We start from the raw sequence: 57,671 nt of genomic DNA on the forward strand, positions 1-57,671 counted from the left end.
TTGCTCAGAAAAATCCAGTGCACGTCTTCAGCGGCAACGAACTGGCCATCAAGGCGTGTTAGCGGAAATGCCGCGGTGGCATCCGCGGGAATCAAAACGCCATAGCCCAGACCAGCAGCTACCCGCACCGTTGCATCGATGGAGTTATTCGTCAGTACGCCACAGATAACCAGCTCATTGATTCCTTCCCCGTTGAGCCAGTCTTCAAGTTCTGTACCGATAAACGCGCAGTTTTCCGATTTGGTAAATACCTGCTCATTCCCCAGGGGCACGACTTCGCGCTTGAAATCAAAATACGGAGAGTCCTGGTGATAGGGCGATTCGGGAAATTTCGACGCGTGGCGTACGTGGATAACGGGTAACTGGCTATTGCGCCAATACTGCAGCAACTGTGCGATCACCCTTTCCGCATCGGGGTTGTTGCGATTACCCGTGTCGAAGTGGTCTATCGCCTGCTGCACATCAATAACGAGCAACGCCGGGTTGGCCGTCTGGAATAGTTGTTCGGACATTGTGAATTTCCGGAATCTGATCGGATTGACGCTGCAGGCTAACGGAAATTGGCCACTGGTTCAGCTGAACTTTTCCATTGCTGAAACCACATAAACGAAAAAGCCGGTGGGTTCGCCACCGGCTTTACTTGCCAAACTGAGCGCTAGCAGGCCGCTAAACGCCTGCGCCACAGGCCACCCAGCATCAGCAGGCACAGCAGCCAGAGTCCTGCACTACCGCCGCTGGAACCGCCGGATTTACTGGTGCCCGGATTTACTGGTGTCTCTCCGCCGGTATCTTCATCACCCGCATCTTCGTCACCCGCATCTTCGTCACCCGCATCTTCGTCACCCGCATCTTCTGCGGCCTCCAGGGTGAACATGAAGGTAGCTTCTTCAGAAGACAACATCGGATTGCCATCGTCCGTTACCACGACACTAACGCTGTAGTCACCCAATGCCATGGATTGCGGATCAAATGTGAAAGACGCCTGATCGCCGGGTGTTACCGGCAACTCACTGGTGTACCACTGATAGCTGTGGTTATCGCCACCGTTAACGTCCGTCACTACAGCACTCAGGGTCACCTCACCGGCATCGCTGATAAATGCGCTACCGGCCTCGTCGCCTTGGGTGGCAGTGATGCTTACTTCCGGCGCCAGATTGGTATCGGTAATCGTCACACGGTGTCTTTGCTGATCACTGTCAATCGGCATCTCGAAAAGCGTATCACTGCCGGCCAAGGCTGCCGCCAGCTCGAGCGTCAGATACTCATCCGGCTCCACAAGATCATCCCCGGCAATGGGCAGCAGCACCGCGGCATCACCCAGTACATCGGCAGACTCAATAGTGAGAATCAGCTCATTCAGGTCGACTCCACTATCACCCTCAACGATGAAGTCCGCTGCAGTCACATCACTTTCGGATTCAACCCAGCGAACCATGACGGAAATGGGATACTCGGGCGAAGGACCTGACAGGCCAACAGCCACCGGCGCCTGACGCTGCTCACCGGTAATGGACTCAGCTTCCACAAACCGGATTTGCGGGTAGACCTTGACAATCTGGGCCATTGGCTCGGAGCGGTTACCCGCATCGTCTACCGCAAACCACTGCAGCGTCAGCGCACCGCTGGGGAGCGATACCTGCTGATCCACATTGCGCACCAGAAGTTCACCATTCAGTTCCACCTGGTACTCCAGCTCGTTGTCGAAGCTATCGTACGCTTGGGCTTCCAGTACATTCAGGGTAACCAGAGTGGATTCACCGGTGGCCGCCACACTGATGGCTTGCGGTACTTTCACCATCTCCGGCGCATCGGCATCTACCGAGCGATCCGGATCATCCGGGTAGGCATCCTCATTGTTTGCCACCCCGTCGTTGTCGGTGTCGTTCAGCGAAGTATCCAGTGTCAGGCCAGAGGCGGACTGACAGGCGCTGTCGCAGGTATCAAGCCAGGCATCCGGCAGGCCATCGTTGTCGGCATCTACGGATGCGGCGGCATCGAGAGGGAAGGCATCTTGCGCATTGGTTACACCATCATTGTCGTTGTCGTCATCCAGTATGAGGCCGGAGGCGGACTGGCAGGCGCTATCACAATCGTCGTTCCAGCTATCTGGTTGGCCGTCACCATCGGTATCAACGGATGCGGCGGCATCTAGAGGAAAGGCATCTTGCGCGTTGATTACACTGTCATTGTCGTTGTCGTCATCCAGTAAGAGGCCGGAGGCGGACTGGCAGGCGCTATCGCAATCATCGTTCCAGCTATCTGGTTGGCCGTCGCCATCGGTATCAACGGACGCTGCCGCGTTGGCTGGCAGATCGTCGATATCGTTGGTGACACCATCGTTGTCCGTATCGTTCAGGGCCGTATCCAGTGTGAGACTGGAAGCAGCGCGACAAGCGCTATCACAAGCCGCCAACCAGGCATCTGGCATCCCGTCGTTGTCGGTATCTACAGAGGCGGCGGCATCTAGCGGGAAGGCGTCTTGCGCGTTGGCTACGCCATCATTGTCATTGTCGTCGTCCAGGGTGAGACCGGAGGCGGACTGGCAGGCGCTATCGCAATTGTCGTTCCAGCTATCTGGTTGGCCGTCGCCATCGGTATCAACAGACGCTGCCGCGTTGGCTGGCAGATCGTCGATATCGTTGGTGACACCATCGTTGTCCGTATCGTTCAAGGACGTATCCAGCGTGAGACTGGAAGCAGACTGACAGGCGCTATCACAAGCCGCCAACCAGGCATCTGGCATCCCGTCGTTGTCGGCATCTATAGAGGCGGCGGCATCTAGCGGGAAGGCGTCTTGCGCGTTGGCTACGCCATCATTGTCATTGTCGTCGTCCTGGGTGAGACCGGAGGCGGACTGACAGGCGCTATCGCAATCGTCGTTCCAGCTATCTGGCAAGCCATCGAGATCGGTGTCGATAATGGCCGCAGCGCTATCGGGGAAGCGATCGAGTACCAGGCCACTGGCTGTGCGGCAGTCGGCTTCACAGCCGGCTTTCCAAAAATCCGGAGCGCCGTCACTATCGCTGTCTACGCTCGCAGCAAACTGCTTAGGAAATGCGTCATCATCGTCTTGTGCACCGTCACCGTCACCGTCTCGATGAACTGTGCCGTTCAGCACCAGGCCGGGTAGTTCTGTGGCTGTACCGAAATCCCAGTACATATTGCCGGCATCGTCGATTGCATTGGACCATTCGGTATACAGGGTATTCTCAGCACAGGTCGTGTTGTCAGCACTGGTTGGGCACTGCAGTTGCGCGAGGACAGCAGAAGTCCCACCGCGGGAACTGGATCCAGCCCCCGATGTATCTTTTGCCCAGTAACTATTATTGACCTGCGTTTCATATCCGTAGAATCCGTAGCCAATCAACCCCCCATCAGAGAGACGTGCAGACACTAGTGCCGTATTCAGGCTGCCGCTAATTTGGCTATATTGAGCTTCGCCGACCAGGCCACCTACATCGTCATCGCCGGCTACGGAACCCGTCACATAACTATTGCGGATCTCGGAGTAGTAGCTATGGCCGACTACACCACCAATATCATCGTTGGTACCCGTAACAGAACCGCTGACGTAAACTGCCGTAATATTGCTGTATAGCGCATAACCCGAAACGCCTCCGACGTGGTCATATCCTTCGATATTCATCAACGGCCCGGCTAGTCCCAGCTCTTTGATGTCCGCTTCTCTTAGATATCCGAACAAGCCCTGAGAGTACGAATTCGGGCGAGCGATCATCAGGTTGCGGATCACATGACCGTTGCCCTGAAGCAATCCACTGAATGCGTTATCAACACTGGTACCAATCGGCTTCCAACCTTGGCCTTCATTCCAATAAGTATCGTTGCTGTCGAGAATACCATCGCCGTTGGTATCGAAATCCAGATCCGTAATCAGTTCGTATCCTACGCATCGCTCTTGCAGCAGACCATTCACGGGAACTTGAGGGCAGCCCGATGTATCCAGTTCACCTTCGGCCGTGAGCTTCTGACCTGCGCCATCGAGGCTATGGCGAATGGCATCCAGTTCTGCCCAGCTAGCAACATCAATCAAGCCATTGGAATTTGCATCCGCATCGACAATGCCATCATTGTTATCGTCATCATCGAGTTTATTGGCAATGCCATCGTTGTCGGTATCGTTGGGGAAACTATCCAGTGTTAAACCGGAATCGGATTGGCAGACGCCGTCGCAACCTTCGGTCCATTGATCGGGTAAACCATCCCAGTCGACGTCGACTATAGCTGCTGCAGAGTCTGGGAACTGATCCAATACCAGACCGCTGGCGGTGCGACATTCGGCATCACATCCAGCCGTCCAGCGGTCAATGGCACCGTCACCATCGCTATCGACACTTGCCGCAAACTGCTCGGAAAATGTGTCATCAGTATCTTGAGCACCATCACCATCGCCATCGCGATAGACGGAACCATTTAGTACCAGCCCGGGAAGTTCAGTAGTAGTACCGAAATCCCAATAGGCATTACCCTGAGAGTCCTGATAAGCGGACCACCCGCTGAATAGTGTGGAGCTGGTACAGGCTGTATCGTCTGCACCAACTGGGCAGCGAAGTGCGCTCAATGTAGTCTTTGTACCAGGTCCGGAAGCTGAACCAGTTAAGTCTGAAGCCCAGTAACTGGTTTGCGCAGACCCAGAAACACCTACCAATCCGCCAATTCTATCGGGGTCTCCGTATACGTATGCCGTGGACAGACTTGCTGTTACATCAGCGCCCCGGCCGACCAGGCCTCCGACGTAGCGATATCCAGTTACAGATCCAGTTACATAACTGGCGGTGATGCTAGTGTCAGGCCCTCCCCCCAACAGGCCTCCAATATAAGATCCGTAGCCCTCTATAGATCCGCTAACAAATGTCGCCGTGATATCACTATTCTGGGCAGATCCAACCAGACCGCCAACGTAACTTCCCCCTTCAATGGCGGTTAACGGCCCACTGATACCAAGCTCTTTGATAGAACTATTGTGAATCGCTCCAAACAAACCTTGGTAGCTTGCACCCGGCCGAGACAGCATTAGGTTGCGGATTACATGACCGTTGCCGTGAAGGGTACCAATAAAGGGGTTGTCAGGCGTACCAATCGGCTGCCAGCCCTGGCCCTCATTCCAATAGGCGTCGTTACTGTCTAAAGAGCCATCTCCATTAGTGTCAAAATCCAGATCCGTAGTTAATTCATAACCATGACAATGCGCCTGTAACACTCCGTTATATAAAACCGGGGGACAACCTGATTTATCCGCCTCCCCATCAGCTGTTAACCGACGGGCGATTTCCCTGAGGCCATAACGCACAGCATCCAGTTCAGCAAGTGAGCGAATTTCAATTAAACCATTGGAGTTGGCATCCGCGTCGACAGTACCATCGTTGTTGTCGTCATCGTCAATATGATTAACGATACCATCGTTGTCAGAATCGTTAAGAAAGCTATCCAGTGTTAGGCCGGAATTAGATTGGCAGACGCTGTCGCAACCATCGGCCCATTGATCGGGTAAACCATCCCAGTCGGCGTCGACGATGGCTGCTGTAGAATCAGGGAACTGATCCAATACCAGGCCGCTGGCGGTGCGACATTCGGCATCACACCCAGCCGTCCAGCGGTCAATAGCACCGTCACCATCTCTATCGCGACTCGCCGCATAGTGTGTGGGAAATGTGTCATCAACATCCAGAACACCATCGCCGTCACCATCGCGATAGACGGAACCATTCAACACCAGCCCAGGAAGTTCAGTAGCGGTGCCAAAATCCCAATAGCTTTTTCCCTCGCTATCAGTGTGATTAGACCAATTCTCAAAAAGGGTCACATCCGAGCAACTGGAGTTTGTTGCGCTAGTTGGGCACTGAAGCTCAATTAGGGTCACTCCCTGTCCGGCGCTACCAGAAATTTGACCGGAGGTGTTCGTCGACCAATGGTTTGCGCTACTACCAGAAAACCTAAGATTACTAACTAATCCTGCGGCTTCGCTGCCAGTCACATAAGCAGTAGACAGGTTTGCAGTAACGGTACTCCCACTGTTACCACCCGCTAGACCACCGACTTTAGAACCTCCAAATACTGATCCTGTTACATAATTGGCAACAACCTCACACCTGGTTATGAAGGCAGCCAAACCACCGACGGATTCTCCGAGACTATTGACAGAACCAGTAAAAAAATTACCTATTAGTTGGCTGTCGAAAACACCGCCCACTAAGCCGCCAACTATTCTATTTCCATTAACGGAACCTGTAGAATAACTCGCTATAATTTGGCTGTCGTTTACAAAACCCACCAATCCGCCAACGTAGTCTGCACCCTGAACAGACATCAACGATCCACTTAATCCCAATTCACTTACAGAAGCATCCTGGAAAACACCAAAAAGGCCCAGAAAGTCTTTATTAGGACGTGCAATCATCAAGTTGCGAATAACATGACCATTGCCTGAAAAAACAGCTGCATAACGACTTGAGTAATTGCCAATTGGATCCCAACCCTCACCCTCATTCCAATATGCATCACTACCATCAAGCACCCCATCCCCATTGGTATCAAAATCCAAATCCGTGGTGAGCTCAAAGCCAGTACAACCCTCCGTAGGGCAACCATCACTACTTCCATAGAGTGAAGTGCCATCTAGATTATTACGGATTTCGTCTAAGTCGGCCCAGTCATTGATTTCGATCAGGCCGTCGTCATCGACGTCGTAGTCTGCGCGGCCGTCGGCGGACCAGGCTTGCTGGGCCGAAAGCAGTAGGGAAACGCTTAGGGAAAGGAATAAGAAAACAGCGCGCGGCATTGCACTCTCCATGTGGGCAGCTTTTGGGCTTCCAGCCCGATCGGATTTGTATTTTTATTACCGCCCGTTGACGAGCGATAAAAAATAGTCGGCGACCTTAACAGAATACTGCGCCACGCAGAAAGTCGTTTACTGATGAATAGTGCTGCCCGACAAAATAATTGGCGCGATTTTAATCCTATAAAAAATCACTCTGATATTTATCGATAAAATTACATTGAATTACAGGTAATTAGCACCAATGTTCTAATTTATACCGGAGGTTTTCACGGTCGCATATTTTATAGAGCAAGAAATTTTTCGGTGAAAAATAAATGGAAGAGGGACAATGGTACCAAAATAATTATTCTTTCTATCGAAAGAAAATTCTTAAAAAAACCAATTAAATTTTAATTTAAATCTGAAAAGATAAAGCCGGTAACAGTAAGAGATCGTTAAAAAGGGCCACAATTCGTACCCGGTTTATTTACATTTTATGAGCACATTCGTCGAGCAGCTAGACCAGTAATAGTCCAGTGGCCTTTCCACCATATTAGCTTACATCGGGTTGAGTTCGATATCGCGTTCGCATCCCGCAGGTAGGTTTCCGACTGAAGCAGGCAAGACTTATAGTGTCCCCCCTAAAGAGTACCGGACTTACCCAAACGGCTATGTAATTGAAGATCTAGTGCCGCCACAACTTTTACAGGTGGAGCACCAGGGAGAAGGGCGGGAAATAGAGAAAATCGAGCAATAGTGGTTATCCAGTAACCCCTTCAGTGATTGCAGCCGTTGCCTTGCAGAGCAGAGCACACCTCGCTCAGCCCAACTAAGCACTCGCCGGCCTACTTTTCCTCGTATCGCAACATCAATACATGATCGTCTTCCTGGTTGATACCGAGATACACCAGATGATCACCCGCGCTCAACAGGTTGTGTTTATACCCCTCCGGAACTGTCATGTGTCCCATTACTTCGCCAGTAGAAGCGTACCGAGAAATACGATTTTCTACTTCACTGAGGTGATAGATATTTTGTCCCCGCCAGACAGAATTGGCCGGTGAGATACCCACCATTTCCGCCAGAAGATTCTGGTTGCGGTCAATAATACCGGCACTGGTCAGGGCAAACTGACCATCTGCGGAAACAGCGGGCCAAACGCCCGTCTCAAGAAGGGTACTGGTACAGGGGTCACTCTCAGGGTCGCCACTGCCAGTGTTAACGAAGGTACTGGTTACATCGTCAAAGTGCACTCCCCAGGTACAGAAGGGGGCTAAGTGACTTGGATGGAGCAGGACATCATCATCTTCAGCGGCGTAAGCTTGCGGTACATCACTAGTATGGCGGTCGAGTACTTCCCCATCCGGACCAATGGCTACATAGTCCCACAATTCGTTGTCGACCGTTTCCAATATCAGCGCGGATTGCGTTTGATCTTTCATGCCGAGCCAGTGAGTATCTTCAAAGCCAAGGGCGTCAATCTGATCGCCGTTCAGGAAAACGGTTTCCTCAAATCCATCCACCAAGCTAAGTTTGCTAACACCAACTGTGCCTCGCAACGTATCGTAGAAAACATAAGCTCCATTCTGTGAAGATGCTAATGCTAGCCTCATATCCGGAAATATAAACCCGTCCGTAAAGGGCTCATAATTAAAATAGACCGGCTGCAGAAAATGTCCGGCATTGGCATCCCATCGATGAACTCTCGCAACATCCTTATCCCAGTAATACAGGATGCCATCTTCTGCCAGTGAGAAGCCCCATGAATCTGTTGTTGAGCTTCCCCAGAAAAAAGTGACATGGTCCGGACCTCGCCGCATATTCCAGCGATCTACACCTTCACTTTTCAGCATTACTCGGTGAAGACACTCTTCACCATTGGTATCGCTTTCTATACTGCACAGGAAGTCCAGGGGCTGTGCGTCGTCCTCATCCGCAACCTGGTCACCATCGTCATCCTGATCGGCGTTATTACCGATGCCATCGCCGTCCGTGTCTTCCCACTCATTGGGATCGCCGGGCCAGAGATCGTGATAATTGCTGACGCCGTCACCGTCGATATCGTCGTCATAGATATCCAGCGTGCCATCGTCATCCTGATCCCGGTAAACGGGCACTTCCACCACTAATGGCTCTGTGGTTGTCTGTCCATGCGAATTAAGGGCGGTCACTTCAAAGCGGTAGACAACCAGCGCTCGATCGAGCGTGGACGTGAGAAGATAGCTACCCGCATGGCTCTGCTCCAGCTGGTAATCGGCGGTGCCTTCGAACTCGGTGCGCGGGTCCGACAGGTCGCTACCCAGCACCTCTTCTACGCTGGCCAGTTCCAGTGTGTACCCCAGCAGATTGCCACCGGGATCGCGGAGAAGGGGTGCCACATCAAAGGCGACGCGATTGTGACCTTGTTGTTCCGCGTCTGCATTCGGGTCCAGGCTGGTACCGCGCTGCACCGGTATAGCGAATTCTCCACGGAGAAAGGGCTCCTCCTCGAATTCATCGAACATGGCGAACAGAGTATTGTCGCGAAGACCGTCGCCATCACCGTCAAATCCGAGCAGCATGTAGAGGCTGTCAGGGTAGGTACCACCCACAAGTGCGTCGACACTGGCAATGGTGGCACCTGCAAGGTTGACTTCCAGAGGGTCCTCCGGTTTTGCCACAGTGCCGGTTACCACAACACTACCGTCAGGAATCGACAGGGTGCCGGACAAGGCTTCAACCGCGCGGTCAAAGTCAATCCGATAATTGCCCTGGTATAAATCGAAGTGCAACTGTTCCGCACGGATATTGAGACCACTGCTGTCGCGGATGGACAGATCCAGCAGTACATCACCGGGGCGATAATCGGCACTGGAGTCAATCACCTCGACAACGCCATCCATTGTCAGGCTATCGCCTTCGGCGGCTACCCGATATTCATCGTACTCGAGGCGCACCAGACGCTCGCCAGATTCGTCTTGGAGAAAACTCTGGCGCTGGGCACCGGACAAAGTGGCGCGCCCTTCGATACCCTCCAGATCTTCGACACAATCGGCATAAAACGCCGACAAAACCGTATCGCCAGCGGAGTAACGCAGCTCAACCGTACCGCCGTGTCGGCATTCGAACACCCCATTGTGGACGTCCTGTGAATAGAAACCCCAGGCATCTAGGTAGGAATATGAGTAATAGAGCTCCTGCGCCAGTGCATAAAACTCAAAGAAAGTGCCAGATAGCAGAGGGGTGTTTTCCAGGGTGATTTCCACCGCAGGACTGTCGATGGCGATGCGCTCGCGCAATTGCTGCGGGGTGGCTGTGAATTCGGATGGAGGCAATGGTTCTGGCTCCCTCGGCTCATTGCCACCAGAGTCCGAACTACCGCCACCGCCTCCGCAACCGGCAAGTAGCAGGGTCAGGCCAAGCGTGTATGAAAAAAATCTCCCCGAAGCTTCCATTTTATGTATTTTTATTCCATAGAATTAAATTGGGTTGGCAGAAAACCACGGTTATTGGGCAGGCACAACTTGTAGCAGTCTTCTCAGAGAGTTCCGGTGCGCATTTACGCCCGATTGAATAAGCAAATATAAAATCTTACTCTGACCCAGTTATTCTTCCCATAAATTACTTATCGCGCTTACCTTTTTCTTCGGGAAAAAGTTCTAGCAGATTTTTTCTTAAATTCACAATTGAACGAGAAGAGCTTTTCTGCATTATCTTTATTAATCTTCCATGAAGCGCACTATTAGGTGAAACATAACCAGAGAGTGTGTTGGCCCAATAATAGAGCTCTACATTTTTCCCAGAATATTTTTCATATAGGTTAACCAACCTAATCATTGACTGAATTTTTAATTGCGAATTATTTGAATGAGAAATCACGTAGGTATAAAAATCTATCGCCAAATCTCGACATGAGCTTTCAAGTGCCTGTCCCAGTGAAAATGCTGACTCTAAGCTATTAATAGAACTTTCTTTTTCACTATTAAAAATATCTACTAGATAAAATACAGCCTTTTCTCGGTATTCATCTCTATTTAAAAACCTCCTGGCAAACTCTAGCTTCCCTTCTAGACTACCCATCTCTGCAGATTCAGCTAGCCATTTTTCTGCCTCTTCAGTATTACTTTGGCTCCATGCGTAATATTGGTACAAGCGATAAGCAGCCTCCGGCTGCTTATTTTTTGCTTTAGTTATTAATAAATTAACTTCATCTCCAGTTAGTCGAGCCCCCTTTTCTTGCCCCACTACTGAATTCGCAACGAGTACTGAAAAAAAAATAGCAGCACAATAAAAAGCCTTCATTTTATTATTCCCTTGTGAATACTCTCCAACTTCCAGTCCCATCTGTCGTAGTTGCACCAGTAATATTACCGATAGTATATGTTGCACTATTTGGAACCACCTTCAACATATTTCGGACATTAACTCTCTCTACCTGAAAGCCGATATAATTATCCGGAGCTATCACCTTCTCCACACCATAGACTGCTAATTCGTTTACTAATTGTTGAGCAAACCCGTTATCTAATGCCCCCACATTACAAGAATATAAGCGTACAACGCTAACACCTTCAGGAATATCTGCTCCAATAAGCCCCGCCCAGTATTTAGCATCTCTACCGTCTCCAGCAAATTGCATCGTATGCTTGTCCCCGTGAGCAACGACCGTATATTCATCGTCAGGGTTTGAGAGCCCTTTTGCAAAATTTCGATAAATTGGATCACTTCCGCTGGCATCAAAATCTGCATCCAAAATACCTTGTTGTGTGGATTGCTCGCTTTTATAAATTTTATTTCTTTTTTGGTTTCCACTATCGGGCTTCAATGAGCCGGCCTCTAAAGCTACAACGAAAGCCGCAGTAGCCGCCCCATTTGCAAACTTACCTCCAGTGGCCTTTGACACACTACCAGCAATGGCAATCCGTGCGATCCCTTTACTAACATTGGCCCATCCAGCACCTGACTCGAGCTTCAATCCACCGCCAACAGCGGCGCCAATACTAGCACTTACAAACCCATGCCCAAATTTTCCACCATTCAGAACACCAGCAATGCCTCCCATAACGCCAAAGGTAAACATATCTCCGGGGGAGAACCCGCCGCCAGCCAAGTCAGCACCAGCTGCTGCCATTACATAACTCGAAAATGCTGCTGTGGCGATTTGTCCAAAATCCCCACCGTAGTATGCGGTTTGTGCCCCCGACCAGAAAGCATTCCAGGCCGGAATAAACGCTTGCCCGCCTGGGATAATAGCTAGAACCACGGATCCGATTATTTTGATTGCATCGAATATATCTAACCCAAACCCAGAAGAATCCGTATACGTCAGTGGATTATTGTGGGTATATGAATAGCGGTTATATGACTGTGTATCGGACGGAAACTGCACTTGAAGATCCGCCTGCATGAACCTGCCCAACTTCGCATCGTAGATACGCCCATTCATATGAATCAGGCCTACCTGATCCAGCATTTCATGCCCGGTATAGCCACGGGTGGTAATACTGCTGTCAAAGCTGGTGAGGGCGGAGCTGATCAGGGCATCCCAGCTCTGCGCATGCCTGCGCTGGCCCCAGGCATCGAACGACATTTCCTGAATGACGGAGCCGCTGGCATCGGTGATGACGTCCACCGACCCCAGGTGATCCTTGTGCAGGTAATTCGTTTTACGCTCGCCACTAGCGATGGTTACCACCGCGCCGCCGGGGAGGTAGCGCTTGATCTCTTTGCTGCCGTCCGAGCGGCTGATCTTCTCTACATTGCCGATATAGCGGGTTTCTGTGCGGTTACCGGTACTGTCGATATCAACGCGCAGGTAGCGACTGCGGTTCACGTCGTAGGTGAATAGCGTGGTGTGGCCACCTTTCTTGATTTCCAGTGGTTTGTCGAAGGTGCTGTATTTCAGGCTTCGGCTACTGGAGTCGCTAGAGTCGCTGGTCATATTGCCGTTGGCATCATACGAATAGGTTACCCCATCGGATGTCGCGCACAGCGCATGCGGGCCTGCAGACTCTGCACACTCGTCCGCGCCCGCGTAGTAGTAAGTGCCGACGTCGGACTTATGCTTGATATTGCCGAAGCCGTCGTACTTCAGAGTCTGCGCATCGCGCCCGGTGACCTGGGCACTTTTGAGACGGTTCAAGGCGTCGTATCCGAAATCTTCGAACAGGTCCTTGTCACCGCTCTTGTCGTGGCGGTACTCCAGGTTGCCGAGGTTGTCCCACTGATAGGTGAGGTCCTGGATCCGGTTAATGCCGAGCAGGGAAGCCGACTGGTATTGCAGACGCCCGGTGGCCGGGTCGTACTGGCGAGTGGTAACCACTCCATTGCCCTGGCGGGATTCGGTGACGTTGCCGCGCTCATCCATGGCCAATACGGTGTAGAAGCTTTCTGCACTGGCCTGATTGATGTTTTCACCATCCACCACCGCTTCTAGGTAACCGAAGTCGTTGTAGATATTTTGTATGGCACTGCGAGAAAAGCCATCGCCCGCGGCATCAAATTGCTGGAGAGTACGGCCATACTCGTCATAGGTAGTACGTTCGCCATGTACGTCGCTGTCTACATCCAGGCTAAAGTTGTAACCGGTTCTCGTTGGACGGCCAAGGTCGTCGTAGTCGTGGTTACGAATGTAGCCGGATGCAAAATCGATGACGCTCTCAAGGGCACCAGGTGGTATCTGGATGCCGACATCCATACGCAGCCATTCGGTTCCATTGTTGAAGCTCCACTCGGTATCGCCTTCAGTACTGCCGTCTGCACGATAGTCGATGCGGCGCGTTAAACGGCCAAGCTTGTCGTAGGTGTTTCGTACCTGCTGGCCCTTGGCATCTATCTGCCAAACCAGCTCACCAAATCCGTTGTATGCATACTGCCAGTACTTGTCCTGCCAGCCGCCTTTGTCGGGATCCTGCATCCAGATTTTGCGCCCGAGGCGGTCGTAGCGCATTTCGGTTTGCGGAGTCTGGGCGTTGTCAGTGGCCGTTCGATTTACGAAGCGAAGGTTACCCTGGGCGTCGTAGCGGTAGCGGATCTCCCCTTGCAGGTGGTCTGTTACCAGGGTCAGCTCGCCCTTGGCATTCTTGACCTCGGTTTTTGTGTACCCCTCTGGGTTGGTGGTGACAGTGCTGTAGCCGCTGTAGGCCATATGCACATCGTAACCGGTACCGTTGTTGCTCACGGTGCCGGGCAGGTCAGTACCCACCACCCGGCCAAGAATGTCGTAGGACATTACGGTCCAGAACTGAGCGGTGCCTAGGCTGGCCTTGTAGGGCTCGGACTTGCGGTGTACGCGGCCAAGTTTGTCGTACTCGGTATCCGCATATACCCAGTTGCCGTCAAAGCCAACGGTTGCACTGCGCACAGCGCGCGCCAGCGTATCGAAACAGGTCAGGGATTCACCACCGCCCGCCGTGGTCACGGATTGCTGGTAGGCACTGCCCGCCGGGCAGTAACCGGACGGCGCGTCCAGCAAGCTGACGGTGTAGGCCCCGGTGGGGCTGTATTCCAGGACCTTGCGACCGAAGGCGTCGTAGCGAATCTGGGACTCCTTACCCAGAGCGTCCTTGACGGTAATGGGAAGACCCAACGCATTGCGTGCCGCTACTTCACTCACGATCTGGTTATATGCGTTGGTCTCCCGCAGCAAATAGCGCCCTTGGTTGTCCAGATACTCCCAGCTACCGCTACGGGTTTCTACCACGTCCGCCGCTTGCTGCGTAACGCGTACCTTGTTGCCATATGCGTCGTACTCATACGAGGTGGCCAGTTTCAGGTTCGCATCTTCGCCCTCGGCATCCGGCTCGATGGTTTCCGTTTTCAGAAGACCAGACTGGGCACCGCTCTGGTAATAGGTGAAGGCACTGGTTCGAGTCTCGTCACTGAATTCGCCATTTTCGGAGCGATTGTGAATGACGCTAACCCGGGTCAGACGACCCAGTTCCCGATATCCAGAAAGGTTATGGTCGGTATTGGCGAAGCTCAGGCTGTAGGCATCGTCATACACATTATCGGTAATGGTAGAGAAGGTATCGCCGTTCGCTGCCACCAACTCAACGGTGATCAGCTCCGGGTTTCCAAAGTTGTCGTACTCGTTGGTGGTAGTGACCGTTTTAAGAGGCTCGTCCCCGGTAGCGCTTTCCAGCGCCCAGGTTTTCTCCACACTGGTTTCCAGCCAGGGCTTCAATGGCCCCAGTTGGGCGCTGCCTTGTTCCTTGTCATAGCCACCCCAACCAGTCCAGGCGCTGCCATCGGCTTGCTTGAGCTGCCAGGTATTCACAGACTCGCTGAGCAGTAAACCTTCTGCCGTAATCACTTTGGTACTGACCGGATATCCCTGGAATGGGAAGTCCTGACGGTAGCTGGTGACGGTCTCCGTCCCGGTCTGTTCGTCGACGGTACGCAACTCTTCAAAACCGAGCATCCCGCGGCCGCCGGCCTGAACCTTGGCCTGGGCATAGTAATAGCTGATCTTGCTGGTGGCTCCGGTACCTTCGGTATCCACATGAATCGAGGTCGGCGCGCTACTGGCGACGCCGGTAACCACATACATCGCGCCCATCAGTTCAAGGGTGGGCGACAACTTGCCCAAACCGCCTTTACCAGACCAGTCGTCGTTCAGGGCGCTGTAATAGTCTGCCAGGTCTGCCACAGCATAATCCTGACACCAGGCTGCGCCAGTAACCCCCATATTCGGGTCTGACATGCCGCCGTAGCTGGCAGTCTCGCAACGGTTTTGTGTAGTGGTGTTGATATCACGGCGGGTGTAGTGGCCGCTGTTCGTCAAGGCTCCGTAGGCAATGTCGGTTTGCGCTCCTATGCCGTTGGTGATCTTGTCGATCACATTGACGGGCACCCGGAAGTCCGTTGCGCGATACAGGTAGGCGCGATCATTCGCCACACGGACATAGTCGCTTACACCATCGCCGTTCATATCCGTGAAAAGATGCAGCGCATTTTCACTGCCACTGGTACTGCGGAACGATTCCGCCTGAGCAAACTTTCCATCGAGACTACGCCAACGTCTGACCTTGAGGCGATGGGCCTCCTCATCGTGCCAGACAATATCGGTATCGCCATCGTTGTCGTAGTCAAAGTACTGCCGGTTTAGCGGCACCTCTCCGAGAGAAACCGCTTCTTCAAAGCCTGTGCCGGTATTGATACGGTAGTAGCCCGTTTTTCCCTGGCGATAAACTACATCCGGGAGGCCGTCGCCATTGATATCCACGGCTTCGGCGCTAGAAACCGACCCCAGATAAAGATTACTTTGATAATCGCCCAGGGCTCGAGAGAAAACGATTGCCGTGCCGGCCGAATATTCACAAGTGCCTGTTACAGACCCACCAGGAAGACATTCAGCCCGCATCATTAGGCTTGCAAAAGGATCCACCAGTCCATCGCCGTTGAAGTCTGCCGGCGCACTGGCGTTACGTATGAACGCACGTTCGGGCGTTGCCTCGTCGCCCATGGGTCCTTTCCAGGTAACCTGATTCCAATCAATATCGAATGTAACCGGTTTGCTTTCACCAAAGCCGTAATTGCTATTACTCGCTGGTGCACCAAGCGGTTCCAGCAAGCGGTACTCACTGCTGGTGACGTAGTCAACAAGGCCATCACCGTTGATATCGGCAAATTTTGCGTGGCGATTGGTCAAATCAGGCAGGTGACGTGGAACGCCCTGCAAAAACCAATTGCCTGCGGCGTCTGGTGTAGAAAGAACCACACCCCAGTGCTTGTCGTCCTGGAGGTAGGTTACGAGATCAGCACGACCATCCGCATTGTAATCAACCATCTGCCATTCGTAGGGACGGTAGGTATTATCACCCTCCTGATAGACGGTGCGTTCAATACCAAATCCATCTGCTTCCGCGAGAACATATTTAAAAGTCTGGAATGCAATCTCACCGGAACCATCGTCATACCAATCGGGTTCCAACCAGATGAGATCCATCTGGCCATCGCCATTGATATCCGCAGGCCGGGTGCCGATAGATGCCCGGTCGTCCTGGGTGCTCAGTGTAACGATATCGGCAGGAGTCGCGGCGAAACTACCTGGTAGCGGCAGGCGCCAATCAAATACTGTATCGGACTGACATAGATCTCCCACACACTGACGAATACGCTCAATACGGCTCAGGTTATCTGCTGAGTAGTCGAGGTACTCAAGTTCGTAGCGGCGAACTTCGGTGTCGTTATTCCTGACATAAATTTCGAAGAGACGCTGAGAGGTTTCCAGATACTCCCCTGCGGTATAACCGCTGATGTAATCCACGCGGTTTTCGTATTCGAATACCACACTGGCGCCATAACTACGGCTATCTCGATCACCGGACAAGTCGCTATACGCGTAACGAATCTCGTCTATTTTCTGCCCACCGTTGCTGTCATAGAAGAATTCGATCCGATTGCGTGCACTATCCTCCAGCGTACTAATTGCCCAGGACAGGGTACCTTTTCCGGTAGTCTGTCTGGCATTCCCGGCCTTGCCGTAATAGCTGATGGAGCCATCTTTGCGCTCAACGGTGAAGTACCCCGGATGCCCTGCGCTACCCTGGTGTGCTTTCACCAATGCAAAACTATCTATCTCTGTTCGATAGAGGCTGCCAGGTGCTCCGTATTCACCATCAACCACCAACAGCCGCTGGCCATCGAGACAGAAACGGTCTTCACTGCTCCAGGTGATGGGGAGGGCCTTGCCATCCTGGCCTAGGGTCTGGCGGCAACGGGTAATTGCAGAGAGGCCACCCAGTGCCCAGCCATGACCCAGCACGCCATTGCCGTTTTGACTGGAATAGCTGAGCGACAACTCAGGAACCACACCCGAAGTACCTGCCGGCAGGCTCAGGGGAATCTGGTAGGTAGCCGCACCTGACTCATTTACACGGAAGTTTCCGGGCAGGGTCCCAACCGCGCCAGATGCTCCCAGCTTATTTTCATAATCGGTTGGCATAGGTGCCGCATCACGCTCGATGGCGGTTGCGCCGTTTACACACAGATTTGCGCAAGGATCGAGGTTTGCCAGGAATGCATCGCGGTTACTAAGGCCGTCACCGTCCGCATCTGTATCACCGCTTTCCGACTCGATATCGCCGAAGAATAGAATTTCCCAGTGATCAGGCAGACCGTCGCCATCGCAGTCCCGGGTATAGTCATTACCCTCGTCACAGCTGAACACCGCCCATTCGTAGTTCTGAATATAGAAATAGTCGAAGCTTTGGCGCAGGTCTTCGTTAGTGAGGGCGTTGAATTCCGTTGATTGCGCGACAATAACGGCAATCTCTGCGCGGCTTGAACCAGTCGTCAATGCCGCGATCAAACTATCGCGACTGTAGGCTGTGCCGGCAAATGTCAGCTGCGGGAACGTTTGCCCAGGGAAGCCTCGTTCATACAGTTTGTCGACAAAGGCTTCATTGCTAAGTAGTGATGAGAAGTTGACCTTGCCAGTATCCGATTTCAGGAAGGCGTTAGCCACTTCCTTGGGGCTTGCGCCATTTACGAGCGCGTAGGTCCAGAAAGTAAGTACATCACGACTCAAGTTGAGCGGCGGCTGCAACAGCAACCGGTAAAGTCGGCCCGCTGTCTGATATTCAGGCAATTGATGCTCTGCAGGTTGCCAGTTGTTATCTTCCAGCGAGTCTTTCAGTAGCGATTGATCACTGCTTTCCCACACCAACTGATCCGGCCCAAGAATACCGCGGCCTAACGCGTAGACTTGGCTACTGGCGACTGTGGTGAAATAAAGCGTCCCATTGCCCGCCAATACTGGCGTTTCGGCAATGCCCGCTCCGGCGGAATACGTCCACTGTACGGCGCCATTCTGGGATTGGACGGCATAGAGCAGGCCATCCATAGAGCCTTGATAAAGAATTCGGCTTTCATCAAGTACTGCGGAAGATACCAGATCACCACCAGTCTTCAGACGCCACTTTTCCAGCCCCAGGGGGGTCAATGCGTAGAGGTTGTCATCGAGCGAGCCAACATAGATGTCGCCACTGATTGAATCAACGGTTGGCGTAGCCTTGACGAGATCGCCCGTAGAATAGGGCCAACCAGAAACGACGGAACCATCTTCCGGGCTTAGAGCGTATACCTTGTTCCCTGAACCCACATAAATAGTGCCATCCGAACCGACGGCAGGTGCCGAATTAATCTGGCTGAGTCGCTCGACCGTCTCGTCACCGTAGGCGGTGATACCGGCCAGTTCTCCGTTGCTGTTTTCAACAGATACTCGTAGACCTTTTTTCTGCGTATCAAAAAGTACCTCACGCATTGCTGCGCTGAGCGCAAGCTGTACGTAAGTTGTGGCATCCTCTTCCGTAGGCGGCACCAAGATCACCATGCTCTCAGTCAACGAAACCTGAGTGCCAGTTTCTATATCCGAGAGCGTGAAACTACTATCCGGATCCAGGCCAGTACCGGTAACCTTGAGGCACTGGTTTTCGCATGCCGGCTCCGCAGAGATCAACGCAGGGGGTTGGATATCCACAGTGATCATTTCGCCTGCGAAACCGCAACCTTTGTTATTGCAAGCTTTCAGTCGATAGCTATACCTGCCGGGCGGCAAGAATTCCTCAGGTAGAAATTCAGGGGCATCAGCTTGGGATACCTGGGTAAGCTGCTCCCATTCCTGTTCACTATCAACACCACCGCGCTTGGTTTCCAACAAGTAATAATTTGGCAGGGGCTCCATATCGAGCTTTTGCCAAGCGAATGACAGGCCCCCAGTGAAATCAAATTCACTGTGAACGGAACTTACCGAAAAACCGGATGGTGCTTGCGGTTCATAGAGCTCGACCGTTTGCGAATAAACTTCGCTAGGCTCACCGCAGCCCGCCGCATTACATGCCCGAATGCGGTATTTGTATTTGCCATGGGCCTGATTAGGCCACAGCCAGGATGAAACTCCGGAGCCTACTTTGAAGGAACAATAATCGCTATTAACATCATATTGCTGGCTACATGTTTCACCACCGATACCCTCCTGAAGCTCTTCAATAACGTAGCCATCGGTAGCGCCCGCGACCTCATTCCAGCCGAGCGTGTACAGACCTGAAGTATTTACCGGGAAGGGGGCCTTTTGACCATCCACTGTAATAGCAGTTGGACGCGCCGGAGCATACAGCGCATCAAAATGTACTTGCTGAATGCTTTCAGCTAGAACGCCTTCCTCATCCGTAACTCGGGCAGTAACCGTATAGGTACCGGCAGCCGGAACCGTCCATGGAAACTCGAATGTCTTCCAACCGGTTGCAGATCCATCGTCCGTCTCGATTCCCACACCTTCGAATGTTCCGCTGACATAAAACTCAACCGGGCTAACATCCCCTTCGGCATCCCTGGCTTCAGCGATAAAAGTGACCATCTGCCCTAAAACCACCTCAGTGGGCAGATTATCTGGTACGAACTTTACTTGCGGTGGCGTATTGGAATTGACAGTAATACTGATTGAGGCCGTATCTGTTTTTCCTGCTTCATTTTCGACCACAGCAATAAGTTTTGTCGTCGCAACCTGCACCGACGGCCAATTTGTGTAGAAACAGCCATTGCACTGGTTGTCTATATCAACTGGGTAATTGAGAAGGTTGGCGGAATCTATAGAGTTTCGGTAGAACTTGACCGATATATCCAGGCCATTTTCATCACTGGCAATAATACGCAGTGTTTGAGTAGTACCTGCTTTCAATAGTGCACCGTTCAGCGGCGTGCGCCACGAAACCGTCGGAGCAGGAATTGGCTGAACATTTACGGTTACCGGATCACTTGAATTTCCGCACTCGAGCGCATTACACGCGATAACCTGATACTGATATGTATCAATATCGCGTCCCACCACGGAATAAACTCTCGGAGAGTTCACCGGGACTTTCTTTGCGTAGCAAATTCCCTTATCCGTACTCTGTTGGTTGTAACACCAGTTGCCGGTGCCTTTCTTTTCCTGAACCAGGTAATAATCAAAGTCACCAGTAGTTGGCGCCTGCCAACCCACGCTATACGCTCCGTCTTCCGACTCTATTCCATCGGAGGCCGGAAAAGAGTTAATTACGGGTTTCCCTGGAAATTTCGGTTTATTAACGACAACGGTAATAATGGCCGTTTCGACGCGGTCTTGTACAAGTCCATTCATTGCACAGGGACCGACATCACAATACCGGTTTACTTGAGCATAATACTCATATTCGCCATTTTCCCGGGGCGCTTCCCCTTCGAGAGGAATTGATATCGCGTATTCACCATTGAACTCGGAGTCAGGAACCCCCCAGTAGAAGGTGTCGCTTACTGCGATATTCCGCCATTCCGTACTACCGCCAACCTCTCTCTCATAGATTCGGTATACATTCCACGCCTTTCCCGCGAGGGTAATAGGACCCGACTGAACAGTAATGGAGTACTCTCCATCTATGCTTTCCAGTCCATCACTTATTGCGATTGTCGCGGCACTATTGGCATTTGCGGATACTGAAAGACTCAGGATTGCCATAAAAGAAGCAATAAAAATCCTGATATTTTTTGAGAGCCAAGACAATCCCTTATCCATGTAATAACAGCCTTTCAATATACTTGGTGTTCTACACCGTTTATTAGCGTTTGTTGTTAAAATCATTTAGTGAATAAATTTATTACCGAATTTGGCTAAAAAAATATTCAGTAGAGATTTCTGCTCCAGAGAATCCGATCACTCTCGATTTCCACTCTGGAATCCAACGCAAATATTTTTTTATCTTCCGTATGCACAATCAACCTATGGCCAGACAGAGCCGGACTGCTGGTAATAGCGGCCCCATCAGGTAGTTGTAATTGCCACAGACTGGAACCGTCCTGTGCATTCAGTGCATATACACTTCCGCTGTATGTGGCGATATAGACGATAAATGAATCACTGCTCAATAGAGGACCAGCAACAACAGCGCCGTCTGTATCAAAACTCCATAGCGGCTGCTTACTGGAATTGAGAGCAAAGACGCGACCAGCACTTGCTGGTTTACCACCTTCACTGAAATTCGCACCGAAGATAATCCGGTTACCGGAAATGGCCGCTTTCCCCATCACCAGACCGGAATTTTCAAAGGTCCATTCGATTTCACCCCGTGAATTCACCTTGTAAAAATTCCCGTCAAACGCGCCAACATACGCACTACCATCGTCAGATACGGCAAGTGAGGTAGCGATTTTTTCCTGGACGGGAACACTGGGATCCGTCCAAAGCTCGGATGGCTGAGGAACATTAATTTTAACGGTGGCACTTGCTCGTACTTCACCCGCGGGACCTGACGCCGTCAGAATGTAGATCGTGGTGATTTTAGGGTTAGTATTCAGTTCACCCTGTAATTCCTGGCTTTCATAAGTATCTTCATCGGTGTCGTTACTCAGCACCACTTTGTCTGCACCAGACACTTTCCAACTGAGTTTTACCGGTTGACTTTGACTATCAATGGCCGATGGAGTCGCCGTGAAAGTTTCGATCAGCACAGGAGGAAAGCTTGTTGCATCTTGAGGGTCTGAGCCTGCAGCAATCTCTTCCGCATCGCTGATTCCATCTTGATCGCTGTCGAGCTGCGTTAGTGCACAACCGTTTACATCTGCACTCTCTGTTGTTGGAGTTTCCGGGCATTGATCCAGGTAGTCAGCAACTGCATCAAAGTCAGTATCTATGGCTGTGGCAGTGGAGATTTCGGTCGTATTGCCAGCGTTGTCATTTACACGCGCGATAAGCACAATTTTCGAATCAACAGGCAAGGGCTGGAGAAATTGGCAGGTCGCACGTCCATTTACCAGTGAACAACTGGAAGGGATGCTGCCGGTGACATTTAAGGAGAATGACTCTGGATCGATTGCTATGTTGTCTGACAACAGAAGCTGTACCGTCGGTAAACGGTCACGTAGTAATGCACCGTTAACGGGGGATATGAAATTAATCTCTGGCGAGGTGGTGTCAAGATTAAAAGTCACCGAAGTCGATTTCGTGTTACCGGCCAGGTCAGTCGCAATTCCACTTACTAATTGGTTGGCACCATCTCCAGAATAAGTCTCTGCGCTCTCACAAGTTTCTATACCACTGAGAGAATCTGTACAGTTGAAACTGACAGTAACAGGAGAACTATGCCAACCCGCGCTGTTGGCGGCTGGCGATACGCTTGCGCTTATGGTTGGCGGAGTCAGATCCAGATTGACGAGATCTTCGATTTCTTGTTTGTTGTTTGCCAGATCCAACGCTTCAGCAGATACAGATTGACTTCCACCTTCCTGATTTACCGTCGCTGTATCGGGACAGGCTGAAATACCACTAAGTGAATCTGAGCAGGTGTAGGTAATGGCAACTGGTTGGTTGTGCCATCCGTTGCTGTTCGCCTGCGGTAATATTTCAGAGTTCAGTACAGGTACAGTTTTATCCAAACTGATTGTTGCGGTGACGGTGGCGGTATTCCCTGCCTTATCTTTGGCTTCTCCCACGAAACCCTGAGTGGCGCCTTCTGCTGAAACATCTATGGGAGAAGTACAACTTGCTATTCCACTGAGCTCATCTTCACAGAGAAAGCTGACGTTCACATCTGTATTGTGCCAACCTGCGGAATTGGGATCTGGATTGATACTTGCGCTGATGGTAGGTGCCACATTGTCGATACCGATAACTTCGGCTGCCAGCCCGCTTCCGGGCTTGCCATCTAGCATGACATATAGGGAATTCTGTAACTCCAGTGAAATCAGGGGTGTATCGAGAAATAGGGCACTCTTCTTGAAATCAGCCGGTTCAAAATAGTCAGTGCCATTTAAAGCGACCCTGGCTGAGGTAACCAGCTCTTCAGCATTTTCTCCGTTATAGATTCGGAGAACATAATGCTGCCCGATCTTGGGAGCGGAAAATTGAACGGTTTGGGTTTCAGGCTTCCCCGGAGAACGTACAAAGTTGTGGCTCCCGGATACTTCGAATTCCCCACTGAACGCAGAAGAATGGAAGCCTAAACTCAGTGCAGCAAGGAACATAAGCTCCTTGCCTTTACACGGTTTCCCTATGTGCCGCATACCAATCCCTTGTTGATTTTGTATGTGTAATACCGAAAGCCCCCAGGAGAGGCCCGAAATTAATGGCGGGGGATGTGACCATATTCATGAAATGTGCGCCAACCCAACCTCTCAATAGGTTGATTTGTGCGCCAAGGGTGGGGCATTTTGTGATGCCAATCACATTTGAAGTGATTCTATTTAGATGGTGATCACAATTTATGAATCAATTCAGATTGCAAAGGCTGAGGTTTATCGTGCGAGGAAGCTATACGAACTTATATTTTTACTTAAAGCGAAATTGGAGGACAGCCGACCACTTTTTCAGGGTCGACTGCCGCTAGCTTTTTAGGGGGACCAGAATTATTCGACAGTCACCGATTTTGCCAGATTTCGTGGCTGGTCTACGTCGGTGCCTTTCAATAGCGCCACGTGATAACTCAGCAATTGCAGCGGCACCGTATAAAGAATCGGCTGCAGACTTTCCGGGGCATCCGGAACCTCTACCACTGTCATTCCCGATTCACTTTTGAAGCCGGCTTCCGGGCTGGCAAAAACAAACAGTTCACCACCCCGTGCGCGCACTTCCTGCAGATTGGATTTCAGTTTTTCCAGTAGTTCATCATTGGGTGCAACGACGATGACTGGCATATCCGCATCCACCAGTGCCAGCGGGCCGTGTTTGAGTTCGCCGGCGGGGTAGGCTTCGGCGTGGATGTAGGAAATTTCTTTGAGTTTGAGTGCACCTTCCAGGGCAATCGGGTACTCGACGCCGCGGCCTAAAAAGAGCGCGTGATTTTTTTCCGCGAAGGCTTCACTGGTGGCTTTTACCAGAGTGTCCAGGCCGGTGAACTTTTCCATCAGTTTTGGCAGCTGGTGCAGAGCGGTGATGAGTTCCGCTTCGCGTTCACCGGTCATGCCATTGGCTTTGGCCAGGGCGATGCAGAATATCTGCAGGGCGACCAGCTGGGTGGTGAAGGCTTTGGTGGAGGCGACGCCGATTTCCGGGCCGGCTTCGGTCATCAGGTGTAGTTCAGACTCGCGTACCAGGGAGCTGTTGGGCACGTTACAAATGGTCATGGAGGCGAGGTAGCCGAGCTCTTTGGCCTGGCGCAGTGCGGCGAGGGTGTCGGCGGTTTCTCCGGACTGGGAAATGGTGACGAATAAAGTACCCGGGCGCACGGCGGTTTTGCGATAGCGAATTTCGCTGGCGACTTCGACGGAGCAGGGCACACCGGCCCAGTCTTCGATCCAGTAACGCGCGACGAGTCCGGCGTGGTAGCTGGTGCCGCAGGCAACGATCTGCACCTGTTTTACTTTGGGCAGGATTTCATTGGCGGCGGTGCCGAGGGCCTGGGAAAGCACCGAGTGCTCGCCGATGCGACCGGCCATGGTGGCTTCGACCACTTTTGGCTGCTCGAAAATTTCTTTCTGCATGTAGTGGCGGTAGCGGCCTTTGTCGGCGGCATCGTGGCCGCCCTGGAGTTTGTTCACCGGTCGGCTCACTTCTTCGCCGTTTTTGTCCCAGATGGCAATACTGTCCCGGGTGACTTCGGCGAGGTCACCTTCTTCCAGGAAGATAAAGCGGTCGGTGACCTGCTGCAGGGCCATGGGGTCGGAGGCGATAAAGTTTTCCTCAATGCCAACCCCGATTACCAGTGGGCTGCCGAGGCGCGCACAGACGAGGCGCTCGGGTTCGGTGGAGCAGACGACGCCAAGGGCGTAAGCACCCTGGAGTTCTTTGGTGGCGGCGGACACGGCTTGCAGCAGATCGCGGTTGTCTTTGGCGAGGTCGTGGATCAGGTGAACGACGACTTCGGTGTCGGTTTCGGACTGGAATTCGTAGCCTTTGGCGATAAGCTGGTCGCGCAGTTCCTGGTAGTTTTCGATGATGCCGTTGTGCACCAGGGCGAAGTTGCCGGAGGCGTGTGGGTGGGAGTTTTTATCCGAGGGGACGCCGTGGGTGGCCCAGCGGGTGTGGGCGATACCAAGCTGGCCGGCGGTGGGGCTGTCGTCGAGGGCAGACTCCAGGTCGGCGACTTTGCCCTGGGTTTTGCGCAGTTGCAGTTTGCCGTCGCCGTTGACGAGGCATACACCGGCAGAATCATAGCCGCGGTATTCCAGTCGTCGCAGGCCTTCCAGCAGGATTCCGGTTACGTTTCTTTGGCCCAGGGCGCCTACGATTCCACACATTTTTCTTACCTCGATATTTCGGTTCGGTGCCACATGATTGGTTTTGTGGCGGCGGCGCTACCGGGTAAGGGTGGGCGAGACACGCCGTGAACCCATCCATGGGGGCTCTTCTGCGAGGTCCCTCTCGCAGAAGGTCTCGCCCACCCTTACCCGGCATCGCCGCCTTCTCGTCAAATTTCAGAGTATTGAATACTCTCCGTTTTCTTTAATTCACTTCCGCGCAGATGACGCGCAGCCCTCGGTTTTCCAGCTGCGCACAAACCTTGTCTTCAATTCCGCTGTCGGTCACCAGGGTGCCGAACATTTCCCAACTCAGTTCCAGATTCGGGATTCTTCGGCCCACCTTGCTGGACTCGGCCATCACGATCACTTCGCGGGCGACATCGGCCATCACGCGGGATAGGCCGATCTGTTCGTTAAAGGTGCAGGTGCCGCGCTCCAGGTCGATGCCGTCGGCGCCGATAAATGCCTGGTCGAAGTCGTAGCCGCGCAGTACCTGTTCTGCGACCTGGCCCTGGAAGGCTTCGAAGTGGGGGTCCCAGGTACCGCCGGTCATGAGTAGGGTGGGCTCGCTTTCCAGTTCCCGCAGCTGGTTGGCGACGTGCAGGGAGTTGGTCATGACCACGAGGCCGCGCTTGTGGTTGAGCTCGGGGATCAGGCCGGTGGTGGTGCGGCCGTAGTCGATGACGATGCGGTTGTGGTCGCGGATCAGTTCAGCGGCGGCGCGGCCGATGGCGCGCTTGGTCTGGGACAGGGGGTCTTCGGCCACCAGCTCCCGGGGCAGGGGTATGGCGCCGCCGTGCCGGCGCAGAAGCAGGCCGCTGTCTTCCATGGCCGCCAGATCCTTTCGGATCGTAACTTCCGAGGTTTCGAACTGGCGCGCCAATTCTTCGACACTGGCTTCACCGGCATCGTTGACCTGGCTGAGTATCTGGTGGCGGCGCTGCTGAGTATTACGCTTGGACATGAGCGTTCTGACATGATCGCCTAAGTTTCGATTCGTAAGTTAAGCATAGCAAACCGAAACTTAAAATCACAAAAACTTTATGCCGCACAGGTCTCAACCTGGTCAGAAACCGGGCTTTATTGCGGGTGCGCCAGAAATTCCTTCACGGATTGGAGGAACCTGGCCAGCTCCCCGCCGGTGACAGCGCGGTGGTCGGCCGTGACCGAGAGTGGCAGCAGGCGCCGGATTCGGGCCTTGCCTTTATGCGGGAGCACTGCTTCAAAACTGCGACCGGCACCGACGATGCACACCAGGGGGGGCACGACCACCGGGGTGGCGAAGCGCCCGCCGAGGCTACCGAAGTTGGACAGGTGGATGGTGGCCCCCTGGAGATCGGCTTGGGGAATGGCGCCTTCGCTGGCCTGCTGCTTAAACGTTTGGATTTTTTCCAGCAGTTGCTCGTCGCTGAGGGCATCTATGTCTTTCAGCACCGGCACGAACAGGCCTTTGGGGGCATCTACCGCGAGGCCGATATTCACCGGTGTCTGGGGAGCCAGGCGGTCGCAATGAAAATGGGCGTTCAGGTTTGGCTCCGCCATTGCGGCGTGGGCGATGGCCCGCAGCAGCTGCAGCGTCGCATTGGTGGATTTTTTCCAGCGGCTGATATCGGCCTCGTCACACAGGGTCATGGGGCAGACCTGGTTCCGGGATTTTTCCATCGCCAGGGCCATGGCGCGGCGCGCGGGGTCGGGTTTCTCGCCACCCGGCGCTACCGCTTGTTTGGCCGATTCCGGGGCTATTTCCGGGACTATTTCCTGGGCTACCTCTGAAACCAGCTCCGGCTGCGCATCCCACCTCGGCAGCGGCCGGCCGCTGGCGGCTCTGCGCACTTCTGCCTCGGTAAAACGCGCACCCGCCGGGTGCAATCCAGAGAGGTCGACACACAAGCGGCGAGCCAGGGCGCGAACCGCCGGCGTGGTATTGCGCGGGCGGTTGGACAGGGGACGGTTTTCCACCGCGAGGGATTCGCTGCCCTGTTCAATTTTGCCGACGACGGTGCCTGAATCCGCCGCTTGGTCACTGCTTTTTTCGTTTGCGGTGGGACTGACGGACGCGGTCGCAGCCTCCGTGAAACCGACCAGCGGCTGACCGGTTTCCAGTGTTTCATCGGCTTCGGCAAACAGCTTTTCCACGGTGCCCGCCCAGGGAGCTGGCACCTCTACCAGTGCTTTTGCGGTTTCCACGGTTACCAGCGCCTGGTCGGCGCTCACTGTGTCGCCTTCTCTTACATGCCACTCCCGAATCACCGCGTCGGGTAGCCCCTCGCCGAGATCGGGCAATTTAAAAATCTTCACCGCTGGCCCTCCCCAACACTCTCCCCATCATTGTCCCGGCCATAATCCAGGGCCGCGCGCGCGCCGGCGACGATGCGCTGCACGCCGGGCAGGTAGGAGTTCTCCAGTTGGTAATAGGGCATTACGGTGTCGTAGCCGGTTACCCGCTGTACCGGTGACTTGAGCAGGTCGAAGGCGTACTCCTGGATCTGGGCGGCAATTTCCGCGCCGAGCCCGGCAAAGCGGGCAGCCTCATGGACCACCACGCAGCGTCCGGTTTTTTCCAGGGAGTCGACAATGGTGTGGATATCCAGCGGCTTGAGGGTAGCGGGGTCGATGACCTCCGCCTCAATCCCCTCTGTGGATAACTGCTCGGCGGCAGTGAGGGTTTCCCTGACGCTGGCGCCCCAGGCGATGAGGGTCAGGTCGCGCCCCTCACGCAGCACAAAGGCGCGATCCAGCGGCAGGGCCTCGCCGTCATCCGGCACCGGCTGCTTGGCGGCGCGATAAATACGCTTCGGCTCGAGAAACAGTACCGGATCGGGGTCGCGAATCGCGGCCAGCAGCAAGCCGTAAGCCCGCGCCGGGGAGGAGGGCACCACTACCCGCAGGCCCGGGATATGCGCGAATAGCGCCTCGGTGCTCTCGCTGTGGTGTTCCGGCGCATGAATACCGCCGCCATAGGGTGCCCGGTAGACAATCGGGCAGTGCAACCGGCCGCGGGTGCGATTGCGCATGCGCGCGGCGTGGCTGAGGATATGGTCCAGCCCCGGGTAGATAAACCCCATAAACTGGAATTCAGCAACCGGCTTAAGCCCCTGGGTCGCCATACCCACCGCTATGCCGGCGATCATGTTTTCCGCCAGCGGCGTATCCAGCACCCGGTCCCGCCCGAATTGCTGCTGCAAACCATCCGTTGCCCGAAATACGCCACCGTTCGCGCCAATATCCTGTCCGAATAGCACCACATCGGGGTCGTTGGCGAGCGCATGGGCCAGTGCCTGGGTCACCGCCTCGACCAGGGTGATCGGGCCTTTGTCCCGGTTGTTTTCCGCCATCTAGCCGTGCACCTCGCCGGGGTTCTGCTGCTCGTCGCGCAACTGGTCGTATTGCTCGTAAAGCCCCTCGGGGAGCTGGCTGTAGAGGTGATCGAACATGGCGGTAACCGGCTCTGGGCTGCGCTGTTCGAAGCGGTTCAGGGCAGCTTCCATGATCTGCGCCAGCTCCCGTTGCATATCCTGCTGCTTGGCATCGCTCCAGAGGTCCTCGCTGCGCAGATAGTTTTCCAGGCGCTTGATCGGCTCCCATTGCCAGGCGCTTTCCAGCTCCTCGGCACTGCGGTATCGACTGGCATCGTCGGCGGTGGTGTGATCGCAGAGACGATAGGTGACCGCTTCAATCAGCGCCGGCCCCTCACCACTGCGCGCGCGCTGAACCGCATCGCGCACCGCCCAGGCCACCGCAACCAGGTCATTGCCGTCCACTTGCAAAGCGGGGATTCCCGCGGCAATGGCTTTCTGGGCGATGGTCTGAGTCGCCGTCTGCAGCCCCCGGGGCACGGAAATGGCCCATTGATTGTTGTTGACCACGAATACCGCCGGCAACTTCCAGACACCAGCCAGGTTGATGGCTTCGTAAAAGTCGCCCTTGGAGGTAGCGCCCTCGCCGGAACTGGCGACAGCAACCTGCAACGGGCTGCCGTGTTGCCGGTGGCGGTAGTTCTGTGCGAAAGCGACACCGGCGGCATGCAGTAACTGGGTGGCGATGGGAACGCAGATGGGAAGATCTCGCGGCGCGTACTGGAAATTCTGCCCGCGCTCATCGCCGCCCCAGACCGCGAGGATTTCCTCAATGGTGACACCGCGCTCCAGCAGGGCCCCGGTCTCCCGGTAATAGGGGCAATAGACATCTTCCGCCATCAGCGCAATTCCGGTAGCAACGCCGATGGCCTCTTGACCGAGGGTGGAAGGGTAGGTGCCGAGGCGACCGGTGCGCTGCAGCTTGACCGCGCGATCATCCACCATGCGCGCGAGCTGCATTTGCCGATAGCAATAGGTGAGCCAGTCCGGGGTGGCGAACTCGGGCAGGGGCTGGGTGGCCCGCCCCTGTTTATCCAGAAACTGCAGGTAGGCAATATCGAAGGAAGCCTGGAGTTGCAGGCGCGGCTTGTGCATCGGCGGATTCCTTTCTTTCCGATGCATTCAAGTGTAGTCGGCGGCGGCTGGCAGTTACCGGGGTACCCCGGTGCCGGTGCATTCAGGTAGGTCGGACTTCTAGGACTTCTTAACGGGGCGCTGCCAGCCAGCGATATTGCGCTGCTTGCCGCGTGCGACGGCCAGTTCGTCAGCACTCACTTCGCGGGTAATGGTGGAACCGGCACCAACGGTCGCGCCGGCGCCAATGTTCACCGGCGCCACCAGCGCGGAGTTGGAGCCGATAAAAGCGCCATCGCCAATGACCGTTTTGGATTTGTTCACGCCGTCGTAATTGCAGGTAATGGTGCCCGCGCCAATATTGACGCCGTCACCCACTTCCGCGTCACCGATATAAGAGAGGTGGTTCACCTTGCTGCCGAGGCCGATCTTCGCCTTTTTGGTTTCGACAAAGTTGCCGACTTTGGCCCCGTTGGCCAGCTCGGTGCCCGGACGCAGACGCGCAAAGGGACCAATGGTGCAGGCTTCGCCGACACTGGCATCTTCAATGATGGAGTTGGCTTCCACCAGGGTGCCCGCGGCCAGCTGACAGTTTTTCAGCAGGCAGTTCGGCCCGATCTTGACGCCATCACCAAGGGAAACCTCGCCTTCAAAGATGCAGTTGATATCGATAGACACATCGGCACCGCAGCGCAGGGATCCGCGCACATCTACCCGCGCCGGATCCAGCAGGGTAACACCGGCAGCCATCAGCGCACTGGCGTTATCTGCCTGCAGCGCGCGCTCCAGTTCCGCCTGCTGGGCACGACTGTTCACACCGGCCACCTCGTTGGGATCGTCGGCGATCACCCCGGTAACCGCGATGTTTTCGCCCACAGAGCGTGCGATCACGTCGGTTAGGTAGTACTCACCCTGGGCGTTGTCGTTGGAAAGTTCCGGCAGCCATTGCGCCAGCAGGTTGCCGGGGGCGGCGAGGATACCGGTGTTGATTTCGGTGATCTTCAGGGTTGCCGCATCGGCATCCTTCTGCTCGACGATGGCCTGAACCTGGCCGGCGGCGTCGCGCACGATGCGGCCGTAGCCGGAGGGGTCGTCCATCAAGACTGACAACAGGGCAGGGCCGCCGGCGGAGGCTTCCAGCAACGCCTGCAGGGTGGCCGTTTTTACCAGGGGAACATCGCCGTAGAGCACCAGCACCGTGGCATCCTGGCGGAAACTGGGGATCGCCTGGGCCACGGCGTGACCGGTGCCCAGCTGCTCGGTCTGCTCGACAAAGGTGACGCCGCTGTCCGCAAAGCGCTCGCGAATCAGCTCGGCACCGTGGCCAATCACCACGGTAATCGCCACATCTCCCAGCGCCCTGGCCGAATCGATGACCCGACCCAGCATGGGTACACCACCGATGGGGTGCAGTACCTTGGGCAGATCGGAGCGCATGCGGGTGCCTTTGCCGGCAGCGAGGATGACGATATCAATGGCCATAATGATTCCTGGTGGGACAGCGGTTTACCGAAGAATGGCCGCGAATTGTGGCTACTTAGCCGCGCCATCACAAGTAGGGCCCTGGGAAGCGGCGGCAATTTCCCGCTAGAATTCCCCATTCACTACATCGAAACCCGATACAGAACCTACACAGGAAGTTTCTACCCATGGAAGCAAGGGGGCTTTGGCTTTCAATCTCGGGCTGTCTGTTTATGGCAGCGCTGGGGTTCGGTTTTGCGCACTGGACCGGATCGGCGGCGATCTTTCTCGATGGGGTCTTCTCCCTGGTCAGTTTCGTTATGTCACTGATCATGCTGATTGTGTCAAAGCTGATCCGGCGCAGTGCCGACCGGCGCTTTCCATTCGGCTATGCCAGTTTCGAGCCGGCCTTCAATGTGCTGCAAAGCATGGTGATCGTTGGAGTAATGCTGATGGCACTGTCTTCCGCCGTAGCGGCCCTGTATCAGGGCGGACGCACGCTGAATGCGGGTATCGCAACAATTTATGCCGCCATCGCCAGCACCGGTTGTCTCGCCGTTTATCTGGTGCTGCGCCGGATTGCCAAACATACCGGTTCGTCCCTGATCGAAGTGGACTCTTTCGCCTGGATGATGGATGGCGTACTCAGTGGCGTGGTGCTGATCGCCTTCACCCTGGTCTGGCAATTCGGCGATGCACTGGGGGATTGGCTGCCGTTTGTGGATTCCTGGATGGTCATCGCCATGGTGATTTTGATGCTGCCGGTACCGATACGCATCCTGTACCGCAACCTGCTGGAAGTGCTGCTGGCGGCACCGCCGATCGATGTCCAGCGGACCATCCGGCGCGCATTTCGCGATGCCATGCACGACATTCCGGGGAGGGACTGGTCTCTCAGCATCACCAAGACCGGTCGCTCGATTTACCTGCACGCGCGCATCCTGATCGATGAAGACCGGCACGCGGCCAGTATTGAACAGGCGGACGTGTGGCGGGAGTTGATCACCGAGCGGATGGCGGAGTTTGTCGCCGAACAGGAGTTTGATGTGGTGTTCACCACCGATGCGTCTTACATCGGCTGAGGGTTTAGTCCCGATGGCTGTCGCGTCTGGCGGTAAAACTGTATTTCATCCGCCCCACAAACACCGAGCCGCCAATGGTGTTGCCGATGGTGGCAATGGCCAGGAACTCAGCCACTTCGGCAAAGCCCACGGTAGTGCCCTCGGAAAACCAGGCACTGAACATGCCCACCGCGCCGGCGATGCAGTGGGGCAAACCGCCGAGACCAATTACGAAGGTGATCAAGGCCACCGCGGTAATTCGGCTGATGGTTTCCGTGGATGAGGTCACCATCCACGCCAGCAACCCCATCAACCAACCGGCAAAAATCGCCCCCAGGAACTGTCCGCCGACATAGTCGGACGTCATTTTCGCGCCGTAGTAAGAAAATACCGTGTCATCGAAACGATCGGTCATCCCCACGAACTGTACAAACAGCGCGCTGAACAGGGCCGCACCCAGCAGATTCCCGGCGTAGATAAGCCCCCACACCCGCATCAACTGCCGCACCGTCTTGCGGCCGTCCAGCACCGGCAGAATGGCGAGGGTGGTGTGCTCGGTAAACAGGTCCGAGCGCCCGATAACCACCAGAATGAAGCCGATCGGATAACTGAGGGCCGTGAGCAGGTACAGCAGGGAGTGGGAAATGTTGCCGTGAAAGTGGCTGTAAAACGCGGCGATCAGAAAGAGGCTGAAGCCGATTTCCATACCCGCCGCCACCGACGAGAGCAGCAGCGCCTTGTTGTTGCGCTGGTACTCCCGCAGGCTCTCATCCATCTGTTCCCACAGAATCTGACGATCGCTCTTCGGCCGGTCGTTATCCTTGCGCTGGTTCATAGGTGCTTCCTGCAATGGGCTGCTCACCGGAGAAGTGCCCGAAAGCGGCACCCTTAAAACCCAGTCTAGTCACCCCATGGTCTGGAGTGTTGCCATGCCGCGAGCGCCTGCCGCAGGTAAAAATCCGGCGGCCACCAGATATCCCGAGTTTTCTCCCTTACGGCGCAGATCCATTGTCTTTTACCGATATTCCGGTAATTTGGCGTAATAGTTCTATAACCAGTAGCGCTGTCCTATCCGGGCAGCCACCCAGTCAGATAACACTCCAGTAACCCGGGAGCCCGATAGTGATAAAAACCAAAGTCAGCAAGCTGGCGCGCCTGATCGGCGGCGCCGGATTCGCCCTGACCCTGCCCCTCGCCGCCATCGCGGAAGAGGCCAAGAAAGAAGCGGACAAGTGGGACGTGAACAAGCCTCCCTACGAGTTCAAGTCCATCCCCCTGGACACCCGCGAGACCACCTGGAGTAACCTGGATATCAGCCCGGACGGACAAAGCATGGTCTTCGACATGCTCGGCGACCTCTATGAAATGCCGGTAGCTGGTGGTGACGCCAAGGCCATCACCAACGAAATCGCCTGGAACACCCAGCCGCGCTTCAGCCCCGACGGCAAGTCCATCGTATTCGTGAGTGACCGAGACGGCGCCGACAATGTGTGGATCATGGATCGCAATGGCGAAAACCTGCGCCAGCTCACCACCGAGCGCGAAAACCTGGTGCACGCACCCAGCTTCAGCCCCGACGGCCAGTATCTGGTGGCGCGCAAGGGCTTTATGAGTGGCCGCAGTATTCCGGCCGGTGAAATCTGGATGTACCACTACGGCGGTGGTGAAGGTCGCCAGATCAAGGCGCGCCTGGGCGGCGATATCGCACAGAAGAATATCTCCGATGCGGTGTTCTCCCCGGATGGCCGCTACATCTACTACACCATCGATACCACGCCGGGTACCGTGTGGCACTACAACAAAAACTCCACCCAGCAGATCTTTGCCATCAACCGCTACGACCTGAATGACGGCAAGGACGAGACCTTCGTGTCCGGCCCCGGCGGTTCCATTTCCCCGATGCCATCGCCGGATGGCAAGAAACTGGCATTTATCCGCCGCCAGGACTTCAACACCTCGCTGTTCGTGAAAGACCTAACCACCGGCCTGGAAACCCCGATCTACTCCGAGCTGGAGCGCGATCTGCAGGAGACCTTCGGTTCCCACGGCAACTATGTGCAGTACGACTGGATGCCGGATGGCAAATCCCTGATCGTGTGGAGCAAGGGCAAGTTCCTGCGCATCGCCGCCGATGGCAGCAGCCTGGATAGCGGCGCGCGCGAGATCGTCGCGCACGTCAAAACCGACAAACAGGTAGCGGACGCGGTGCGCTTCCCGGTGGATGTGGCACCGGAGCAGTTCGATGTGAAGATGATCCGCTGGGCGCAGAAGTCCCCGGACGGCAAGCAGATCGCCTTCCAGGCCCTGGGTAAGATCTACGTTCAGGACGTGAACAGTGGCGAACGTCGCCGACTGACCCGCCAGGATGAGCACTTCGAGTTCTACCCCAGCTGGTCCCGCGACGGCAAGCAGATCACCTATGTCACCTGGGACGATGAAAAGCTCGGCCAGGTGCGTGTGGTATCCGCGCGCAATGGCCGCGGCAAGAACATCACCAAAGAACCGGGCCTGTACGTGGAGCCCAGTTTTTCTCCCAATGGTGAGCAGGTGACTTTCCGTCGCTTTACCGGCGGTTACCTGTTGAGCCCCGAGTACTCCCTCGAGCCTGGCATTTACCTGGCCGACGCCGACGGTGACTGGCAGCGTCGCATCGCCAAGTCCGGTTATGAGCCGCACTTCGGCGCCGATGGCGAGCGTATCTACTTCTCCGAGTTCGTCTACGGTGACGGTGGTAAGCGGGTGTTCAAGAGCGTCGATGCCAACGGTAAGGACGAGCGCGAACACCTGCACGGTACCGAAATCACCTCCTTCCGCCTGTCCCCGGACGGCCGCTGGGTCGCCTTTACCCAGGATTTCAAAGCCTACGCCGCGCCCTTTATGCACACCGGCAAATCCGAATCCATCGGCCCCAAAGCCTCCGCGGTGAAGGTAACCCAGGTCTCTGCGCGCGCCGGCGAAAACCTGCACTGGTCCGCCGACAGCAACACCCTGGGCTGGGCTCACGGTCCGAAGCTGTATGAACGCGCCTTGAAGGATGCGTTTGATTTTGTCGCCGGCGCACCCGAGCAGCTGCCGGAGCCGGTGAGCGAAGGCATCGACCTCGGCTTCAAGCAGAAATTCGCCCATTCCGACAAACTGATCGCACTGACCGGCGGCACCGTGGTGACCATGCGCGATGCCGAACAGGCGCAGGAAGTGATCGAAAACGGCGTGGTGCTGTTCCGTGGCAACCGCATTGTTGCGGTGGGCACGGCCAGTGAAGTGGAAATCCCCGTTGGTACCCAGCGTATCGATGTCACCGGCAAAACCGTTTTGCCCGGCCTGATCGACGCTCACGCCCACGGCGCCCAGGGACGCGAGGAGATCATCCCGCAGCAGAACTGGAACCTGTATTCCAGCCTGGCGTTCGGAGTCACCACCATTCACGACCCGTCCAACGACAGCAGTGAGATCTTCTCCGCTGCTGAAATGCAGAAGGCCGGTGTGATCAATGGTCCGCGCATCTACTCCACCGGTACCATCCTTTACGGCGCCAAGGGCCCAGGCTACCGGGCCAAGATCAACAGCCTGGAAGACGCCGAATTCCATGTGAGCCGCCTGAAGGAAATGGGCGCCATCTCGGTGAAAAGCTACAACCAGCCCAGAAGGGAACAGCGCCAGCAGGTGCTGGAAGCAGGCCGCAAGCACGGCATCATGGTGGTGCCGGAAGGTGGCGGTAAATACCAGCACAACATGAATATGATTGTGGATGGCCACACCGGTGTGGAGCACTCGCTGCCAATCGCCAATATCTACTCCGACGTGCAGCAGCTGTGGAGCCAGACCAATGTCGGTTACACCCCGACCTTTGTGGTGGCCTACGGCGGCCTCTCCGGTGAGTACTACTGGTACGACCACACCGAAGTGTGGAAAAACGAGCGCCTGACCCGCTTCACCCCGGACTTTATCGTCAACCCGCGTTCCATCCGTCGCGAACGCGCACCGGAGCATCACTACAACCACTTCAATGTGGCCCACCACGCCAAGCAGTTGCGCGACAAGGGCGTTACCGTGCATATCGGTGCCCACGGCCAGCGCGAAGGCCTCGGTGCCCACTGGGAGTTGTGGATGATGGAGCAGGGCGGCTTCACCCCGTGGGAAGCCTTCCGTGCCGGCACCATCGACGGCGCCCGCTACCTGGGCATGGATAAAGACCTGGGCAGCCTGGAACCCGGCAAACTGGCGGACATCATCGTGGTGGACGGCAACCCGCTGGAAAACCTGCGCTTGTCCGAGAACATCCAGTACACGGTGATCAACGGCAAGGTGTTCGATGCGGCCACCATGAACGAGGTAGACGGCGGCGAGCGCCTGGCGTTCTTCCACGAGCGGTTACCCGTGAGCGCCATGCCGACGCCAACCGCGGAAGCCATTCAAGAGAAGCAGGAGCGACACCACTGGGTGCACTGATTGCCTGGCGTCTCGTTTAATGCATAAAAAAGCCCGCGGTTTTCACTGCGGGCTTTTTTTATTCGGTGTGGTGCGGGAGGGTTATTGGAGGCTTCGGTTATTACCTGCCCTGAAGAAGCGATTCCGCCCTGGAACGGAGTTCTGCAGAGTGGCTCCAGGCCACTACCCGTTCCAGATATTCCCTCGCCAGCGCATCTCTGCCCAGATGTGCGAGATAAAAGCCGATCGCTGCATTCATGTTCAGGTGATTGGGCTCCTGGTGATAGGCACTCTGCATGATCTGCAATGCCTCTTCACTTTTTCCGTTCAATTGATACGCGGTCCACAGGGTGCGGTAACCGGGAAGATAGTCCGGCCCCATCTGCACGGCGATTTTTCCGTACTTCACCGCCATTTCATAAAAGTCGTCATCCCACTCACGGGTGAGCGATAGCGCCTGCAAACGCAGCAGGTAGTACTCGGCAAGGTTGGCGGCCGTCAGGTGGCTGATCTGGCCATATTCGCCAATCTCCTTGGCGACCTTCTCACCAAGCTTGTACTTTTTATCCCGCGCGTCGATCACAGCCATGGCAGTGCGATTTTCTTGCCAGCCGAGTCCTTGCTGTTCGCTCTGCTTCAAGTAGTCCATCGCCAGTCTTGGTTTGTCGAAGTCCATCGCTTCGCTGGCGAGCAGGAACAGGCGCTCGTTTTCGGTCAGGGTACGCCTCGGTATGGAGTAGGTGTATTCGGGAATATCCAACTTGTAACGGTGAAAATCGTCGCGCATATAGGCGAGCATCTCACGCTGCAATTCGGTAACCGGTTTGCCGAAATGTTCCTCGAAAACCGCAAAGGGGTTATCGCCGGCAGCCACCGCCTGCAGATAACTTTGTGTGGCAGCCCGATAGTCCGGGTGACCGGCATTATGTCCCAGCTGTAGATAGTGGGTAAGCAACCAGGCGCTGGCGTAGTAATTGTTCCAATAGCGGCTGTTATCCTCACCCGCGCTGGCCACAAGTGGTGGCGGTGACAGCAGCTGTTCAATGGAGAGAGGCTCATCCGCCGCCCAGGCACTTAATCGCCACTCCGGGAGTCCGCCCACCAGCACCGTTTCCTTACGCAGCTCGGCGCTGGCGAGTAATTCCGCGAATCCCTCGGAATACCAGCGGGGATAGGTCAAGCCGCTGCGCTCGCGCATCAGGTGGTGCACATATTCGTGGAAAATCAGTCCGGATCCGGAAATACCGTGGTCGCCATCCCGGGATAAAATCACCGGTCCCTCCCAGGTTTCCCGGTACAGACCCGCAATCTTGCGGTCGCCGGTAAATTTTTCAAACTCGCGGGAGTTCCGGAAGTGGAACACCCGGAGCTTGTTGTTCTCCGGTGTTTCTTCCTGTCCGGTAAAGGAGAGTGCAGCGCGACGGAAGCGCTCCAGGTCTCGCACCAGGCTATTCACCCGGCGTTCTGGTACATCGGAATAGACCGTAAAGTTTTCCGACTGGTACTGGTGCCACTCGCTGGCAGCTGCGCCGGTGGCCCCTGTCGCAGTCGTTACCAGTATTAACACCAGAAACGAAGCTGCGAGGCGGAGCGGTATCACGAGAGCGTCAGGCATGGACAACCATATCTTCAATCCAGGTGCGCAGGCGACGGGCTTCTTTCTCACCCAGTTCGATCGCTTCCGCAGCCCGCGCATATTCATTACCACCGATATCGCCGACTTTCGGCAGGATCAATACATCCGGCGGTGCGCCCATCATGCGAGTGCGTTTGTGGCGACGCTCAAGTATTTCCATGGCGCGACGCATGGTATCGAACATGCCGGGAGGCGCCGCTTTTGCGTCGCGGCGACTGCGCAAATGGTTGAGTTGCTCCCGGCCCTGCTCAACCAGTTTGGAGAAGCCATCGGCAAAGCTGTGCTCTTTACGATCGCCGTCCGTTTCTGCCCGCGCTATCTGTTCACTTTCCACTTCAAGTACGCGCTCGTCGGCACGGGAAGACTTCTCACTAACGACTTTTCTTACCTCACCGTGCTCCCGCTCCAACAGCGGTGCGGTATCTTCGGTCACATCCACCGCAATTACCGTGGTCGCACCCATGGCCCGGCAAACGTCGACCGGAACCGGGTTGACCACGGCACCGTCGACCAGCCAGCGTCCGGAAAGGGCCTTGGGTGAGAGCAGCCCCGGTATGGAACAGGAGGCACTGACCGCATCCTGCAGATTACCCCGCTGCAACCAGATTTCCTGGCCGCTATGCAGGTCGGTTGCCACGGCGGTGAACGGCAAAGGAAGGTCTTCAATATTTTCGAAGTCGAAATCCTCGAAAAATGCACGAAATGGCTTGATACCGCCAATCACGCCGCCGCTCAGTGACCAGTTGATATCCAGCAGTGAAAATACCCGCCAGTTGTCGAGCATCCGCACCCACTCTTCCAGCTTGTCGAGTGCACCGGCGGAATAGGCGGCCCCCACGAAAGCGCCCATCGAGGTGCCAGCAATCACATGGGGCTTGATCCCCATTTCATCCAGCACCCGGAGAACACCAATGTGTGCGAAGCCTTTCGCTGCGCCACTCCCCAGCGCCAGGCCGATTCGCACCTCGCCATTTTTCGTCATGTCTGCCTTCATGGTTCCAATTGAGCTCGAGGAAAGATCCGTTCGATCGATAGCGCAATGATGGCCCGGCGAGACCGAAATTAAAATCACAGGTATAAAAAAAGCCCGCCATAGGGCGGGCTTAACAAGAAAGGATTGGACAGTAAAAGTTAGTCGTTCAGGTGGGCACAGCGACCGAATTCGGCGCCGCCCTTAACCTCTGCGATCAGCTGCTTGGGGAAGCTGACTTCGCGATCCCGACCGTCTTTACACACAAACGCGGTGTCCATATCGATGTCGAAGGTGATGGTGGCGCCCGCGAGGTTGCCCATCATCTCGGAACCATTGGCGCTCAGCGACAGCGGGTTGTCGATCGGGAACTGGGATGCCTCCACCACACCCTGCTTCTTGAAGAAGTCGCGGGTGTTGATCCAGCCGATACCTTCCAGATACACCGCGCCGACAAAGCCGGTGAAGAAGGAGCCAGCACGACCAACGATCACGCTACCGTCGTCATTCATGTCGGTGGGCATGACCGGGATGGGGCCGAGAGCATTCTGGATGTATTCCGGACCAAACTGCGGGTTGGTGCACAGGTTGCCGTAGAAGAAGTTGTTGTAATCCAGGTCCTCACACCAGGTCAGGCCACCGATTTCTTTCACTTCGTCGGTCTTGGGATTCCACAACTTGACGCCGCTAGCAGTGTCCAGTGCCACGATGCTACCGTCATGGTTCATCGCGGTGCCGTTTTGGGCACCGAACTCGCGGTTGATATCGCGGAATTCACCGTTGACCCAGGCGACCTGGTTCCAGGCGCTGGAACCGGTAATCACGCTGCCATCGCCGGAAATGCGATCGGCGCGCACCCACTGTACGAAGCCCGGCAGGTCGTAGGGCAGCTCCTCGACGTTGCCGTGCTTGTCCCACTTTACCGGTACCATTTCGCCGGCACCGGCGCGCTGACAGTTACCGTCACCGTCCATATCCTTATAGCCAAGGCCGACCATGACTTCACCACTGTCGTCCATATCCCACACGGCGGCAGACTGTTTGCCCGCGGTACCGGAACCGCCACAGCTGTTGCCGTTCAGGTCCTGCATGGGCTTCAGCTTGTTGCTGACCAGGTCCCACATCGCCGGCTCTTTGATGCCGTTGCCATCCAGGTCCGCGGTGATCGCCGCCTTGGTGGCGTTTTTGTTCATGCGGCCGCCGTTACTGCGCACATCGGTGTTCGGGTGCAGGGCGAAGGATTTCTGTACCGAGTCATACACGAACGGGATACCGTTGCCCACGGTACCGAGGGCTTTCTTACCATTCTTTGCGAGATCGGTAACGAATGCCTGCACCAGCGGGGTGTACTGGATACCGTCCATGTAACCGTTAAAGTACATATCGGTCTGCTTGGTTTCACCCGCCTGTACGGTAATCGGGGTGAAGTTACACGCGCGGTCTTCGCCTGGGTTGGCGCTCTCACCGGCGTTCCAGTACTCGGCCTGGGAAACGATGGCAGTCGGAGCAGTCGGGTATCCGCCGGCCTTGATGGTGTCGGTATACAGCACATAGCGTGCACCCGGCTGCAGGCCATTGATGGTAAAGGTACCGTCCGGACCGACCATGCCCTGCGTCATATTGCCGGACTGCTGGGTGATCACGTCGTACATCGGGTTGTCGATGTTACGCGCCACCATGTTGATGCCGGAGTATTCGCTGACGCCGTCTTTCAGGTACAACTTGCCAGTGATGGAACCGTACTCGGATTTGTAAGCATCAGTCGGATACAGGTCGGAAATATTGACGATGTCATCGCGTACGCTGATGGTCGACTGCTGACGTCCCGCTTCGCCGCGCACATTGATGAACGGGAACATGGTTTCGATGGTGTCCTCGGAAGGACGCTGCGCACCGTTGAACAAAGTCGCAGTGTCACAGCCCGGAACGCCATCGTAGTAGGGACGGTAGGCCGCCGCCATATAGCTGAAGTGACCGTTGGCCTGGGAGTGGGACATGTTCATCGCATGGCCGAACTCGTGAGTGAATACGCCGGCGACTTTTTCCCCTTCGGTATCACTGATATCTACAAACCAGCCGTTCATCAGCGCGGTCGCTTCGGTGATTTCACCGGTCTCTTCGTCAGCCCACTCGGGGAAGGCAATGCCGAGTACCTGATTTTTCGGCACGCCAAAATACTGCTCGAGGATCTGGCCATCGGTGTCGTAATTGACCCAGAAGCCGTAGCCGTTTTCCTTACCGTAGATTTCACCAACGTTGGTTTCATTGACGTCGGCAATACCGGTCTGTTCTTCGATGGTGCCCTGGATAGTCATCGACAGTGTGGATGTTTCCACATTCGTCCATTCGGCGATGGCTTTCGCGGTAACCGCATTCGCCTGTTCGATGGTCAGGAAAACATTGCCGTCGTAATTCACGGTAAACGCCTGTGCTTCGCCACCATCTGCGATCGGCGTCATCGGGCCACCGTCGGTGTAGACCGGGATATCGCCCTTGGAGGTATCCCATTTGTAGGGCTGCATGGTCGGTTCGTGAATGTACAGCGGACCACCAGCCTGTGCACCAGCGGAAGCGAGGGCCAGCGCCATCGCGATATTGAGCTTTTTCATTTTCATTATTTGCTCTCCTCAACCAACTTCCCAACAAGACCGACAAAAGTGGCAGCGCTCATGGAGCCAGGATTGGTAATCATGTTCTGTTCTTCGTTGGACAGGGCAGAGGTGTCCATGCCCTCGAACAGGCCGTGGTTGTTGAACGCGTTGGTGGCTTTATCGTTACTCACGATAAATTTGCCTTGCGCCATACCGGTGGTGGTTTGGAAGCCGGTCATTTCGGCTTTTTTGTACATGAAGGCCACAACCTGCTCGCCTTCGTTCCACTTGGCGAAGCCTTCTGGGGTAACGCCGAGATAGACCTTGCCGTTGCCCATGGAGCGCGGCTTGATCAAACCAAACTGGCGGAAGGTGTACTCACTGTCGTCTTTCACTTTGCCCTTGGCATCGCTACCGACACGAATGGTCACTTCGGTAAACGGGGCACTGTTCTGGAAGCCATCGGTGACACTGACAACCTGGCCGATAAGAATGCTATCGGCTTCGGCAACCAGTTCTTCGAGGTTCTGGTTTTTGAGTTTCATAGCGTGGGCGGAGACGGAAAGTAGTGCGGCTGCCGTCAACGACGCCAATAGGGATATGCGCGAGAATAATTTCCCGAATTGCATTGGGACCTCCTGACTAGATTTATTTTTATTTCAGGTGGCGCCAGCAGGTGCTGCTGCGCCACTGGGTCATTGAATAGAACACAGTTGGTTTTGGCGCTGAGTAACACTTTGTAACAAGAACGAATTAGATGAATTTGGTCATTTACACTGGAAAGCGCCGTTGACCCAATAGTGCCGGGAGCTGCGGGGCAGGGGGGGATTTTCAGGCATTCCAGGGCGACAAGTTAGGGAGAAAAGTCAGCGTTGTTTTTGCGAGCACTATCGCAAAAAATTTGTGCGTCGCATCGGGTGATTTTTGCGAATTTTGATCCGCCTGAAACAAAAAAAAGCAGCCGAAGCTGCTTTTTTCGATTTCCTGCATTACTGCGGGAATTACTTACCGGCGGCCCTGCGGATCGCCTGCATGGTGCGCAGGCGGGCTTCGGCTTCGGCAAGTTGCGCGGAGATGCGGGCATAGTCGATATCCGCCGGGGCGCTGCGCAGGGCGTGTTCCGCCTCTTCGCGCGCCTTTTTGGCCGCCTCTTCGTCGATTTCGCGCTCGGCGATGTCGGCGAGGATGGTCACCATATTCGGCTGGATTTCGGCATAGCCACCGCTCAGGAACAGCACCTCTTCATCACCATTATCCTTGATGATGCGTACCGGACCCGGCTTGAGGGCGGTGAGCAGCTGCGCGTGACCGTAGGAGATACCGAGTTCCCCTTCGACGCCGCTGACAATCACCATCTTCACCAGACCGGAGAAGAGGGATTCCTCTGCGCTAACGATGTCGCAATGTACTGTCATAGCCATAAGGCTACCTCATTCTCAGCTGTTTGCCTTGTGGCACCCGCATATTTACGGGTGCCACGCGCGTGCCTTACTTCTTATTGGCTTTCTCAACGGCTTCGTCGATGCCGCCAACCATGTAGAAGGCCTGCTCCGGCAGGTGGTCGTAGTCGCCGTTCAGAATGCCCTGGAAACCACGGATGGTTTCTTTCAGGGAAACGTATTTACCCGGTGCACCGGTAAATACTTCAGCAACGTGGAACGGCTGAGACAGGAAGCGCTCGATCTTACGTGCACGGGCAACGATCTGCTTGTCTTCTTCAGACAGCTCGTCCATACCCAGAATCGCGATGATGTCTTTCAGCTCTTTGTAGCGCTGAAGTACGGACTGAACGCCACGCGCAGTGTCGTAGTGCTCCTGACCGATCACCAGCGGATCCAGCTGACGAGAGGTGGAGTCCAGCGGGTCAACCGCAGGGTAGATACCCTTAGAGGCGATATCACGGCTCAGTACTACGGTGGAGTCCAAGTGCGCGAAGGTGGTCGCCGGAGACGGGTCGGTCAAGTCATCCGCCGGTACGTATACCGCCTGGATGGAGGTGATGGAGCCGGTCTTGGTGGAGGTAATACGCTCCTGCAGAACGCCCATCTCTTCCGCCAGAGTCGGCTGGTAACCTACCGCAGACGGCATACGGCCGAGCAGTGCGGATACTTCGGTACCGGCCAGGGTGTAACGGTAGATGTTGTCCACGAACAACAGTACGTCACGACCTTCGTCACGGAATTTCTCGGCCATGGTCAGGCCGGTCAGGGCTACGCGCAGACGGTTGCCGGGCGGCTCATTCATCTGGCCGTAGACCATCGCTACCTTGGACTTGGAAAACTCTTCGACGTTTACAACGCCGGCTTCCTGCATCTCGTGGTAGAAGTCGTTACCTTCACGAGTACGCTCACCCACACCCGCGAACACGGACAGACCGCTGTGCTCGGTGGCGATGTTGTTGATGAGCTCCATCATGTTTACGGTTTTACCTACACCGGCACCACCGAACAGACCAACTTTACCACCCTTGGCGAACGGACATACCAGGTCGATTACCTTGATGCCAGTCTCCAGCAGGTCGGTGGAGTTTGCTTGCTCTTCGTAGGTCGGCGCAGCGCGGTGGATAGAGGAACGCTCTTTCTCACCGATAGGGCCACACTCGTCGATAGGGTTACCCAGAACGTCCATGATGCGGCCGAGGGTTTCAGTACCAACCGGTACGGATACCGGGGCGCCGGTGTTGGTTACCGCGAGACCGCGGCGAACACCTTCGGAAGAACCCATGGCGATAGCACGTACGATGCCGTCGCCCAGCTGCTGCTGCACTTCCATGGTGAGGTTCTTTTCCTCACACACGAGTGCATCGTATACATTCGGTACGGCGTCGCGCGGGAATTCCACGTCGATGACCGCGCCGATAACTTGCACAATTTGCCCGTTACTCATTTCCCGATCCTCAAATTTCAAATCTTTACTCGGCTGCCTTAAACCGCCGCAGCGCCGCCAACAATTTCAGACAGCTCTTGCGTGATTGCTGCCTGGCGGGCCTTGTTGTAAACCAGCTGCAGCGCATCGATCAGCTCACCGGCGTTATCGGTGGCGCTCTTCATCGCAATCATGCGCGCTGCCTGTTCACAGGCCTTGTTTTCAACGACTGCCTGGTACACCTGAGATTCGATGTAGCGGGTCAGCAGACCGTCGAGAAGCTCGACCGGCTCTGGCTCGTACAGGTAATCCCATTCGTGCTGCAGTTGCTCGTCTTCGTCTCTTTTCAACGGAAGCAGCTGTTCGACATGCGGCTTCTGGGTCATGGTGTTCACGAATTCGTTGGACACCAGGAAGAGACGGTCGATATCGCCACTGGCGAAACGATCGAGCATGACTTTAACGGAGCCGATCAGCTGTTTGGCCTGAGGCTGGTCGCCCAGGTCGCGTACAGCTGCCACTACGTTGCCGCCGATGTTATTGAAAAAGCTGGCCGCCTTGTTGCCGACTGCACAGATGTCCACGCCAACACCCTGGTCGTCCCAGGATTTCATGTCGCGGATGGCAGCCTTGAACACGTTGATGTTCAGGCCACCGCAGAGTCCGCGGTCGGTGGATACCAGGATGTAACCCACACGCTTGGCTTCGCGCTCCTGCATGTAGGTGTGCTGGTATTCCGCCGAGGCGTTGGCAACGTGGCCAATCACCGCGCGGATGCGGCTTGCGTAAGGGCGCCCCAGTGCCATGCGATCCTGAGCTTTACGCATCTTGCTCGCCGCAACCATTTCCATGGCCGAGGTGATTTTCTGCGTGCTCTTGATGCTGGCAATTTTTGTGCGTACTTCTTTTCCGCCTGCCATAGTCAGTTACCTTTTTGCCGGAAGTTAACCTGCAGGAGCAGGTCGCGAGACTTACTCCTGCACACGGGTACTTACCAGCTACCGGTAGCGACGAACTTCTCGATCGCAGCCTTGAAGGCGTTGTCGATTTCGTCGTTGTAGTTACCGGTGCTGTTTACTTGCGCCATCAGCTCTGCGTGTTCGCTATTCATGAAAGCGAGCAGGGCGGATTCGAAGTCCAGCACTTTGTTAACTTCTACGTTGTTCAGGTAACCCTTGTCCGCGGCGTAAACGGAAACAGCCATGTCCGCGATCGACAGCGGAGAGTACTGCTTCTGCTTCATCAGCTCGGTTACGCGCTCACCGTGGTCCAGCTGGGCTTTGGTGGCTTCGTCCAGGTCGGAAGCGAACTGGGAGAAGGCCGCGAGCTCGCGGTACTGGGCCAGAGCGGTACGGATACCACCGGACAGCTTCTTGATGATCTTGGTCTGGGCGGAACCACCAACTCGGGATACGGAGATACCCGGGTTGATCGCAGGACGTACACCCGCGTTGAACAGGTCGGTTTCCAGGAAGATCTGACCATCGGTAATGGAGATTACGTTGGTCGGTACGAACGCGGAAACGTCACCCGCCTGGGTTTCGATGATCGGCAGCGCGGTCAGGGAGCCGGTTTTGCCTTTCACTTCACCGTTGGTGAACTTTTCTACGTAGTCGGCGTTTACACGCGCGGCACGCTCCAGCAGACGGGAGTGCAAGTAGAAAACGTCACCCGGGTAGGCTTCACGGCCCGGAGGACGCTTCAGCAGCAGGGAGATCTGACGGTAGGCCCAAGCCTGCTTGGTCAGGTCATCGTAAATGATCAGGGCGTCTTCACCGCGGTCGCGGAAGTACTCACCCATGGTGCAGCCAACGTAGGGCGCCAGGAACTGCATCGCAGCCGGGTCGGCAGCACCAGCGGCAACCACGATGGTGTGGTCCATAGCGCCGTGCTCTTCCAGCTTGCGTACAACGTTGGCAATAGAGGACTGCTTCTGGCCTACGGCAACGTAGATACACTTAATGCCGGTGCCTTTCTGGTTGATGATCGCATCGATCGCAACCGCAGTCTTACCGATCTGACGGTCGCCAATGATCAGCTCACGCTGGCCACGGCCGATCGGGATCATGGTGTCTACCGCTTTCAGACCGGTCTGTACCGGCTGGTCAACGGACTGACGGGCGATTACGCCGGGGGCTACTTTCTCAACCGCGTCGGTCAGCTTGTTGTTCAGCGGACCTTTACCGTCGATCGGGTTACCCAGTGCGTCTACCACGCGGCCCAGCAGTTCCGGACCAACCGGAGCTTCCAGGATGCGGCCGGTACAACGACACTTCTGGCCTTCTGCCAGAGATTTGTAGTCACCCAGGATTACGGCACCAACGGAATCGCGCTCCAGGTTCAGCGCCATACCGTAGACGCCGCCCTCGAATTCGATCATTTCACCGTACATCACGTCGGCCAGGCCGTGGATGCGGATGATACCGTCGGATACGGAAACAATGGTGCCCTCATTCTGGGCTTCGGTGCTCACATCGAGATTGTCGATGCGGCTCTTGATAATTTCACTGATCTCAGAGGGATTCAGTTGCTGCATGCTCTGTTCCTCGAACTCCCCTCCACCGCGTGCGGTAGAGGGGACGATAATTTAGGAGTTCATCGCCTCGGCGAGTTTGGCCAGTCGGCCGCGCACGGTGCCATCGATGACCGTGTCGCCGGCGCGCACAATGGCGCCGCCCAGCAGACTTTCATCAACCGCGTTGTGCAGGTGCACTTCACGGGAAAACTTCTTGCTGAGTGCCTGGGTGAGGCGCTGGGTCTGTTCTTCGCTGAGCGGGCGGGCGGAGAGAACTTCCACTTCGAGAGTGGCTTCCGCTTCGGCCTTCAGGATTTCGAACAGTTCGGAAATTTCCGGCAACAGTGCCAGGCGGTGGTTTTCCGCCAGCAACTTGATGAAGTTCTGTTGTGGCTGTTCAAAGTCGCCACAGACAGACAGGAATTTTTCCGCACGCACTTCACTGGTCAGCTGTGGATTATCCAGCAGCTCGCCAATTTTTTCGTTCTGGCTGACCGCCGCTGCGGTTGCCAACGCAACACTCCAACCGGAAAGGTTGGAGCTTTGTTGTGCGCTGGCAAATGCCGCTTTCGCGTAGGGCCGGGCCAGAGTGCTTAGTTCCGCCATGGGTTCCTCGCTTACAGCTCGGCTGCCAGTTTCTCGATCATGTCATCGTGCACTTTGGCATCGATGTTGACTGAGAGGATTTTTTCCGCGCCGGCAACAGACAGGGCAGCAACACGCGAGCGAAGTTGTTCTTTCGCACGGTTTACTTCCTGTTCGATTTCCGCCTCAGCGGCAGCTTTCAGGCGATCGCCTTCGCTACGCGCAGCCGTTTTGGCTTCTTCAACGATCTGGTTGGCGCGCTTGTTGGCGCCATCGATGATTTCAGCCGCCTGGGCTTTGGCTTCTTTCAGTTGCTCGACAGCTTTACGCTGTGCCAGCTCAAGATCTTTCTCCGCGCGCTCGGCTTCTTGCAGACCGGTAGCAATTTTCTGCTCACGCTCTTGCATAACACCCAGCAGGGCCGGCCAGACATACTTCCAGCAGAACCATACGAAGGCGAGAAAGGTGATCGACTGGCCGATCAGAGTCAGGTTGATATTCACACCGACACCTCTTGCTCTTTCAAAAATGGGTTAAAGGGCAATTGGAACGATGGATTAACCAGCCAGACCAGGAGCAACCGCGAAAATCAGGTACATAGCGATACCAACACCGATCATCGGAACGGCGTCGAGCAGACCAGCCATCAGGAACATTTTGCCCTGCAGAGCCGGAGCCTGTTCAGGCTGACGTGCAGAACCTTCCAGCAGTTTGCCACCCAGGGTGCCGAAACCGATAGCAGTACCCAGTGCGCCCAGACCGATCAGCAGTGCAGCAGCTACGTATACCAGACCTAATGCTTCCATTGTTTTCTCCAAAGTAAAGTTACGAGTTGTTGAAGTTGAAAGTGAATGAAAAAGTTAAAGTACAAACGAAAACCTGTTTCCCCGGGATATCCCGGGGAGGCACGACTTTACTGGTCGTGCGCGTGTTCATCTTCCCGGTCGTGCGCCATCGCCATGTACACAGTGGTCAACACCATGAACACGAACGCCTGCAGGGTAATTACCAGGATGTGGAAAATGGCCCAGCCCATCTGCAGCAGACCGGCGCCGATAAAGCCCAGAACGCCCACACCGAAGACGATGGCGATCAGGATAAAGATCATCTCACCGGCGTAGAGGTTTCCGAACAGACGCAGACCGAGAGAGACAGGCTTGGCGATAAGGGAAACCGCTTCCAGCAGGAAGTTGAACGGAATCAGGAAAATATCGATGTACCACTTGCCGGAGTGGAAGGGGTGCAGGGTCAGCTCTTTCACAAAACCCATCAGGCCCTTTTCCCTCACGCTGAAGAAGATCATCAGCGCGAATACCGCCAGCGCCATGCCCAGGGTGGCATTCAGGTCGGTGGTGGGAACGACTTTAAAGTAAACGTGATGTGGATCCGCACCGGTAATGGCGGAAGTACCGTGGGCAAACGCCAGCGGCAGCCAGTCAACCGGGATCAGGTCCATCAGGTTCATCAGGAACACCCACACGAAGATGGTCAGCGCCATCGGGGCGACCATGCTGTTGCGGTGCGGGAAGGTGTCTTTAACGGTCTTGTCGATGAAGTCGACAATCACTTCGACAAAGCTCTGGAAACCAGTGGGAACACCAGCAGTGGCCTTTTTCGCGGCGCGCGCGAACAGGAAACAGAAAAGCAGGCCCAGACCGATAGACCAACCGAGGGTATCCAGGTGGACAGCCCAAAAGCCCATATCGGCAGCTTCCTGGCTGCTGTGGGCGATGGTCCAGGTGGACTCGGACAGTACGGTACCGTCAGCACGGGTATAACCCGCTGGCAGTTTTCCGTAGGCAAGATTTTGCAGGTGGTGCTGGATATACCCCGTCGCGGTTTGTTCGGCAGCCATAGTTCCTCAACACGTTCTAAGATAAAAAACTTTTTCGGGAACCCCATCTCTGCGCAGGGCGTCAAACCCTCAACCTTTCGGCGCAGTCACTCTTCGGGGGTTCCTGGGCCACTGCTACGCCTTTGTATGCAGTCGGGCCACGAGAATCCATTGCAAAATCACGCACAAGCTGTAGCTGATAAACAGCACCGCGGGGTTCAGCGTCTTGACGCTGGCAAACACCGCCGCGAACCCCACCAGGGTCATCGCAAACTTGCCGGTTTCGGCGCGGTAGAAACTTCCCACCGCGCGCTGGCTTGCGCGCGCACCGCGGATCTTGTCGCGGTCGGGCCCAAATAACTCAAAGGCGCGCAGGCCAAAATACAGATTGGGCAGCACACACAGGAGGCTGCCAAGGAGGGCGGAGAGGGCAATAATCCGCCCCAGCGTCAATTCGAGCGCCAGCGCAGCCAACACAACAACTGCCAGCTGGATCAGCGAAATCTTTACTACCGGGGGATTGCGCATAGGCGGGAACAGGCCGGCCAGATTTTAATCTCCGCCCAATTTTTGGGCGTGCGAATTATGTAGGAACAGGCGAGGCGATTCAACTGGCAAATCCCTTCAGATCCCCTGTCGTTCGCGGTCTTTTGCCGCTAAACCCACCTAAAGCAAGCGCCCACTTCCAGGGGAAGTGGGCGCCATACAAGCACCATTTTGGCGCAGCTTGGAAGGCTGCATTCTGGTGCAACATAACGGAAACGTTGCAACCGTAACGGTTTGCGGGGCTTCGGCAGCTGCCGGGATCAGTCTTCGCTGTACCCCAGGTGGGCCAGAATGCCGTCCAGCTCATCCAGACTGGTGTACTTGAGCACCAGTTTACCGGCCCCCTTGTCGCCGTGATCAATGCTGACAGGCACGCCAATTTTTTCTGCCAGGCGTTCAGTGAGGCGGCGAATATTCGGGTCTACCTCGGGTTTCTTTACCTTCGGCTTACCAGCCTCCTCATGAATGCGGCGAACCAGGGCCTCGGTCTGGCGCACGGTCAGGCCGCGCTCCACCACCTGGCGGGCGGCCTGGCGCTGGTCGTCACCGCCAAGGCCCAGCAGAGCCTTGGCGTGGCCAGTTTCGATATCGCCGCGCTCGAGAAAAGTGCGCACCTCGTCGGTCAGGCTTAGCAGGCGCAACAGATTCGTTACTGCGGTGCGGGACTTGCCCACCGCCTCGGCGACCTGCTGCTGGGTGAGTTCGAACTCGTCCTGCAGACGCTTGAGGGCAATAGCCTCTTCCACCGGGTTGAGGTCTTCCCGCTGGATATTCTCGATCAGCGCCATGGCGATGGCGGCTTCGTCGGAAACGTCGCGAATCAGCGCCGGAACCTTATCCAGCGACGCCAGCTGCGCGGCACGCCAGCGGCGCTCACCGGCGATAATCTCGTATTTGTGCTCACCGATCGGGCGTACCACGATCGGCTGCATGATGCCCTGGACGCGAATGGAGTCCGCCAGCTCTTGCAGAGACTCCTGCGGAAAGTCGCGGCGCGGCTGGTAACGGCCGCGCTGCAGGAATTCGATCGGCAGCTCTTTCAGCTCCCCATCCACACGCTCAACGATATCGCCGTTGCGCTCACCGGTGGCGACGGCGATGGCCTCACTGGCGTTGTTGCTGATCAGGTGGGAAAGCCCTTTCCCCAGGCCCTTGCGTTTGGCGGCCATAACTTCTCTACCTCAGTCCTAAACCGCTTCCGCTACCGGGCGGGGTCCACTGCTATTTTGATTGGCGTTGTTCTGGTTGGCCGCGCTGTGGCGGCGGGTGATTTCGCCGGCGAGGGCGAGGTAGGCGATAGCCCCCTTGGAATTGCGATCGTAGTCCAGCGCCGGCTTGCCGAAGCTTGGGGCCTCGGCAAGACGCACGTTGCGCGGGATGCAGGTGCGGTAGAGGCGGTCGCCAAAGTATTCGTTCAACTGCTCGGATACATCCCCGGTGAGGCTGTTGCGCGGATCGTACATGGTGCGCAGTATGCCCTCGATCTTGAGGTTGGGGTTGGCCGCCCGCTGAATCTGGGTGATGGTGTCGATCAGCGCCGAGAGGCCCTCCAGTGCGTAGTACTCGCACTGCATCGGGATCAGTACACCACCGGCCGCACACAGCGCGTTGACGGTCAGCATATTCAGGGAGGGCGGGCAATCGATGATGATGTAATCGTAATCACCACTGATTTCAGCCAGTGCCTGGCGCAGGCGAGACTCGCGGCCATCCATCTCCAGCAGCTCCACCTCGGCCGCCGACAGGTCGCCGTTGGCGGGCATCAGGTCAAAACCACTATTGGTGGGGACTATGGCCTTGCGCGGCGGCAGCAGACTGGCGAGCACGTCGTAGCTGGACAGCTGCAGTTCGCTTTTATCGACGCCGCTGCCCATGGTGGCATTGCCCTGGGGGTCGAGGTCAATCAGCAGCACCCGGCGCTTGTTCGCCACCAGGGAGGCCGAGAGATTCACACAGGTGGTGGTTTTACCCACGCCCCCTTTCTGATTCGCTACCGCAAAAATCTTGCTCAAGTTTCTGGTCCTGTTGTTCCCGGAATGCGCGCTCCGCGCGCCCACCGGGCTCGCCGCTAGGCCGGATTCCCCGGAAAATGCGGCAGCAATTGCGCACGCGCGAACATCAGCCCGGTGCGCAGGTCTCAAAAATAATCGTTACACCAGCCGGTGTATTCTGTGTAAAAACGCCGACCGCTGGCCGGTCACTCCCCGCGACTGAGGACGATCAGGTGGCGGTCTGCATCGCAGCCCGGTACCGACAGGGTGTGCACCTGCTCGACCTTAATGCCTTTTGGCAATGCACTCAACTCATCTTCGGGAAGCTTGCCTTTCATCGCATAGAATCGGCCGTTCGGTGCGAGTAAATGCTCACTTCCAACCACCATATCCTGCAGCGATGCAAACGCCCGCGACACCACACCCGCATAGGGTTTTTCCGGCTGATAGGCCTCAACCCGCTGGTTGACGACGTTGATATTGCCCAGCTTGAGCTGGCTGGCCACCTGAAACTGGAAACGGGATTTTTTGCCGTTGCTGTCTAGCAGGCTGATGGGGCGCTCGGGGTGGATGATGGCCAGGGGAATCCCCGGCAGGCCACCGCCAGAACCCACATCGATCAGCGGCGACAGGTCATCGGCAGAATTTCCGCAAAGATTCACCACGCTCAGGCTATCAACAATGTGCCGCTCGAGCATTTCCGCCGGATCGCGCACCGCAGACAGGTTGTACGCGGCATTCCAGCGGGCGAAAAGGTCGAGATAGGCGAGCAGTTTGTCCTGCTGCTCGCCGGTCAGATCGAGGGCGAGCTGCTCAGCGGCCTGCAGCAGGCGAGGGCGAAACTTTTCCATCAACTCAAACCGCCTTCTTGCGGTTCAACAAGCCGCGCTTTTTCAACTGGATCAGCAGCAGGGAAACCGCCGCCGGGGTAACCCCGGGAATGCGGCCGGCGCGGGCCAGGGTATCCGGGCGCGCGTCGCTCAATTTCTGGATCACCTCGTTGGAGAGGCCGGACACCCCGGAGTAATCAAAATCCACCGGCAGCGGTGTGTCTTCATAGGCCTGCAGGCGCTCAATCTCATCGCGCTGGCGGTCGATATAGCCGGCGTACTTGGCGGAGATCTCCACCTGCTCGGCAACCTGTTCGTCCGCCACCGCTTCTCCCTTGAGGCCGGCGATGTCGGCGTAGCCGAGTTCTGGGCGCTTCAGCAGGTCTTTCAGGCTGTACTCGCGGGCCAGCGGCTGTGGCAGCTTCTGCTCTACCGCTTTTGCAGCGTCGGTGCCGGGCTGGATCCAGGTGTCATTCAGGCGTTGCTGTTCGCGGGCAATGGCTTCGCGCTTCTCGCAGAAGGCCTGCCAGCGGCGATCGTCTACCAGGCCCAGCTCGCGGCCTTTTTCGGTCAGGCGCAGGTCGGCATTGTCCTCCCGCAGCAACAGGCGGTATTCCGCACGGCTGGTAAACATGCGGTAGGGCTCTTTGGTGCCACTGGTGATCAGGTCGTCCACCAGCACGCCCAGGTAGGCCTCGTCGCGGCGCGGAGCCCAGGCGTCTTTGTCCTGGGCTTGCAATGCGGCGTTGGCGCCCGCCAGCAGCCCCTGGGCCGCCGCTTCCTCGTAGCCGGTGGTGCCGTTGATCTGGCCGGCAAAAAAGAGGCCAGCGATAAACTTGGTTTCCAGGGATGGCAGCAGGTCGCGCGGGTCGAAAAAGTCGTACTCGATCGCATAGCCCGGGCGCGTGATGTGCGCGTTTTCAAAGCCCTTGATCGAGCGCACCAGATTCATCTGCACATCAAACGGCAGGCTGGTGGAGATGCCGTTGGGGTAGAGCTCGTTGGTGGTCAGCCCCTCCGGCTCGATAAAGATCTGGTGGCTGTCCTTGTCCGCGAAACGGTGCACCTTGTCTTCAATGGACGGGCAGTAGCGCGGCCCGATTCCCTCGATCACCCCGGAGTACATGGGCGAGCGGTCGAGGCCGCCGCGGATGATGTCGTGGGTGCCGGTATTGGTGTGGGTAATCCAGCAGCACACCTGGCGCGGGTGCTGGGCGCGGGAGCCGAGATAGGACATCACCGGCAGTGGCTCATCGCCCCATTGCTCCTCCAGGCCGGAAAAGTCGACCGAGCGGGCATCGATGCGGGGCGGGGTACCGGTTTTCAGGCGCTCCACCCGAAACGGTAGTGCGCGCAGTCGCTGCGCCAGGGCGATGGATGGGGGATCGCCCGCGCGGCCACCGGCGTGGTTGTCGAGGCCGATATGAATGCGACCACCGAGGAAAGTGCCCGCGGTGATCACTACAGTCTTGCCCAGGAAGCGCAGCCCGGCATTGGTAACCACGCCAACCACCCGGTCATTTTCAACAATCAGGTCGTCCGCGGCCTGCTGGAAGATGTCCAGGTTGGGCTGGTTCTCGAGAATGTTGCGGATCGCCGCTTTGTACAGTGCACGGTCGGCCTGGGCGCGGGTGGCGCGTACCGCCGGGCCCTTGCGTGCATTCAGCACCCGGAACTGTATCCCGCCGAGGTCGGTGGCTGTGGCCATGGCGCCGCCGAGGGCGTCGACTTCCTTCACCAGGTGACTCTTGCCGATGCCGCCGATGGCCGGGTTGCAGGACATCTGCCCCAGGGTTTCGATGTTGTGGGTCAACAGCAGGGTGCGACTCCCCATGCGCGCGGCTGCCAGGCACGCCTCAGTGCCGGCATGACCGCCGCCAATGACAATGACGTCGTACTGTGTGGGGTAATCCATAAGGTTGTCGCTCTAGCGAATGTGCTGCAGGGCAGAGACTTAACGGCGTTTGCTGGCCAGTGGTTGTTCAGATAACCGCTGGATGTGAAATTTCGGCCGCACATTATAGGCACCTTGGGCTGTGCAAAAAAGCGGCACGAGGAATTTTAATTTCAGGCCAATTAACTTACTGATAAATAAAGTTATACATACCTATGTATATCGTTTTTTTATATTAGTTATAGTTATTAGTGAGCCGGAATCCGGTGGTTAAGTGATAAAAATTGTTATAAATCAATAGTTTACAGTAATGATAACCGGGTCTTAAACCCCTGCGTTCAGGCAGGGGTAAGCCCTGTACGCGGCTGTGGACGAGCGGGATAACTTTTGCCGTTTGTGCCGGGCCTTCCGGTTGTCCCACTTTTCTCCCGGTCTTTCACCCCCGTTTTTCCCTGTTTTGTCCACATCGCCTGTGGGTCAACGCCAATTACCGGCCCTTTTCAGCAGATCTGTGAATAAATCTGTGGGTTTCCGGGATAAGTATCTGTGATTGGAAAGTGGATACGGGGTCCATCTGGATAACCCTGTGGATTGCTGTGAGCAACTCCTGTGTTCTGCATGGGGGTTAGCTGTGTCCGGAGTGTGTTTGGAATCGAGCGGCCGGGAGGAGTTGTTGGCTAAAGGTGGGGATGGTGGCATTCCCGGACGCTGACCGCCCGGGAATGCGGAGTTATTTTCCGATACAGAAGCTGCCGAATATCTTGCCCAGCAGTTCATCGGCGGTAATTTCGCCGGTAATTTCCCCCAGGGCCTGCTGGGCCTGACGCAGATCCTCGGCCAACAACTCCCCGGCGCCGCTGCTGTGCAGCTGAGCGCGGCCCTCTTCGATAAAGGCTCGGGCGCGGGCAAGGGCATCCAGGTGGCGCCGCCGGGCACTGAAGCTGCCCTCGTTACTGGCGTGGTATCCCATACACTGTTTAAGGTGTTGTCTGAGCTGGTCGATGCCAGCACCCGTAGCGGCGCTAATGGCGGTAATGGGTACGCCGTCACTGTGGGCCAGAAGTCCGGGACTGTAATCGGTGAGGTCGATTTTGTTCACCACCAGGGTGAGCTTTTCCGGGTCTGGCAGTTGGCGGGTAAATTCGGGCCAGGCCTGGTCCGGATCCAGGCTGGTCAGTTCGCGGGCGTCCACCACCAGCAGCACCCGATCCGCGTGGCGGATTTCCTCCCAGGCGCGCTCGATGCCAATACGCTCTACCTGATCCGGTGCATCGCGCAGTCCTGCGGTATCGGCAATGTGCAGGGGCATGCCGTCGATATGAATGTGTTCCCGCAGTACGTCCCGGGTGGTGCCGGCAATATCGGTCACGATCGCGGTGTCTTTTCCCGCCAGGGCATTCAGCAAACTGGACTTGCCCGCGTTGGGTTTTCCGGCAATTGCCACCTGCATACCCTCGCGCATGATCGCCCCCTGGCGCGCCTGGGCCTCGACCGCGTCCAGTTGGGCGAGGAGTGCGTCTATATCGGCGCTTACCTTGCCATCGGCGAGAAAATCGATTTCTTCTTCCGGAAAATCGATCGATGCTTCGACGTAGATACGTAAATGGGTAAGTTGGACAGATAAGTCTTCGATCTTTTCGGAGAATGCGCCCTGCAGGGAGCGCAAGGCATTCTGCGCTGCCTGGGCGCTACCGGCGTCAATCAGGTCCGCAATTGCTTCTGCTTGGGCCAAATCCAGCTTGTCATTGAGAAACGCGCGCTCCGAAAACTCTCCGGGCCGCGCCTGCCGCGCGCCCATCTGCAGTAGCGCGGAAAGGAGTGTGTCGAGAATGACCGGCCCGCCGTGACCCTGCAGTTCCACCACATCTTCGCCGGTAAAAGAGTTGGGACCGGGGAAGAACAGCGCCAGCCCCTGGTCCAGTAACTGGTCTTTGTGGGTGAAGTCGCAGTAGTGGGCGAAACGCGGCTTGAAGACTTTGGAGCTCAGTTGCTCCCCGATTTGCCGCGCCTTTGGCCCTGACAGTCGGATCACACCGATACCGCCGCGACCGGGCGGGGTGGCGACGGCGGCGATGGTGTCTTTGGCGAG

At 55.9% G+C, this 57,671-nt stretch carries 33 protein-coding genes (2 of these 33 only partly in view); 2 read left to right on the forward strand and 31 right to left on the reverse strand.

Annotated features, from left to right (window positions below; genetic code table 11):
• From M0G74_RS12150 to glmU, 12 genes are all read right to left on the reverse strand, one after another.
• Positions 1-512, reverse strand: the 5' portion of a protein-coding gene (locus M0G74_RS12150; RefSeq protein ID WP_248217341.1) for a cysteine hydrolase family protein. The gene continues 73 nt to the left of window position 1, outside the view; 512 of the gene's 585 nt are visible here — the first part of the coding sequence; the start codon lies at positions 510-512; the stop codon falls past the left edge of the window.
• 143 nt (positions 513-655) lie between these two features.
• Entirely contained in the window at positions 656-4,579 is a 3,924-nt protein-coding gene (locus tag M0G74_RS12155) for a GLUG motif-containing protein (protein WP_248217343.1), read from the reverse strand.
• A gap of 3,041 nt (positions 4,580-7,620) precedes the next feature.
• Positions 7,621-10,089: a hypothetical protein gene (locus M0G74_RS12160; protein WP_248217344.1), complete on the reverse strand. Its 2,469-nt coding sequence runs from the start codon at positions 10,087-10,089 to the stop codon at positions 7,621-7,623.
• 286 nt (positions 10,090-10,375) lie between these two features.
• Positions 10,376-11,098, reverse strand: a complete 723-nt coding sequence (locus tag M0G74_RS12165) for a hypothetical protein (RefSeq protein WP_248217684.1) — start codon at positions 11,096-11,098, stop codon at positions 10,376-10,378.
• Positions 11,061-21,287: an FG-GAP-like repeat-containing protein gene (locus M0G74_RS12170; protein WP_248217346.1), complete on the reverse strand. Its 10,227-nt coding sequence runs from the start codon at positions 21,285-21,287 to the stop codon at positions 11,061-11,063. Before M0G74_RS12170 ends, M0G74_RS12165 begins: the two co-directional genes overlap by 38 nt.
• Before the next feature lie 107 nt (positions 21,288-21,394).
• Entirely contained in the window at positions 21,395-23,731 is a 2,337-nt protein-coding gene (locus M0G74_RS12175) for a PQQ-binding-like beta-propeller repeat protein (protein ID WP_248217349.1), read from the reverse strand.
• Positions 23,732-24,112: 381 nt separating this feature from the next.
• On the reverse strand, positions 24,113-25,942 hold the full coding sequence (gene glmS, locus M0G74_RS12180; RefSeq protein ID WP_248217351.1) for a glutamine--fructose-6-phosphate transaminase (isomerizing): 1,830 nt from the start codon (positions 25,940-25,942) through the stop codon (positions 24,113-24,115).
• A gap of 205 nt (positions 25,943-26,147) precedes the next feature.
• Positions 26,148-26,909 carry a DeoR family transcriptional regulator gene (locus tag M0G74_RS12185; protein WP_248217357.1) on the reverse strand — a complete coding sequence of 254 codons (762 nt, stop codon included), beginning with the start codon at positions 26,907-26,909 and terminating at the stop codon, positions 26,148-26,150.
• Between the two features lie 116 nt (positions 26,910-27,025).
• Positions 27,026-28,243 (reverse strand): dihydrolipoamide acetyltransferase family protein, encoded by a 1,218-nt coding sequence (locus tag M0G74_RS12190; RefSeq protein ID WP_248217366.1) that lies wholly within the window; start codon positions 28,241-28,243, stop codon positions 27,026-27,028.
• Positions 28,240-29,280 carry an alpha-ketoacid dehydrogenase subunit beta gene (locus M0G74_RS12195; RefSeq protein ID WP_248217368.1) on the reverse strand — a complete coding sequence of 347 codons (1,041 nt, stop codon included), beginning with the start codon at positions 29,278-29,280 and terminating at the stop codon, positions 28,240-28,242. Before M0G74_RS12195 ends, M0G74_RS12190 begins: the two co-directional genes overlap by 4 nt.
• Entirely contained in the window at positions 29,281-30,396 is a 1,116-nt protein-coding gene (gene pdhA, locus M0G74_RS12200) for a pyruvate dehydrogenase (acetyl-transferring) E1 component subunit alpha (protein ID WP_248217370.1), read from the reverse strand. It lies immediately after the preceding gene.
• Between the two features lie 99 nt (positions 30,397-30,495).
• The gene (gene glmU, locus M0G74_RS12205) at positions 30,496-31,857 is read right to left on the reverse strand and encodes a bifunctional UDP-N-acetylglucosamine diphosphorylase/glucosamine-1-phosphate N-acetyltransferase GlmU (protein WP_248217372.1); all 1,362 of its coding nucleotides are present in this window, start codon (positions 31,855-31,857) and stop codon (positions 30,496-30,498) included.
• Positions 31,858-32,024: 167 nt separating this feature from the next.
• Between glmU and M0G74_RS12210 the strand changes: the two genes are divergently transcribed.
• Entirely contained in the window at positions 32,025-32,918 is an 894-nt protein-coding gene (locus M0G74_RS12210; RefSeq protein ID WP_282450158.1) for a cation diffusion facilitator family transporter, read from the forward strand.
• A 4-nt stretch (positions 32,919-32,922) separates the two neighbouring features.
• On the opposite strand, the gene M0G74_RS12215 is transcribed toward M0G74_RS12210, so the two are convergent.
• Positions 32,923-33,732 (reverse strand): formate/nitrite transporter family protein, encoded by an 810-nt coding sequence (locus M0G74_RS12215; RefSeq protein ID WP_248217379.1) that lies wholly within the window; start codon positions 33,730-33,732, stop codon positions 32,923-32,925.
• 287 nt (positions 33,733-34,019) lie between these two features.
• Here M0G74_RS12215 and M0G74_RS12220 point away from each other — a divergent pair, with 287 nt between their 5' ends.
• Positions 34,020-37,346 (forward strand): amidohydrolase family protein, encoded by a 3,327-nt coding sequence (locus M0G74_RS12220; RefSeq protein WP_248217381.1) that lies wholly within the window; start codon positions 34,020-34,022, stop codon positions 37,344-37,346.
• A 100-nt stretch (positions 37,347-37,446) separates the two neighbouring features.
• Here M0G74_RS12220 and M0G74_RS12225 read toward each other — a convergent pair whose 3' ends face one another.
• From M0G74_RS12225 to mnmE, 18 genes are all read right to left on the reverse strand, one after another.
• Complete coding sequence (locus tag M0G74_RS12225) at positions 37,447-38,940, reverse strand: hypothetical protein (RefSeq protein WP_248217383.1); 1,494 nt, start codon at positions 38,938-38,940, stop codon at positions 37,447-37,449.
• Positions 38,933-39,943 (reverse strand): patatin-like phospholipase family protein, encoded by a 1,011-nt coding sequence (locus M0G74_RS12230; protein WP_248217385.1) that lies wholly within the window; start codon positions 39,941-39,943, stop codon positions 38,933-38,935. Before M0G74_RS12230 ends, M0G74_RS12225 begins: the two co-directional genes overlap by 8 nt.
• Before the next feature lie 149 nt (positions 39,944-40,092).
• On the reverse strand, positions 40,093-42,546 hold the full coding sequence (locus tag M0G74_RS12235) for a hypothetical protein (RefSeq protein ID WP_248217386.1): 2,454 nt from the start codon (positions 42,544-42,546) through the stop codon (positions 40,093-40,095).
• Complete coding sequence (locus tag M0G74_RS12240) at positions 42,546-43,151, reverse strand: hypothetical protein (RefSeq protein ID WP_248217388.1); 606 nt, start codon at positions 43,149-43,151, stop codon at positions 42,546-42,548. Before M0G74_RS12240 ends, M0G74_RS12235 begins: the two co-directional genes overlap by 1 nt.
• A 372-nt stretch (positions 43,152-43,523) precedes the next feature.
• A complete protein-coding gene (locus M0G74_RS12245) occupies positions 43,524-43,943 on the reverse strand; it encodes a F0F1 ATP synthase subunit epsilon (protein ID WP_160151885.1) in 420 nt (139 codons plus the stop codon).
• Between the two features lie 67 nt (positions 43,944-44,010).
• Positions 44,011-45,408 (reverse strand): F0F1 ATP synthase subunit beta, encoded by a 1,398-nt coding sequence (gene atpD, locus M0G74_RS12250; RefSeq protein ID WP_160151884.1) that lies wholly within the window; start codon positions 45,406-45,408, stop codon positions 44,011-44,013.
• Positions 45,409-45,446: 38 nt separating this feature from the next.
• On the reverse strand, positions 45,447-46,307 hold the full coding sequence (atpG, locus tag M0G74_RS12255) for a F0F1 ATP synthase subunit gamma (protein WP_160151883.1): 861 nt from the start codon (positions 46,305-46,307) through the stop codon (positions 45,447-45,449).
• A gap of 71 nt (positions 46,308-46,378) precedes the next feature.
• Positions 46,379-47,923 carry a F0F1 ATP synthase subunit alpha gene (gene atpA / locus M0G74_RS12260; protein WP_248217396.1) on the reverse strand — a complete coding sequence of 515 codons (1,545 nt, stop codon included), beginning with the start codon at positions 47,921-47,923 and terminating at the stop codon, positions 46,379-46,381.
• Positions 47,924-47,974: 51 nt separating this feature from the next.
• Positions 47,975-48,508 carry a F0F1 ATP synthase subunit delta gene (locus tag M0G74_RS12265; protein WP_248217398.1) on the reverse strand — a complete coding sequence of 178 codons (534 nt, stop codon included), beginning with the start codon at positions 48,506-48,508 and terminating at the stop codon, positions 47,975-47,977.
• 11 nt (positions 48,509-48,519) lie between these two features.
• Positions 48,520-48,990, reverse strand: coding sequence for a F0F1 ATP synthase subunit B (locus tag M0G74_RS12270; protein WP_160151880.1), 471 nt, complete (start codon positions 48,988-48,990; stop codon positions 48,520-48,522).
• Between the two features lie 54 nt (positions 48,991-49,044).
• On the reverse strand, positions 49,045-49,293 hold the full coding sequence (gene atpE / locus M0G74_RS12275; protein ID WP_010131056.1) for a F0F1 ATP synthase subunit C: 249 nt from the start codon (positions 49,291-49,293) through the stop codon (positions 49,045-49,047).
• Between the two features lie 107 nt (positions 49,294-49,400).
• Complete coding sequence (atpB, locus tag M0G74_RS12280; RefSeq protein ID WP_160151879.1) at positions 49,401-50,342, reverse strand: F0F1 ATP synthase subunit A; 942 nt, start codon at positions 50,340-50,342, stop codon at positions 49,401-49,403.
• 114 nt (positions 50,343-50,456) lie between these two features.
• Positions 50,457-50,849, reverse strand: a complete 393-nt coding sequence (locus M0G74_RS12285; protein ID WP_248217399.1) for an ATP synthase subunit I — start codon at positions 50,847-50,849, stop codon at positions 50,457-50,459.
• 278 nt (positions 50,850-51,127) lie between these two features.
• Positions 51,128-52,036 (reverse strand): ParB/RepB/Spo0J family partition protein, encoded by a 909-nt coding sequence (locus M0G74_RS12290; protein ID WP_248217400.1) that lies wholly within the window; start codon positions 52,034-52,036, stop codon positions 51,128-51,130.
• Positions 52,037-52,054: 18 nt separating this feature from the next.
• The gene (locus M0G74_RS12295) at positions 52,055-52,879 is read right to left on the reverse strand and encodes a ParA family protein (protein WP_248217402.1); all 825 of its coding nucleotides are present in this window, start codon (positions 52,877-52,879) and stop codon (positions 52,055-52,057) included.
• 185 nt (positions 52,880-53,064) lie between these two features.
• Positions 53,065-53,709, reverse strand: a complete 645-nt coding sequence (rsmG, locus tag M0G74_RS12300) for a 16S rRNA (guanine(527)-N(7))-methyltransferase RsmG (RefSeq protein WP_248217403.1) — start codon at positions 53,707-53,709, stop codon at positions 53,065-53,067.
• Positions 53,710-53,713: 4 nt separating this feature from the next.
• On the reverse strand, positions 53,714-55,603 hold the full coding sequence (mnmG, locus tag M0G74_RS12305) for a tRNA uridine-5-carboxymethylaminomethyl(34) synthesis enzyme MnmG (RefSeq protein WP_248217404.1): 1,890 nt from the start codon (positions 55,601-55,603) through the stop codon (positions 53,714-53,716).
• A gap of 709 nt (positions 55,604-56,312) precedes the next feature.
• A protein-coding gene (gene mnmE, locus M0G74_RS12310) for a tRNA uridine-5-carboxymethylaminomethyl(34) synthesis GTPase MnmE (protein ID WP_248217411.1) crosses the window boundary here: on the reverse strand, positions 56,313-57,671 show its 3' portion. The gene runs 27 nt beyond the window's last position; 1,359 of the gene's 1,386 nt are visible here — the last part of the coding sequence; its start codon lies beyond the right edge, outside the window — the gene reads right to left on this strand; the stop codon is at positions 56,313-56,315.

The organism is Microbulbifer sp. CAU 1566 (genome assembly GCF_023156515.1).
Lineage (GTDB): Bacteria > Pseudomonadota > Gammaproteobacteria > Pseudomonadales > Cellvibrionaceae > Microbulbifer.

Coding starts and splice junctions, on each gene's coding strand:
- M0G74_RS12165 (WP_248217684.1), bottom strand. CDS start 11,098: ATGGGACTGGAAGTTGGAGAGTATTCACAAGGGAATAATAAAATGAAG.
- M0G74_RS12170 (WP_248217346.1), bottom strand. CDS start 21,287: ATGGATAAGGGATTGTCTTGGCTCTCAAAAAATATCAGGATTTTTATT.
- M0G74_RS12175 (WP_248217349.1), bottom strand. CDS start 23,731: ATGTTCCTTGCTGCACTGAGTTTAGGCTTCCATTCTTCTGCGTTCAGT.
- glmS (WP_248217351.1), bottom strand. CDS start 25,942: ATGTGTGGAATCGTAGGCGCCCTGGGCCAAAGAAACGTAACCGGAATC.
- M0G74_RS12185 (WP_248217357.1), bottom strand. CDS start 26,909: ATGTCCAAGCGTAATACTCAGCAGCGCCGCCACCAGATACTCAGCCAG.
- M0G74_RS12195 (WP_248217368.1), bottom strand. CDS start 29,280: ATGGCGGAAAACAACCGGGACAAAGGCCCGATCACCCTGGTCGAGGCG.
- pdhA (WP_248217370.1), bottom strand. CDS start 30,396: ATGCACAAGCCGCGCCTGCAACTCCAGGCTTCCTTCGATATTGCCTAC.
- glmU (WP_248217372.1), bottom strand. CDS start 31,857: ATGGCCATTGATATCGTCATCCTCGCTGCCGGCAAAGGCACCCGCATG.
- M0G74_RS12210 (WP_282450158.1), top strand. CDS start 32,025: ATGGAAGCAAGGGGGCTTTGGCTTTCAATCTCGGGCTGTCTGTTTATG.
- M0G74_RS12215 (WP_248217379.1), bottom strand. CDS start 33,732: ATGAACCAGCGCAAGGATAACGACCGGCCGAAGAGCGATCGTCAGATT.
- M0G74_RS12225 (WP_248217383.1), bottom strand. CDS start 38,940: ATGCCTGACGCTCTCGTGATACCGCTCCGCCTCGCAGCTTCGTTTCTG.
- M0G74_RS12230 (WP_248217385.1), bottom strand. CDS start 39,943: ATGACGAAAAATGGCGAGGTGCGAATCGGCCTGGCGCTGGGGAGTGGC.
- M0G74_RS12235 (WP_248217386.1), bottom strand. CDS start 42,546: ATGAAAATGAAAAAGCTCAATATCGCGATGGCGCTGGCCCTCGCTTCC.
- M0G74_RS12240 (WP_248217388.1), bottom strand. CDS start 43,151: ATGCAATTCGGGAAATTATTCTCGCGCATATCCCTATTGGCGTCGTTG.
- M0G74_RS12245 (WP_160151885.1), bottom strand. CDS start 43,943: ATGGCTATGACAGTACATTGCGACATCGTTAGCGCAGAGGAATCCCTC.
- atpD (WP_160151884.1), bottom strand. CDS start 45,408: ATGAGTAACGGGCAAATTGTGCAAGTTATCGGCGCGGTCATCGACGTG.
- atpG (WP_160151883.1), bottom strand. CDS start 46,307: ATGGCAGGCGGAAAAGAAGTACGCACAAAAATTGCCAGCATCAAGAGC.
- atpA (WP_248217396.1), bottom strand. CDS start 47,923: ATGCAGCAACTGAATCCCTCTGAGATCAGTGAAATTATCAAGAGCCGC.
- M0G74_RS12265 (WP_248217398.1), bottom strand. CDS start 48,508: ATGGCGGAACTAAGCACTCTGGCCCGGCCCTACGCGAAAGCGGCATTT.
- atpE (WP_010131056.1), bottom strand. CDS start 49,293: ATGGAAGCATTAGGTCTGGTATACGTAGCTGCTGCACTGCTGATCGGT.
- atpB (WP_160151879.1), bottom strand. CDS start 50,342: ATGGCTGCCGAACAAACCGCGACGGGGTATATCCAGCACCACCTGCAA.
- M0G74_RS12285 (WP_248217399.1), bottom strand. CDS start 50,849: ATGCGCAATCCCCCGGTAGTAAAGATTTCGCTGATCCAGCTGGCAGTT.
- M0G74_RS12290 (WP_248217400.1), bottom strand. CDS start 52,036: ATGGCCGCCAAACGCAAGGGCCTGGGGAAAGGGCTTTCCCACCTGATC.
- rsmG (WP_248217403.1), bottom strand. CDS start 53,709: ATGGAAAAGTTTCGCCCTCGCCTGCTGCAGGCCGCTGAGCAGCTCGCC.
- mnmG (WP_248217404.1), bottom strand. CDS start 55,603: ATGGATTACCCCACACAGTACGACGTCATTGTCATTGGCGGCGGTCAT.